Source organism: Mycobacterium sp. ACS1612, from assembly GCF_001667505.1.
In the GTDB taxonomy this organism is placed as follows: domain Bacteria; phylum Actinomycetota; class Actinomycetes; order Mycobacteriales; family Mycobacteriaceae; genus Mycobacterium.
In genome coordinates, this window is record NZ_LZHZ01000018.1 from 226,366 (window position 1) to 269,994 (window position 43,629).

Below are 43,629 nucleotides of genomic sequence, written 5' to 3' on the forward strand. Positions count from 1 at the left end.
CGGTGTGATGAGTCGCGCTAGTCGCGACCGAACACACCGAAATCGCGGTCTGTAACCTGGCCTGATGCAGGTTTTGGTCGTCGACAACTACGACAGCTTCGTGTTCAACCTGGTCCAGTACCTGGGTCAGCTCGGGGTACACGCGGATGTCTGGCGCAACGACGACGAGCGCCTGGCCACCGAGGCCGCCGTCGCAAAGGCTGCGCAGCAGTTCGACGGCGTGCTGCTCTCCCCCGGCCCCGGTACCCCGGAACGCGCGGGTGCGTCCATCGCGTTGGTCGAGGCGTGCGCCGCGGCGAAGACGCCGTTGCTCGGGGTGTGCCTCGGACATCAGGCGATCGGGGTGGCGTTCGGCGGCACCGTCGACCGCGCGCCGGAGCTGCTGCACGGTAAGACCAGCACCGTGTTCCACTCGAATACCGGTGTGCTGCATGGGCTTCCGAACCCGTTCACCGCGACGCGGTACCACTCGCTGACGATCCTGCCCGACACCGTGCCCGCCGAACTCGACGTCATCGCCCGCACCGAGGGCGGGGTCATCATGGGCGTGCGCCACGTCGAGTTGCCGATTCACGGCGTGCAATTCCACCCCGAGTCGATCCTCACCGAAGGCGGACACCGGATGCTGGCCAACTGGCTCGGCTTCTGCGGCGCCGCGCCTGCGGAGTCGTTGGTGCGGCGACTCGAGGACGAGGTAGCCGAGGCGGTGCAGGCCGCTACGACGCGAACGCCAGCGTGATCGGCGCGTCCTTGTTGACCGGCGTGCCCGCCGCCGGGCTCTGCGTCACCACCGCGTTGGTCCGCTGACCGCTGTTCTGCACGTCCGGCGCGCGGATCAGCTGACCGGTCCAACCGTAGCCGGCCCGCAGGTTCGGTTCCACGTCGGTCCAGAACCCGCCGCGCACGTCGGGCATGACGAACTGGTTGCACTCGGAGAGCTGCAACTGGATCGGGGTGTCGACCGGCGCTTCCTGTCCGGCGGCCGGTAGCGTGCCGATGACCTGACCGCACGGCGCGGTGCTGTCGACCTGAACCGGTACGACGTTGACGAAGCCCGACGCCGTCAGGATCTGCCTGGCGGGCGCCTCGGTCTGCCCCTTGACGTCGGCCACCTGCCTGCTCCTCGGCCCGTCGCCGACGACGATGGTGATCTCGTTGGTCACCGCGGACGTCTGGTTCGGGCCGGGGATCGTGGTCAGCACCCGGTCCTTCTGCTCAGTGGTGGACTCCGACCGGCTCTCCTTGAACTTCCCGAAGCCCGCGTTGGTCAGCCGCTGCACGCAGTCGGCGTAGGTCATGCTCTTGCAGTCGACGACCTCACGCTGCTGAGGACCTGACGACACGTTCAGCGTGATCTCGTCCCCCGCGCTGATCGACGTGTTGGCAGGCGGGTTGGTGTCGATGACGTGGTCGGGCGGAACGGTGGAGTCCGACTTCTGCAGCGGGTTGACCTTGAAGCCCGCGTTCTGCAGCTTGGCGATCGCGTCGGCGCTGACCATGTTGCGGACGTCGGGCACCTGCACGTCGCGAGTGTTGCCGCCGAACATGTTGATGGCGACCGTCACCACGACGGTCAGCACCGCCAGCACCGCTACCGCGATCAGCCAGCGCCCGACCGAACCGCCGCGGTCGGATTTGTCGTCGTATCCGGGCTGCGGGCGCCCGACAGGGTCGATCCGATCGGTCCGGTGCTCCGAGGTCGGCGACGACAACATCGACGTCCGCTCGGCGTCGGTGAGCACCTTCGGCGCCTCGGGTGCCTCGCCGCTGTGCACCCGCACCAGGTCGGCGCGCATCTCCGCGGCAGATTGATAGCGGTTGTCCGGGTTTTTGGCCAGTGCCTTGAGCACGACCGCGTCGAGTTCCGGCGAGATGTCGTTGTGCCGCTGCGACGGCGGCACGGGATCCTCGCGGACATGCTGATAGGCCACCGCGACCGGCGAGTCGCCGATGAAAGGTGGCTCCCCGGTGAGGATTTCGTACAGCACGCAGCCCAGCGAGTAGACGTCGGAGCGCGCGTCGACCTTCTCGCCGCGGGCCTGCTCGGGCGACAGGTACTGCGCGGTGCCGATCACCGCGGCGGTCTGGGTGACGCTGTTGGCGTCGGCCAGCGCGCGGGCGATGCCGAAGTCCATCACCTTCACCGCGCCGGCCTTGCTGATCATGATGTTCGCGGGCTTGACGTCGCGGTGGATGATGCCGTGCTGGTGGCTGAAGTTCAGCGCCTGGCAGGCGTCGGCGATCACCTCGATGGCCCGCTTGACGGGCATCGGGCCCTCCGAGTGCACGATGTCGCGCAGCGTGACCCCGTCGACGTACTCCATCACGATGTACGGCAACGGCCCGGTCGCGGTCTCCGCCTCACCGGTGTCGTAGACCGCGACGATCGCCGGATGGTTCAACGCCGCCGCGTTCTGTGCCTCGCGGCGGAACCTCAGATAGAAGCTGGGATCGCGGGCCAGGTCGGCGCGCAGCACCTTGATGGCCACGTCGCGGTGCAACCGGAGATCGCGCGCCAAGTGCACCTCGGACATCCCGCCGAAGCCGAGGATTTCACCGAGTTCATACCGGTCGGACAGATGCTGCGGGGTCGTCATTTCCATGTCTGTTCTGGTACCCATGGCGCCACCGGCACCTTTGCCGGAGACGCAACGAAGTCGGTATCCCGTTCACCATGACCGATGGTGCCGTCATCGGTCCAACCGGGCATCGCCGTCGGCGACTGGAAGGGGGTCGTCTGGGTAATCGTATTCGTCACGGTTGGCGGCGGTGACTGCCGGTCCTTCTTGTCTTGGGCGTTCAGCACGATCAGGATCGCGATCACGATGGCCAGGGCGCCGAGCACGCCCGCGGCCCACAGCAACGCGCGCTGGCCCGACGAGAACGTGCGCCGCGGCGGCGGAGCGCTGCGGTGGCTGCCGGTGACGGGGCGCGGCCTGGCCGTGGTTGCCGGCGCCCGGCCGGTCATGTCTGCGGCCGCCCGCGCCTGCGCGGCCGACGGCACCGCGGTTGGCGCTGCCCTGCCGATCGACGGTGCCTGGTTGGGCCGCGGCGGACGGCGACCGGACCGCACCGCGGCGACCGCGTCGGCGAACGGCCCGCCGGACCTGTACCGCATACCGGGGTTCTTCACCAGCGTGATCTCGATGAGTTCACGCACGTTGGGCGGCAGGTCGGCGGGCAGCGGCGGCGGGGTCTCCTTGATGTGCTTCATCGCGACCGTCAGCGCACCGTCGCCGGTGAACGGCCGTTTGCCCGAAACGGATTCGTAGCCAACAACTCCCAGCGAGTACACGTCGCTGGCCGCGGTGGCGTCATGTCCGAGCGCCTGCTCCGGCGCGATGTACTGCGCGGTGCCCATCACCATGCCGGTCTGGGTGACCGGCGCGGCGTCGACCGCCTTGGCGATGCCGAAGTCCGTGAGCTTGACCTGGCCGGTCGGGGTGATCAGGATGTTGCCCGGCTTCACGTCGCGATGTACCAGGCCCGCGGTGTGCGCGACCTGCAGGGCGCGCCCCGTCTGCTCCAGCATGTCGAGAGCGTGCCGCAACGACAGCCGGCCGGTCCGCTTGAGCACCGAGTTCAGCGGTTCGCCGTTGACCAGTTCCATCACCAGGTAGGCGGTGCGGCCCTCGCCGTCCATCTCGGTCTCGCCGTAGTCGTACACACTGGCGATGCCGGGGTGGTTGAGCATCGCGACGGTGCGGGCCTCGGCACGGAACCGCTCGACGAACTCGGGGTCGGTCGAGTACTCCGCCTTGAGCACCTTGATCGCGACGCGGCGGCCGAGCCTGGAGTCGATGCCCTCCCACACCTGACCCATGCCGCCGGTGGCGATCAGACGCTGCAGCCGATACCGGCCGGACAGCGTGACTCCGACGCGTGCGCTCATGAACCCTCCCGAAGCGCCGCCGCGATGGTGGCGCGTCCAATGGGAGCGGCTACCGCACCGCCGGTCGCAGACAGCCGGTCACCACCGTTTTCGACCACGACAGCAACGGCAACCTTGGGGGCCGATGCCGGCGCGAAAGCGATGTACCAGGCGTGTGGCGGCGTATTGCGCGGATCGGTGCCGTGCTCCGCCGTGCCGGTCTTGGATGCGATCTGCACGCCGGCGATGGCTCCCTTCTGCTGCGTCACCTGCTCGGCGGCGACCATCAAATCCGTAAGTGTATTCGCCACCTGCTCGGACACCGCCCGACGCTCCTCGCGCGGAGCCGTCGTGCTGATGTTGGCGAGGTCGGGTCCCTTCAGACTATCGACAAGATAGGGCTGCATCGTCACCCCTTTGTTCGCGATGGTGGCGGCGACCAGCGCGTTCTGCAGCGGCGTGAGTGCGACGTCTTTTTGTCCGATGCTCGACATGCCCAGGGCGGCGGCGTCGGCGATCGGGCCGACGGTGGACTCGGAAACTTGAAGCGGAATGGCCGGGGCGGGGCTGTCGAGCCCGAACGCCATGGCCGTCGATCGGAGCTTGTCCACCCCGGTGTTGATGCCGAGTTGGACGAAGGCGGTGTTGCAGGACTTGGCGAACGCATCGCGCAGCGATGCGGTCGGGCCTGCGCCGCATGCCGCGCCGCCGTAGTTCTCCAACGTTGCGGTGCTGTCCGGCAACGGAATTCGCGGCGCCGACGTCAACTGGGTGTTCTCCGTGGCGCCAGCCTGCAACGCGGCCGCGGTGGTGATCACCTTGAACGTCGAACCCGGGGGATACGTCTCAGCGATGGCCCGGTTCAGCAGCGGCGAGTCGGGATTGTCGCGCAGCTGCTGCCACGCGGTGGACTGCTCCTGAATGTCGTGGGTGGCAAGCAAATTGGGGTCATACGACGGCGACGACACCATCGCCAGCACCTTGCCGGTCGAAGGTTCCAACGCCACCACGGCGCCCTTGCACGGGCCGTTGCAGCCGTCCTCCATCGCATCCCACGCGGCCTGCTGCACCTGCGGATTGATGGTGGTCGCGACATTGCCGCCGCGCGGGTCGCGGCCGGTGAAGAAGTCAGCCAACCGCCGTCCGAACAACCGCTGGTCGGAGCCGTTGAGGATGGTGTCCTCAGCGCGCTCGAGGCCGGTGCTGGAATAGCTCAACGAGTAGAACCCGGTGACCGGCGCGTACGCCAGCGGGTTGGGGTAGACCCGCAGGAACCGGAACCGGCCGTTGGTCGACACCGAATACGCCAGCAGTTGCCCGCCCGCCGAGATCTGGCCCCGCTGCCGCGAATACTCATCGAGCAGCACCCGCTGATTACGCGGATCCGCACGCAACCCGTCGGCGGTGAAGACTTGCGTCAGTGTGGCATTCGCCAACAGCAGCACGATCAGGGCCATGATGGTGACGGCTATCCGGCGCAGTGAGGTGTTCATACCTTCTCGATCACCTCGGTGCTCGCCGCCGCGATCGGCGTGTTGTGCGGCCGGGTGACGATCGGCCTGCGGGCGGCATGCGAGATGCGCACCAGGATCGCCAGCAACACGTAGTTGGCCAACAGCGACGAACCGCCGTACGACATCCACGGCGTCGTCAATCCGGTCAGTGGGATCAGCCTGGTGACCCCGCCGACCACGATGAACAGCTGGATCGCCAGCGTGGCCGCCAACCCGGCGGCCAGAAGCTTGCCGAAGCTGTCGCGCACCGCGATCGCGGTACGCAGTCCGCGGATGATCACGATCGTGTACAGCATCAGCACCGCGGCCAACCCGACCAGACCGAGCTCTTCACCGACCGCGGCGATGATGAAGTCGGTTGACGCGGCGGGCACGGTACCCGGTTGACCGTTGCCGAGACCGGTGCCGAAGATGCCGCCGGTGGCGAAGCTGAACAGCGACTGCACCATCTGATAGCCGGCACCGTCGGGGTCGGCGAACGGGTCGAGCCACGTCTGAACCCGGACCCGGACGTGGTCGAAGATGTAATAGGCGACAACGCTTCCCGTGGCGAACAGAGCCAGGCCGATGACCACCCAGCTGAACCGGTCGGTGGCCACGTACACCAACACCAGGAACGACGCGTACAACAGCAGCGAGGTGCCGAGGTCCTTCTCGAACACCATCACGCCGACGGAAGCGATCCAGGCCGCCAGCAGCGGAGCCAGGTCACGCGGCCGGGGCAGGTCCATGCCGAGGAAATGCTTTCCCGCACTGGTGAACACGCTGCGCTTGGCCACCAGCACCGCGGCGAAGAAGATGAGCAGCAGGATCTTGGAGAACTCCGCGGGCTGAATCGAGAAGCCGGGCAACTCGATCCAGATCTTCGCGCCGTTCTGCTCCGACATCGAGCGGGGCAGTACAGCGGGAATGACGAGCAGCACCAGACCGGTCACGCCGCAGACGTAGCCGTAGCGGGCTAGCATCCGATGGTCGCGCAGGAAGATCACCATCACCGAAAAGCTGATGACACCCACCAGCGTCCACAGCATCTGCTGATTTGCCGTGCCGCCCAAACCCTTTCCCAGCGGGCCGCCCGCGGCCAGGTCGAGGCGGTGGATCATCACCAGACCGAGGCCGTTGAGCAGCGCGACGACCGGCAGCAGCAGCGGATCGGCGTACGGGGTGAAGCGCCTGATCGCCAGGTGCGCGCCGGCGAACAGCGCGAGATAGGCCACCGCATATTGGGCGAGGTCCCAGTGCAGACCCTGCTCCTGGTTGGCCTCGACGAGAAGCAGGGCCACCGTGGTGATCACCGCCGCGAAGATGAGCAAAAACAGCTCGGCGTTGCGGCGGTTCGGCAGCGGCGGCATGACGGTGACGGGCGATTGCGGCTGGGTGGTCATGGCAGGGCTGCCCGTCGTGTTCCGGGCGTCATGACACTTCCCGGCAGTTCGTTCCCGGTTCTGGTGGAGGGGGTGGCAATGCGGTCACGGTCGGCTGCGGGGGCGTCGGCGTAGGTGTGGGCGCGGGCGGCGGAGCGCCGGGCGACGGCGGCGCGGGTGGCGGCGCGGGAGCGGTGACCGTGGTCGGCGTCTCGGGCTCGGGGGACTCGGGGCTGGACTCGGGAATGCCTGGGACGACCGGGGTTTCGGGCAGATGCGGCGTCGGCGAGGTGGTGGACTTCGGCGTGCGCGGTGCACAGGTCGGAAGGACCGAGCTGCGGGCGAGCTCCTCGATCTGGGCGATGGCGTCGTCCAGAGAACCCGACGGCAGACCGGCCACCACCTGCGCGCGTTCGGAGGGCCGCATGTCGTTGACGCCGAGCATGCGGCAGTCCAGGTTGCTCTTGGACTGCCCGACGCTGATCAGAGACAACTCGTTTCGGGCGTTGAGACAGCCCAACAGGTAGGGCTCCTGAAGTGCTAAACCCAGAAAGGAGCCCTGAACACCGCGCATGATCGACACCGTGCCGTCGTGCTCGGTGACGTAGTAGTTGCTGCGCACGATCTCCCGGCCGACGGCAAGCCCGGCGAGCACAACGAGCACGAGCAGCACCGCCGCGATGATCATCCGGCGCCGTGACCGCGGTCGGCGTTGCGGCTCTTCGGGTTGCGGCAGAACGCGTTTGGCCTCGTTGCGGCGCGGATTGAACGCCGACGCCCGACCGGCCGCCGTGTTCGGCGGCGCGGTCTGATCGTCGTCGCCGGACACCGCGCCTGCGAGGATGGGCTGGGTCTGGCCGTAGTCGTAGTCGACGACGTCGGCCACCACGACGGTGACGTTGTCGGGGCCGCCGCCTCGCAACGCCAATTCGATGAGCCTGTCCGCACTTTCGGCGACGTCGGGGATCTGCAACGCCTCGAGGATGGTCTCGTGGCTGACCGGATCGGACAGTCCGTCGGAGCACAACAGGTACCGGTCACCGGCGCGCGCCTCGCGCATGATCAGCGTCGGCTCGACCTCGTGCCCGGTGAGCGCCCGCATGATCAGCGAGCGCTGCGGATGGCTATGCGCCTCCTCGGCGGTGATGCGGCCCTCGTCGACCAGTGTCTGGACGAACGTGTCGTCCTTGGTGATCTGGACCAGTTCCCCGTCGCGGAGCAGATAGCCGCGGGAGTCGCCGATGTGCACCAGGCCAAGCCTGTTGCCCGCGAACAGGATTGCGGTGAGCGTGGTGCCCATGCCCTCCAGCTCGGGATCGGCTTCGACGTGTGCGGCGATCGCCGAGTTGCCCTCGCGGACCGCGGCGTCGAGTTTGGACAGCAGATCGCCGCCGGGCTCGTCGTCGTCGAGGTGGGCGAGGGCCGCGATGACCAACTGGGAGGCCACCTCACCGGCCGCGTGCCCGCCCATGCCGTCGGCAAGGGCAAGCAGTCTGGCGCCGGCGTAGACGGAGTCCTCATTGTTGGCGCGGACCAAGCCGCGGTCGCTGCGCGCCGCATATCGCAAAACGAGGGTCATCTCGCTCTCCCCCTGGCCTTTTGGCCGGGGGTGCCCCCACGCGTGCGCGGCGTCACGGGCGCAGCTCGATTACCGTCTTGCCGATTCGAACCGGCGTGCCCATCGGAACCCGTACCGCCGTAGTCACCTTCGCCCTGTCAAGGTATGTGCCGTTGGTCGATCCTAGGTCCTCGACATACCATTCCGAGCCTCGTGGCGACAGCCTGGCGTGCCGGGTCGAGGCGTAGTCGTCGGTGAGCACCAGTGTGGAGTCGTCGGCGCGGCCGATCAGGACGGGCTGTGTGCCCAGCGGGATCCGGGTACCGGTCAGCGCGCCCTCGGTCACCACGAGCTGTCGCACCACATTGCGACGGCCCCGGTTGGGCAGCAACGAGCCGCGCAACGCCAGGCCCCGTCGCACCATGACCGCTCCGGTCGGCGCATAGATATCGGTCCGCAGGATGCGTAGCACCGACCAGATGAACAACCACAGCAACAACAGGAATCCGACGCGCGTCAGCTGCAGTACTAACCCCTGCATCCGACGTCCTTCCCGTCCCCGTCCCGTACTCGTTCACGTTGCGCCGGCCCGCCGATACGACCCGAGCCACCTTCGGCAACGTCACGATACTTGGACAGCGATCGACGTGAGGGTGAAGCGTTCGCTTCTCCCGGTCGTCGCCAGCCAGAACCGGGCCGAGCTTTCAGTGAACGCGGACGATGATCTCAGAGTGGCCCAGGCGGATCACGTCGCCGTCAGCCAGCTGCCACTCCTGCACCGGCGCGTTGTTCACCGTGGTGCCGTTGGTCGAGTTGAGGTCTGACAGCAGCGCCACCTGGCCGTCCCACCGGATCTCCAGATGGCGACGCGACACCCCGGTGTCGGGCAGCCGGAACTGGGCGTCCTGGCCACGGCCGATCACGTTGGCGCCCTCGCGCAGCTGATACGTGCGGCCGCTGCCGTCGTCGAGTTGCAGAGTGACCGACGTCGCACCCGTCGTCCCGTAGTCGCCCTGACCGTAACCGCCGTATCCGGCCGGCTGGCCCTGCTGGCCGTAGTCATATCCGCCACCGCCGGCGGGCTCGGCATAACCCGGCTCCGCGTAGCCCGCGCCGGCAGGCGGCTCGCCGTAGCGGCCGTAATCCTGCTGGCCGCCATAACCGGCGTCCTGCCGGCCGTAGGCCTGTCCGCCGTACCCACCCTGATCGGGGTAGCCGCCCTGATCCGGGTAGCCGCCCTGGTCTGGATACGCCGGGCGCGGCTCCTGGCGGCCGTAGCCGCCGTCGGCCTGTCGGCCGTAGTCGTAGTCACCGGCGGGCGGGCCATAGCCGGGCTGGCCGCCCTGCGGCGGGCCATAGCCGGACTGGCCCCCGGGCGGCTGGCGGTAGCCCTGGTCCGGGTAGCCGCCCTGCTGAGGCGGGCCGTATCCGGCCGGCGGGCGCTGCTCGTAGGACGGCGGCGGGTAGCCGCCCTGGTCCGGGTAACCACCCTGATCGGGGTAGCCGCCCTGATCAGGATAGCCGGGCCGAGGGGGATAGCCCTGGTCGCCCTGCTGCGGGTAGCCGCCCTCTTGAGGCGGATACTGGCCGCGATCGTCCGGACGGCCGTATCGCTCGTCGTAGTACTCGTCGGCAGGCCGCCCCTGTCCCTGGCCGCGGTAACTGGGATTGTCGCTCATCGCTGGTACTCCTGGTTCTGCGTAGGACGCACGGTCTGGTGGTGGGGCGGTTTCGCCTCTGGTCGTATCGGGGTTGACCGCTCCACGCGCGCGAAACTGTCCGGTGTGCAGGTTCGGTGATGCCTCGAATCTGACGACAACATCACCATACGTTTGCCATCCCTGCTCATGGATGTATCCCTCCAAGTGCTTGGCGAACGTTGATGACGTGAGGTCGGGGTCGGCGCTCACTTTCTGATAGTCAGGCACACTGAGGGTAATGACGTAGTCGTTTGGCGCCAAAATACGGCCACCGAGCACTTCGCGCGCGTTGGCGTCGGCCTCACGCCGCAGCATGGCTTCGACTTCCTGCGGCACAATCGATCCGCCGAACACTCGGGCGAAGGCGTCGCCGACAGTCGATTCGAGTTTGCGTTCGATGCGGTCGACCAGACCCATATCACCGCCCGCCTCACTCGTAGTTGTCCGTCAGCCCTGCCCACGGGCCGGTGCGCCAGCGTGTCGCCTGGGCACTTGACTTATCTGCATGGTATCGGCCGAGTGCGTCGCAGCGGGACCAACAGAATTCTGAGAATCGAATTGATGCAGGTCACGTAGCCTGATCGTGATGCGTTCACAACGTATTGGCAGGGGCAGCGGGGCGGATCGGTACGGTTGGGGGACCGGGTGCTGACCGTGATAGGCTCCCCCGGTTGTTGGGGCGAGTGGCGGAATGGCAGACGCGCTGGCTTCAGGTGCCAGTGTCCTTCGGGACGTGGGGGTTCAAGTCCCCCTTCGCCCACAAATCGAAATGAGGCGGGCCGCCCAAATGGGTGGCTCGCCTCGTTTATTCGCCAATCCCTTCCAATGTCTCCGGACACCTGTCGGAGGCCGTTGTATTTCGACTCAGGCACGGTAGCTTTTTGCGAATGCGGCACGCATATATCGCTTTTCTGTCGGCTGTCCTGTTGACCGCGGCGTGCTCCTCGACCGTCGACGGCTCGGCGGTCAAGCCGTCAGACGTGGCGGCCGGGCCGACCGTCGACATCAGCAAGCTCGACGTCGGACCGTATCCGACGCAGCCCAGCCAGCCGCTGGGGGTGACGGGTGACGCCGACCGGGGCGTGTTCGTCGAATCGCAGCGGATGGCCAACAACGTCATCGGCCCGTGGGAGGTCGACCCCGCCATCACCGATTGGTTCGGCTTCGGCGCCACGGTGCTGCCCAACGTCGGCGCGCTGGCCCAAATCGGCCCCGAGACGTTCGCGGCGGCGGCCAGCCAGCACGGCTTCATCAACGGCTTCGCGTCGGCGCGGACCCAGGACGGCCAGAAGATCCTGCTGAACGCGGTGTTGCGGTTCGCAGACAACGACTCCGCCGCCGCAGCCGCCGGTGAGTTCGGCGATATCGCGGCCAAGACAGGCGACGGCGTGCAGTCTGCACAGATTCCGGGGCATCCGGACACGAAGGCGGCGAGCTACACCCAGACCGAGGGGTCGACCGGTAAGAAGTGGAACGCGGTGCGCGCGTTCACCGCGCACGGGCAGTACGTGTTCATGCAACTCGCGCAGGCGGCCGACAGCATGGACACCGCCGTCGGAATGGTGAGCAAGACCGTCGACCTGCAAGGCCCGGCGATCGACCAGTTCCGCGCGACCGATCCGTCCGAATTCGCCGACATCTCATTGGATCCGACCGGGCTGCTGGCGCGCACGCTGCCGGTTCCCGAGAAGGACGCCACCCCGATCCAGAACGCCACGTACGAACAGCGCGGCGCACTGCAGTTCCAATCGGATCCGGCCCGTTCGGCGAAGTTGTTCGCCGACATCGGCATGGACCTCGCGGCGATGGCGAAGACAAACGTCTATCAGACCAAGGATCCCGCAGGCGCGGCCAAGATCGTCGATGGCTTCTACGCCGAATTGCAGCCGACGTCGCAACCGGCTAAGCCCGTCAACAATCTGCCGGACAGTCGCTGCCTGCAATTGCAGGACAAGACCTTCTACTGCCTGGGCGCGGCGGACAAATACGCCATCGAGACCACGGCGGACAACCTGCTCGACGCCCAGCAGCAGGTCGCCGCGCAGTACGCGATGTTGTTGAACAGCTAGTCGAGCACACCCCGCAGCACCAGTTCGCTCAGTTCCTTGGCCGCCGTGTCGACGTCATTGATGCGGCGCACGCAGACCGCATACCAGGCGGCGCCGGCGATCGCGTCCATGATGGTGTCGGCGCTGATGCCGGGACGCGCGACGCCGTCGGCGACCGCCGCGTCGACACGATCGGCGAGTTGACTGCGCGCGGTGGCCTCCAGCCGGTCGCTGAGCACCCGCCGCATCCGGCGGTCCGCGCGTAAGTCGTTGAGCAGTCCGGGAATTGACTCACGCACCGCGGGATCACCGTACATGCGCAGCGCGCCGCGGCATAACCGGGTGATCTCGGCGGCGAAGTCGACTTCCGGCGGTTCGGGCCCCAGATCGGGAAACAGCGCCTCGTGCACCAATTGCGCCTTCGAACTCCACCGCCGGTAGACGGCGGGCCTGCTGACGCCCGCGGTGGTGGCGATCAGATCGATGGTGGTGGCGGCGTACCCACGTTCGACCAGCAGCCCGCGGGTGGCGGCCAGTACGGAGGTGTCGATCGACGGGTCACGGCGCGAACCCTGACGGCGATGTCGGCTCTCCATTCGCCTCCCGTCGTCCGCATTTGTCGTTACAGTGTGTCACAACAAAGCCGCCGGCGAACGTGGGTTACCCGCACGCTTTGAGGCCCGCAACCGTGCGGGTAACCCACGTTCGGCGCAGAAGCAGGAGGTCGCGATGACCGAAACGTTGGCAGGCGTCGGCGAGGACGGCCGGCACCTCTACACCTGTCCGCTGTGTGAAGCCATGTGCGGCTTGGAGATTCGAGTCGCCGACGGTCGCGTCGCGAGCATCCGGGGGAACAGGGACGACACCTGGAGTCGTGGGCACATCTGCCCCAAGGGCGCCACCCTGGGCGCGGTGCACGAGGACCCCGACCGGATCCGCCGCCCGATGATCAAGGTCGACGGCCAGTGGCAGGAGGTCAGCTGGGACGAGGCGTTCCGGCGGTGCACCGAACTGCTCGCGCCGGTGATCGAGAAGCACGGCATCGGCGCGGTCACCTGCTACACCGGCAACCCGTTGGCGCACTCGTTCTCGTTGGGCCGCTACACCGGTGTGCTACTTGGCATGTCGGGCATCCCGCTGTCCTATTCGCCGGGCACCGTCGACCAGTGGCCCAAGAACCTGTCGTCGCACCTGATGTACGGCGGATGGTGGACGTTCCCGGTGCCCGACATCGAACGCACCGATCTGCTGATCGTGATGGGCGCCAACCCCGCCGCCTCGCAGGGATCACTGCTGGCGGCGCCCGACGTGATGGCCATCATCGACGGAATCCGCAAGCGCGGCAATGTGATTGTGATCGACCCCGTGCGTACCGCCACCGCCGCGCGCGCCGACGAGTGGCTGCCGATCACCCCCGGCACGGATGCGGCGCTGCTGTTGGCGGTCGCGCACACGCTGTTCGCCGAGGATTTGGTTGATCTCGGCGCGGTAGCACCACACGTCGACGGCGTCGATCAGATGCGGGAGGCGGCCGCCGACTGGTCGCCGGAGCGCGTCGCCCCGGTCACGGGCATCGCCGCCGACCGCATCCGCGAACTGGCACGCGAACTCGCAACCACGGAGCGCGCCGTCGTCTACGGCCGAATTGGGTTGTGCAACCAAGAGTTCGGCAGTTTGGCCAGCTGGCTTGTCGACGTGGTCAACATCCTCACCGGCCATTTCGACGTCGTGGGCGGTGCGATGTTCCCGCGTGCCGCGGCGTGGTCGGTCACGGTGCAGCCGATACCGGGCCTTGAGGACGGTGTGCCGGACTTCGGCCGGTACCGCACCCGGGTGCGCGGCGCCAAGGAGGTGCTCGGGCAGGTGCCGGTGTCGTGTCTGGCCGAGGAGATCGCGACGCCGGGGGAGGGGCAGATCAAGGCGCTGATCACCGTTGCGGGCAACCCGGTGTTGTCGACGCCTGCGGGCCACAAACTCGACGAGGTGCTCCCGGCGCTCGACGCGATGATCTCCGTCGACCTGTGGCTCAACGAGACCACCCGACATGCCGACGTGATCCTGCCCGCGCCGTCGCCGCTCGAACAACCGCACCACGACGACCTCATCCTCAACTTCGCCATCAACAGCATCACCAACTACTCGCCGCCGGTGTTCAAGCGGCCCGATCCGGACGCGCCGGAGGAGTGGGAGATCCTGATCCGACTGACCGGCTTGTGCACCGGCACGCCCGCCGAGGACGTCGACGTCGCCGCCATCGACGACGGCTTCTTCGACTACATGGCGTTCACCGTCGGGCTCGACGGCGCCGAGATCCGCAAGCACTACCAACGCGGCGGACCCGAGCGGATTCTCGACCTCACGCTGCGCACCGGGCCGTTCGGCGACCGCTACGGCGAGCACCCCGAAGGACTGACGCTGGAAAAGCTGAAGGCATACCCCGACGGCATCAACTTCGGGCCGATGGTGCCGCGGGTGCCCGAGGTGCTGGGCACCGCCGACGGCAAGATCCGGTTGGCGCCGCAGTATCTGCTCGACGACCTGCCTAGGCTCGCGGACCGACTCGACCGCGCGCCGGAGGAGTTGGTGCTGGTCAGCAGGCGGCATCTGCGCTCCAACAACTCGTGGCTGCACAACGTCGGGCCGCTGATGAAGGGCAAGGACCGCTGCACGCTGCTGATGCATGACGACGACGCGACGAAACGTGGAGTGGCAACCGGCGACACCGTGACCGTCACCTCGTCGGCCGGGCAGATCGAGGTGCCCGTCGAAGTGACCGACGCGATCATGCCGGGGGTGGTGTCGATGCCGCACGGTTGGGGCCACGGTAAGCCCGGCACCCGGATGTCGATCGCCAACGCATCGCCGGGTGTGAACACAAACGTCCTGTCGCCGCCGACGTTCGTCGACGAACCGTCTGGCAACGGTGCGCTGAACGGTATCCCCGTTACGGTCACCTCGGTGGACGCCTGGTAGGGATGTAGCCGTGGGCAAAAACGAGCGGGCGAAAATCGTCATGAGCGACGAGGAGATCGCCGAATTCATTGAGCGCAGCAGGACGGCGACGATGGCCACCGTACTGCCCGACGGCAGGCCGCACCTGGTCGCGATGTGGTACGCGGTCGTCGACGGCGAGATCTGGTTCGAGACCAAAGCCAAGTCGCAGAAGGCGGTCAACCTGCGCCGCGATCCGACCATCACGGTGATGATCGAGGACGGGCAGAGCTACGACACGCTGCGCGGGGTGTCGATCGACGGCAAGGCGGAGATCGTCGACGACGCGGAAACCATTCTGCGCGTTGGCATCAGCGTCTGGGAGCGGTACACCGGCCCGTACTCCGACGAGCTGCGTCCGTTCATCGACCAGATGATGAACAACCGCATCTGCGTGCGTGTGGTGCCCAGCAGGATGCGCAGTTGGGATCACCGCAAGCTCGGTATGCCGGCCATGCCGGTCGGTGGCAGCACGGCGGCGCATCTCTGATGCCGCAGCAACGCCCCAAGCAGCTGGACTCGCCGCTGCTGCCGAAGATCTTCAAGTACGCGGGCAAGGCGCACGTGTGGGTGTACCGCCGCACGGGCGGCAGGATCGGCGGAAAGTGGCGCATCGGAGCGGGTTTCCGCAAGCCGGTGCCGACGTTGCTGCTCGAGCACCGCGGCCGCAAGTCCGGCAAGGTGTTCGTCACGCCGCTGCTGTACATGTTCGACGGCGCCGACGTGGTGATCGTCGCGTCGCAGGGCGGTCGTCCCGAACACCCGCAGTGGTATCGAAACTTGGTGGCCAACCCGGACACCTTCGTCGAGATCGGCGCCGACCGGCGCCCGGTGCATGCGGTGACCGCCGACGCTGAGGAGCGGGCCCGGTTGTGGCCGAGGCTGGTCGAGTTGTACGCGGATTTCGACAACTATCAGAGCTGGACCGACCGCGAGATTCCGGTCGTGGTGCTCAACCCCCGCTGATCGGGACATTGCGACTTATCTCACACGCCGATCGCGTTCCGGTTGACCTGTGCTGCGGGTAGCTGACGGAGTAGGTGCGCTGATGCGCCGATCCCGATACCAACCACAGGGGGCAAAACCTAATGGCTTCAACAGAAACCGAAACCACGCTGCTCACGCAGCTGCGCACGGTGCTGGACTTGACGCACACCGAGATTCAGGTCGCCGAGACGCGTGTGGCGCAGGCTCGGACCGACGCAGTGCGTCGTGAGCTGACACAGAACGCCGAAAACGGCAGGCTGCGCGCGGAAGCGATCGAAAAGGCGATCCGCGATCTGGGCGGCTTCCCCGACACGATCGGGCCGTTCCTTGGCCGTGCCGCTGCCGCGGTGAAGGCGCTGACCGAGCAGGCGCAGCCGTTCGACGAGGCGCTGCTGGGCGACCTGGCGCTGGAGGATCAGCTGCTGGACCGGTCACGGTACATCAAGGCGCTTGCGGTGGCCGCGAAGCGTTCGGACGTCGAGGGACTCGCCGACCGGTTGATCACCGCCCACTCGGCCACCGTGAACTGGCTGACGACGGTGTTGGCTGAGAACGCGCTCGGCGGCCCGGCCGCGCTGCGGCGCACGCCGCTGCAGGCGGCCACCGGCACCGCGGTCAAGCTGGTGAATCTGCCGATGGGCTGGTCGGCGCAGTCGGCCGAACGGGTCGCGGAGTTGCTGCGCTCGGCGGGGCCTGCTGTCGACGATCTGGTTCGTCGCGCGCAGCGGGCGCGGGAGATCGCGTTCAAGACGCTCTCGGCCTCGCGGGACGCTGCGCTGCAACGCGCGGAAGAAGTCAGCAGGGACGAGGGCGCGGACCGGACCGCGGATGCGCTGCACGCCGCGCGCACCGCGGGCGGTGTGCTGGACGCCGACGAGCTTCCGATCGCCGGTTACGACGAGTTGACCGTCGCGGAGGCGGTCGCCGAGGTCAAGGAGCTCACCGATCCGGCCGACGTGCGGGCGATCGTCGCCTACGAGGAGGCCCACAAGAACCGCCAGCGGGTGGTGTCGGCCGCGCAGACGCGAGTGGCCGACATCGCTCAGGAGGTCGTCGGCCTCAGCTAGACGATGATCAACACTGCACCCCGCGGAACGCCTTATCGCGGGGTGCAGTGCGTTTCAAGAGTGCAGTGGTTCGATCGGCCACAGCAGATTGCGTCCGCTTACCGTCCAAGCCACTCCGAACCACACGTCGTCACTGCCGGACCATCGCCGGATGATGATCTCGTACGTCTCCCCTGCCCGTGCCGCGAACTCGACGATCTCGTAGCTGTTGTCCCACGACGCCGATGTCCCCACCGGCGAGCCGTGACTGTCACGCACGCTGAGGTCGAGATCGACCGTCAGCCTCGAGAACAGTGGGAAGCCCAGGAACGTACTGACCGCGCTGTCCCATGCCAGCGCAACTTTCACGCGCGGCACCAACAGCAGCGGCGGAACGTGGATGTGATACCTGAAGGTGGCCAAGCCATCTCGGCCGATCGCCGAGGATGACAACGTCCCGACGTCCCAGCCGTGACGCGAGGCCGATGCATTGCGCCGGCGCCGCTGCCGAGCGATGGCGACACCCGCGGCGGCGTCAACCGCACCGGCACCGTCGCGGCCGTCGACGCCCGCCGACACGTCTTGCCACCACGTCCCACCCCGGACGTTGCGGCCCGCGGCCGCCAGCATGATGGCCCGGCAGCCTTCCGGCCACGAGCTGAGCACCGGATCGACGTCTTGGAGCAGCGCCACCACACCGGCCGCCGCCGGCGCGGCGAAGCTGGTTCCGGATTTGTCTTCACCGACGGCGGCTACGCCGGTGCCGTTGGCGGCGATCTCAGGCAATTCGCGATCGCCGTGCGAGCTGCTTGGATTGCGGAAGGTCGAATCACCCGACATCGCACCCGCGCTGTCGTTGTGGTTGCCGACCGAAAGGGTGTTGTAGCCCTTGTGGTTGACGTATTCGGCTTCGGGCGGATCGATGGCGTCGTCGTCGCCTTCCCAGAAGTTGCCTGCCGCTTGCACGATGGTCGGATACGGCCACCTCAACGCGAGCCAGTCCTTGAGCACATCGTCGGATTGCAGTGTCGCGCTTCCCGCTTCGGTCGCCCCACGGTGGAAGCTCTGGCTGATCACCGTGCAGCCCTGATCACGCACCGCCCACAGCAGCGCGTCGTTGTCGGACGAATTGGCCGAGTAGAGGTCGCAGTCCGGCGCATGGCCGTGCGGCATGTTCCGCTCGATGTTCTTGATGATCGCCGATGTCAGGCGGGCATGCGCGCTGGCGTCGGGGCTGCTGGTGTAGCGCCCTTCGAAGCTCAGATTGGTGGTGTCGCTGGGTCCGTCCTCGAAGACGGCAACACGCACGCCGGTGCCATCGAAACCGAGTGCGTGAGCGGTATTGGAGCGGGCGACTGCGATCGAGTTGCCGAGGTCGTTGGTCACGGTCCGGTCGTCGAAGAATATTGCGCCGACAGCGTCGTCGTGCGACAACGCACGCAGCTGTTCGGCGGTGACTTCCGCGGTGACGAGAGGCAAGGCGTCGTCGCGACGGGATTCACCGCGGACGGAAACGTCGTGACGGGCCAAAGCCTGGTGAAGATTGGCCAACGCTGGGCGCACCGACTCGGCGACCCGAGCTTCGCCGTGGGGCGGTTCTGCGCTGCGTTGATCCGCGGGCTTTTCGTATGGCGCTGGGGGCAATTCGATGCGCGCCCACACCACGACCGGAATCCGCTCGCCGCGCGAGGAGGACTCGAGCCGTTCGTAGAGACCCGGATTTAGGCTGCCGAACTTCTCCGCGCGCCGCTTGTCCAGTTCCGTCAGACGCTCACGGACGTCGACCGCGCGCCCCTGCTCGTCGAAGGCCAACTCGGCCGGCTCACCAGTCTTGCGGTCGACGACCTTCATGACGTCGACATGGCCGTTCGTTCCCGTCTGCCCTGGCGCGAGCCGGCGCACATCCAAGTCATCGAATTCGAGTCGGACGCTGTGTTCGACACGTTTACCCGTCAGCGCCTTACAGGACGCTGGAAGGACGCAGAACGGTAGGCGCACCATTTCGGTGATGCGTTCACCCTTGGTGCTGAGCAGTTCATCGATCTCCAAGCGGTGAGGACCGAAGTGCGTATCGGCGCCCAGGTCCACCTTCACGGACCGACCATTTCGTGCGCGCGTGATTGTGGCCGGAACTTCGTCACTGCCATGCATCACCCGGATGGCGCTCTGAATGCTCTGCGCATCCGCCGCGCCCGGCAAGTGGATCGTGACCGTTGTTGCCGGGTCGACGATCTCGTCGGCATCAATGCTGAAATGAACGCGGTCGCTTGTGGCCGCACTGACATGACCCATTTGTCAATCCCCCTCCAATGGACAACTGGATGGAGACAGCATCAACCCAGACGTGGCAGACGCCGCGAGTATCCGACTACTCGTGTTTTGAAAAGTTAAGGATGCGGCGGGTCGAAGCCCGGGTTCGACAGGGCATTGGCCACGCCGCTCCCGATTGGGCCGTACTGATCCACGATGGTGGCCGTGCCGGTGGCCACGCCGTCGTGGCTGTAATGGGTCAGCGCAGCGAGGCCGAGATACGGGCCTTCCGGCAGCCGGCTCAGCGTGAGCGTGTAGTCGGCGTTGATGAACTGCAAACCCTCCGTGCCGAAATGGGTCAGCGAGCTGACCATGTCGCCGGCCATCGCGGCCCGCGTGAAGGGGCTGAGTTCTATGCCGTCGACCAGCGGCCTGATGTCGCGGACCCAGATGTGTTTCGGCCCCCGGTGCTGCCACGCCTCGAGCCCGAATCCCGGGCCGGGGGTGTGGTTGTTCTTGCCGTAGGTCCACACCAACATCGCCAGGCCGCGGGGAATCGGATCGGGGGACTCCGGAACGGGCGGCATAGTCACCGGTGTCGACCAGACTTCCGCCGACGGCTGCTCGCCGCGGCGCAGGAACAGCCCGCTGGCGCGGGCGACGACGGTGTCGCCCTGGGTCATCATCGCCTCGACCAGTTTCAGCCGGCGGCCGTGCCGGGTGACCGACGTATCGACGCGCACCGGTGCCAACGCCACGGGCCGGAACAGGTCGACGGTCAGCCGGGTGGGCTGGAGCCCGGGTTCGCCGGCGTCGCGCTCGAGGACGTGGCCTAGCAGGCCGCCGATGTAGTTGCCGCTGATCGTCTGCCCCCAGGGGCCGCGCGCGATCGGCTGGGGGATGAAGACGTCGCCGTCGGCCACGAAGAATGCGGTCGCCACGAAGGCGACGATATCGGGCTAGGTCATCTAACGATTAGCCAGCCAGCGTTTCACCTTGGAATCGGCCGGGTCGGCAACGTCGGCGAACTCGGGGTGCTTGTCGACATAGCCGGCGACCATGGGGCACACGGCGACGATTCGCAGCCCCGCATCGCGGGTGGCCTGCAGCGCCTCGGAGATGACGATCGTTCCCAGCCCGCGCCCACCGAACTCATCGAGCACCTCGGTATGCGGGAAGATCCGCTGGCCGTCGCGATCGGCGTACTCGGTGAAGCCGACTTTCTGTCCGTCGACGGAGATGGTGAAGCGGTCGGATTCCTGAGTGACAGTGGTGGGTGCGCCGGTCTTGTCGGTGGTCATGCCTCCTCTATACCCCGGCATTGGGTCGCGGGCGCAACGTCGCATTTGGCAGCGGTGGTGCCGGCAGCCGCGATACCGCTCCCTGATATCCGTGTACCGCGCCGAAGCGGTCGTCGTGGTTCTGCCACAGTTCGCGATACGCCGCGATGTCGTCGTGGCTGCGCCCGACGAAGTTCCACCACATCACCATTTGCTCGGGGAACGGCGGACCGCCGAGCAGCACCACCCGGGCCGGCGACTGGCCCCGGTTGGCCACGTGCAGCCGCTCGCATCCGATCTCCTGGAACGCGAGGTCGGCCACGTCCAGCCGCGTGCCCGCGACCTCCACGCTGCCCTGATCGAGCAGCACCCCGTGCTCGAATGCGGGATCGACCTCGAGGCTCAGGTCCGCACCCGGGTCCAGGTCGAGCTGCGCGCCGAGCAGTGGGGTGAAGGTGTGCACGGGGGAGCGGTCGCCCTCGAGCTCGCCGAGGAAAACCCGTACCGTGGCGTCGCCGAGCCGTCGCGGCGGGGGCGCGTAGTGCGCGAAGTCGCGGTCGGTGTCGCGGTCGGCGTCGGGCAGCGCCACCCACAGCTGGACACCGTGCAGCACAGTGGTGGCCGCGGTCGACACCTCGGAGTGGCAGATGCCCGCGCCCGCGGTCATCAGGTTCAGCTCTCCCGGCCGCACCATCGCGTGCACTCCGGCGCTGTCGCGGTGTTCCACCTCGCCGCTGAAAAGCCAACTGACAGTTTGCAATCCGGTGTGCGGATGCGGCGGTACGTCCATGCCGGTGCCGCCCCGCACGTCGTGCGGACCGTAATGGTCGGCGAAACACCACGCCCCGATCAGCGACCGTTCCCGCTGGGGCAGGGTGCGGCGCACCTTGATGGCGCGCGGGCCACCGAGCGGCACCTCACGAGGGTGCAGTACGCCCGCGAACGGCAAAGCGGCACAGGCGACTTCGGAGGGCGCTGGCTCGGTGTTGCTCACCCACCCACGGTAGCCCTCAGCCGGAGTCGGTCATCGCGGAACGGATGACGTCGAGGTCGTGATCGCTGATCTTGAACACTCCGGCTCTGAACTTGTATCCCCAGCGTGCCGGATCCTCGATGAACTCGAGCTTGTCGATCAGCGGGCGAATCGGAGTCTCGGCGCACTCCAGAAAATCGACGGTGCGTCGCCACGTCTGGAAATCCTGATAGGGCTCGTCGTCGACGACCTGGCCGATCGCGGTGAACGCCTGCAACGGCTCACCCTTCGGATAATCGGTCTTCGGCGAGTAGAAGACGATCCAGTCCCCCTTGGCCATCTTCTTCAACATGTGCGGCTTGCCGTGGTTGGCCTGTGTGAAGCGGCCCCGCACCCCACGCAGTACGTGGTCACGGCTGACGGTGTTCATCCATGCAGTCATGTCCGCACGGTAAGCCGGATCGCCGACAGATCGACGCCGGTGTGCACGGCCTGTGGATAACATCGGACGCCATGCCCGAGGACCCCATGCGCGACGACTACGCGGAGTTGTTGAGACGGCGCGCGCTCACCGAGGATGCGGCCCGTCCCGACGCCGTCGAGCGCAGGCACGCCGCAGGTGGGCGCACCGCCCGCGAGAACGTCGACGATCTCGTCGACCCGGGTTCCTTCGTCGAGTACGGCCGCTTCGCCATCGCAGCGCAGCGATTCCGCCGCGACGTCGACGACTTGATCGCGCGCACCCCAGCCGACGGACTCATCGCGGGCACGGCCCGCATCAACGGCGGCGCGTGCGCCGTCCTGTCCTACGACTACACGGTGCTCGCGGGTACGCAGGGCGCGCTGGGACACCGCAAGAAGGACAGGCTGTTCGAACTCATCGAGCGGATGCGGCTACCCACGGTGTTCTTCGCCGAAGGCGGCGGCGGACGTCCCGGCGACACCGACTACCCGACGGTCTCGGCGCTGGACGTCCGCGCCTTCAAACTGTGGGCGGCGCTGTCGGGACTGGTGCCGCGGATCGCGATCGTCAAGGGCCGCTGCTTCGCCGGTAACGCGGTCATCGCTGGATGCGCCGATCTGATCGTGGCCACCGAGGACGCGTCGATAGGCATGGGCGGACCCGCGATGATTGCGGGCGGGGGCCTCGGGGATGTGGCCGCCGACGACGTCGGCCCGATCTCGATGCAGGCGCCCAACGGCGTCGTCGACGTCGTGGTGGCCGACGAGGCCGAGGCCGTCGCGGTGACCAAACGGCTGCTCGGCTACTTCCAGGGCACGACCGCACCCGGGCCGGCCGGCGACCAAACTTGTTTGCGCACAATGATCCCGGAGCGCGAACGGCGTGCATACAAGGTGAATCCGATCATCGAGACGTTGGCCGACGAAGGCTCGGTGACGCTTCTGCGCGAGGGCTTCGCAAGAGAGATGGTTACCGCACTGGCCAGGATCGAAGGCCGCGCGGTCGGCGTCATCGCGAACAACACCATGGTGATGGCGGGCGCGATCACGGCCGCGGCTGCCGACAAAGCCGCCCGATTTCTGCAACTCTGCGACGCCTTCGGGTTGCCGGTGGTGTCGCTGGTCGACTGTCCGGGCTACATGGTCGGGCCGGCGGCGGAGGCAGAAGCGTTGGTGCGCCGCGCTTCTCGCATGTTGGTGGCCGGCGCCGCACTGCGTGTGCCGTTGGTGGCGGTGGTGCTGCGCCGCGGCTACGGGCTTGGCGCACAGGCGATGGTCGGCGGCAGTCTGCACGAGCCGCTGCTCACGCTCGCGTGGCCCGGCGCCCACCTCGGTCCGATGGGACTGGAGGGCGCGGTCCGGTTGGGGCTGCGCAAGGAACTCGAGAAGATCGTCGACGACGCCGAACGCGAGGAACGGGTTCGGCAGGCGACCGCCGCGGCGGAAGCAAATGCCAAGGCGCTCAACGCCGCTGCGCTGTTCGAAATCGACGACGTGATTGATCCCGCCGACACCCGCAGCCTGATCGCCGCGACTCTGTCCGCCGCTGCGGCAGAGCCTCAACCGCGCCGCGACCATCGGTTCGTCGATACCTGGTAGGCGGGAAGTAGGGACGGTGCCGCCATGGCGCCTCTCGGCGAGTGGTCGCTCGTAGCGACGGTTTTGGATGGGGCCCGGGGCATGCCCGGCACCGTCGCATGGATTAACCGCTCAATGGGACAAGATATTCCGTTCGCCGCCGACCCCACGCCACCGGCGGCGAACGGTTGACGTCAGGCCGATTCGGCGAACAACCGGCGGTCGCGGACCGGATACCCGTGGCGCTCGGCGAGCGACCGCAGCTGCCGCAGGGCAAACGTCCTGCCGCGGCCGCCCTCGGGAATCACGATGCCTGCCCACAGCCCCTCCGCCCGCGGCAGCTCACATGCCTCGCGCGCGCACATCCAGCGCCGCGGGCATTCCCGGCAGATGGCCTTGGCTTCCTCGTCGGCTCTGGTGGTCCACCGCTCAGGATCCCGGGTGCAGGCTCCGATCGGGGTCTCTTCCCACTCCGGTGCGTTCATAAGTGTTGCTCCTCTGCCACGGTCTGCGGCGACTGGCCGCGATGCCCCAAACGTAGCGCATAAACCGTAGCAATGCAACGGTTAGGTTCGCGCGGGCGATATGGTGGGCCAGTGCGCATAGCCGCAGCGAGCGCCGATACAAAGCTGCTGCCAGCACCGACAGGTCGTACCTCAAAGATGTAATTCCGTAGCGTTGTTACGGTTGAACCCGTCGCAAAACCATAGCTGTCTGATGTCTCGGTCCGGCAAAACGTGCGGCCAAGTCGTAGCAGTCGACCTTCGGCTGGTTACTATTGCGACACCCTGCGCAGCACCCACCCAGCGAGGTAATCGCCGCAATGACAGACGCCGAGTCGACTGCTGACGCGTCGGACGTCATCGACCCCGGACTGGTGCGCGCCGGAGCGGCGGCCGCCGCCCGCAGACGCGAACTCGACATCAGCCAGCGCAGCCTCGCCGCCGACGGGATCATCAACGCCGGCGCGCTGATCGCGTTCGAGAAGGGCCGCAGTTGGCCGCGCGAACGCACCCGAGCAAAGCTGGAAAAGGTCCTGCAGTGGCCTCCCGGCACCATCGCCCGACTGCGCAAGGGCGAGCCCGCCGCACCGGACAAGCCGACCGAACCGGACGCAGATGAAGGGCCGCTGATCGCGCAGGCCATCGTCGCCGCGGTGCGCTCACTGGGCGACGCGATCGACGCGCTGCCCCCCGTCGACGATGCGCAGTACACGCCGCGCGTCACCGCGATCCTCGCCGATCTGCGTCAGCTCGAGGCGGTCGCCGCCCGCGCGGCGCGCATCGGCCAGGTCACCCCGGCGCTGATCAAGGCCCTCGGCACGGTGCGGCGTCAGATCGACGAGCTGACCAACGTCGCCGCGACGGCGCCACGCGCGACGCTCGGTCAGCGGCTCTACGCCAGTCGCAGGCGCGCCAATCTCACTCTCGCCGAAACCGCCCAAGCCGCAGGCGTTTCCGAGGATGACATCGCGCAGGCCGAAGCGGAGCAGCCGGTGTCTGCCGCGTCGGTCGACGCGATCGAGGCGCTTCTCAAACAGCTCGACTAGTAGCGCTCCCTGCTCCGGTCGTCGCGGGTCGGGAAGTGGCTTGCCAGCGCTGCGGCGATCTCGATGAACCGTCGCCTTGTCGCAGGCGACATCTGACTGGTGTTGTCGATGACGCCGCCCGGCCGCAGGTTTCCGTCGAACGGCACCTCGACGACCGTCTGGCCTTGGCTGGCGAACTGGTGCGCCAGAATCGACCGAGTCCTCTTGTCCGCGTGCCCATCTGAGTCGTTGAGCACGATCACCGTGCGCTGCAGCAGACTGTTCAGACCGCGGGCGGCCAGCCAGTCCATCGTCTGCCCTGCTGCTGCCGCGCCGTCGACCCACGGTGACGACACCACGATCAACGCGTCGAGATCGCGCAGCACCTCCTGCGTGACCGGAGAGTCCATGGTCGAGCTGCAGTCGACGATCGAGATCGAAAAGTACTTGTCAAGCCGAGATGTCGCTTCCCGGTAGATCGCTGGATCGAGCACCCGGCGGCGCGCGGGCGTCGCCTCGCCTGCGAGTACGAACAGCCCGGCCGCGTTGTTTCCCACGCGGCTGCGGACGTCGGCGAACGTCTCGAGGTGCTGGTCTGACGCGAGCTCCCAGTAGGAGCCCTGCGCTTTCGGGTCGACCCGGCTGCCCAACTTGCCGAACGCCGTGTCGGCGTCAATGGCCACCACCCGGTCGTCCTGCCGCAGTTCGGCGAACACCGACCCGACACTGGCCGACACCGTGGTCTTGCCCACGCCGCCCTTGCCCATCACGCCGATCTTGTAATGACCGCGCAGCACCGACTTGATCGACGCCTCCAGTTCGGCTTCGCGGATCTCCTCGGGTGACGGGCCCAGATTGATCAGCCCGAAGCTGGCCTTGAACAGCGCGAGCCGCCAACCGCGGCCCGGCGGTTTGCGCTTCGCGGGCACCAGGTCGTCGGCCCTGATCCGGTCCGCATAGGACGCGGGTGGCATAGGTGGCGGGGCGCTCGGCTCAGGCGGGTAAAGCGGCGCCTTCCACGGCTGCGTCGGCGGCCCCGGGTGCTGCGCCGGTGGAGGCGGGGCGGCAGGGCGTGGCGCGCGCGGCGGTTGCGGCTGCTGTTTCCACGTGCCGTCGTCGGGCCTGTTCGGCGCCGGTATCGGTCCGGTGTCGTGTGGTGGGCCCGGTGGTGGTCCGTAGCGCGGTGACGGGCGGAAGGTGCCGCCGGGTCGCTCCGGGTCCAGGAACGGAGGCGGGGAAGGTTCAGGCGGCGTCGGAGTCGCGTCGCGGTCCTGCGGGACGAAGTCGACAGGCGGCCGCGACGGTACCGACGGCTTGTCCTGCTGCGGTTGCTCCGGTTTGGGCTTGGGCGGTTCGTAGTCGGACTCTTCGGGCCCGGTCCAGCCGAGTTCTCTGCGCAAAGCGTCGTCGCGGTCGGTCACTGCACATCTCCTCCTTCGCTACCTTCGCTCCCGGACGACGCGTATGTCCGCCACTGATCAGTATCAACTACCCCGCGGCTGCACCTCCGCATACCGAGCGCAAGGTGTGCCGTCTCCGATCAGCAAACTCACGCGGCCGATTGAGACTGGCCGCGCATACTCGTTGGGCGGCACCGACCAGCCGTCGCACGCAACCCGCGACGAGCCGGGCGCGCAACGCTGTGGCTGCTGCTGTCCGTTCACGCCGGTCTGCTTTGCTGAAGCTCGCGTATGATGTGGACGCAGCCCTGCCAATGCGGCATGAGACATTGCTAGCCGGAATGTCCAACCGGTGCGGTGCGACCACGGTCGGACCACAAACTGGTGCACTGAGCGTCCGGTTTCCGCTGGTAGGCTGTGATGCGGCGCACGGTGGTGCGCCGTTGGGTCATTCGGGGCAGCCGACGGGTCGTGGCAAATAGTCTGGGCGACCCGCTACGGCGGGAGTTGATGGAGTCTGTGCACGGTGAAGGTCAATGGCGCGCTGTTCGAGCACGGCAGGACGGTCATCGGAGGCCTCAAGGACACGACTGGGCAGGGCGTACCTGAACCCGGTGCGGCCTTCGACCGGGCGCACCGCGCGTTCGACGACGTCAACGAGACACTGAAGTCGGCCGCACCAATGGGCTGGCACGGCCCCGGCGCCTACGCCGATCAGAATGCGCGGCAGCAACTACGCTCCGAGGCCATGGCCGGTGCCGACCGCGAGGTGTACAGGGTGCTGCGCCGCGAGGCCGATCAGATCGCGTTGTGCCGCGGTCACCTCGACGACCAGAGTCAGTTCCTCGCGCGCACCAGCGCAGCCTCGCCGCTGCACGGTGCCCTGCGGTACGGCGAGGCCATGAAACTGGCTGTCGAGATGGCCGCCCTGCAGTCCGCCCTCGGCGAGAGCTGCCATCGGCTGAACCATCTTCGGTCCGATGTGGCGCAGAACGCCGCCGAACTGCAGCAGGCGGTCGGGCGATACGCCGGCGTCGGCGATGCGGCCGGACTGCCACCGCGGGATGGAAGGTAAGGGAGCATGCCCGGCGACGAGTTGCGTGTTGTGACGGCCCATTTGGCCGAGCTGGCCGGTACGCAGGGCCGTGCGGCGACCGCGATCAGAACGGCGACGGCGGTGGCCGAGGGTGCCGACGAAGTGGTCAGGCAGACGCATGGCGCCGTCGCTTCCGCTTCGGCAAGTGCGCTGACGGCGGTGTTGGCGGCGCGACGAACGGCGGGGACCCGGATGGCCGACATCTCAGCGGATCTGAGTGCCAAGCTCTCCGCGGCAGCGAAGCGGTACGAGCAGGCCGACGAAGCGATGACCGGTGTGTTGCGTGGGCAGATGCAAACGGGGCAAATATGACAAGTCCCTCAACGCATTTCGACGACGTGGTCGGCGTCGAGGTCACCATCGACGGAATGCTCGTCATCGCCGACCGACTCAACGTGATGGACTTCCCCGTCGCGCTTGGCATTCGGCAGAACATTCCGCAGGAGGACCTGCGCAACATCGTCTGGGAGCAGGTGGCCCGCGACCTGACCGCGCAGGGCGTCCTCGATGCCTTCGGCGGACCACATCCCGAGGTGGCGGCAATGGTCGACACCCTGAGTCGTGCCGACCGGACCCTGGAAGGCCGGTGGTGGCGCCGCGACGTCGGTGGCAAGATGGTCCGCTTCGTGGTGTGTCGTAAGGGGGATCGTCATGTCGTGGCCGCGCGCGACGGTGACATGCTCGTTTTGCAGCGCGTCGCGCCCCAGGTCGGGCTGGCGGGCATGGTGACGACGGTGCTGGGCACCGCCACCCCGGCCGATGTCGAACCGCTGACCGGCGTGGCAAGCAAATTGGCTGAATGCACATCGGCAAACCAGCTTTCGCAATACGGCATCGCGCCGGCGTCGGCTCGTGCGTACGCCGACATCATCGCGAATCCCGCCAGTTGGGTCGAGATCATCGCAAGCGAGCGGCATCCCGGCGGCACCCAGACCCAGACTGACGTCGCGGCCGGTGTGCTCGACGCGAAACAGGGCCGCATCGTGTCGATCCCGCGGCGGGTCAACGGCGAGCTGTACGGCAGCTTCCTGCCGGGCGGGCAGGACAATCTGCAGCGCGCACTCGACGGGCTTGTCGAGTTCTTGCCGTCGCACAAGTGGTTCGACCACCACACCGACGCAAATGTCGACGGAGATCAGGACTGAGCTTGGCCACCTCCCCACACGATTCCGACGGCGAGCGCGACGATCTGGCCGCGCTCGACTTCTCCGCTGCCGGCGACGAGCAGGCGGAATCGGTGCTCGACGTGTTGGCCGGCTATGCCGAAGAGACCGTGGAAGACGAGCCGCCGCAGGTGTTCACCGTGACCAACCCACCAGGCACCGTCACGGTGACCACCTACCTGGACGGCCGCGTCAAGCACATCGACCTGTCACCGAAGGTGACCGAGATGACCGAAGCCGATCTCGCCGACGAGATCGTTGTCATCGCCCGGTTGGCCACCCAGGATGCCAGATCAGCCCAGTACGCCCACATGCTCGAAGGCATGCGGCAACAGGGCCACGACGACGTCGCAACCCGCGACTTCCTCACCCGAGACCTGGATCTGCCCACCCCGGAACAGGCCAAAGAAGCTCGGGCGCAACTATTTTCGACTAGATATGCAGGTGGTCATGACTGAGCATCTAGCCAGCCTCTTCGGCACCGCCGTCGGCATACTGGCCAGCTCCCAATCGCGTTCGTTCGAACTGTTCAGCGAGATCACGACTCTCGATGAGACGGCGTGCGACGCATGGGTGGGCCGGATCCGCTGCGGCGACACCGACCGGGTGACGCTGTTCCGCGCCTGGTATTCGCGGTCGAACTTCGGTCAACTCGCCGGGGCCGCTGAGATTCCGATGAACAGCCTGAACGCCAGGATCCCGATCGGCGGCATGTTCGGCGACATCACCTATCCGATCAACTCGCCGCTGGCGATCACGATGGGCTTCGCGGTGCACGAGGCGTCCATCGGTAACTACGCCGACGCGATGGAGGCGCTCGAAGACGTCCCGTCCACTGGCGCAGAGCATTTGGTCTCCTGGGTCAAGGCAGTGATCTACGGCGCCGCCGAGCGGTGGACCGACGTGATCGACGAGGTGCGGGGTGCGGGTAGCTGGCCGGACAAGTTCCTGGCCGCCGCGGCCGGGGTCGCACACGGGGTGGCGACGGCCAATCTCGCGCTGTTCACCGAAGCCGAACGCCGCCTGACCGAATCCAATTCGTCGCCTGCGGGGGAAGCGTGCGCGCCGGCTATCGCCTGGTATCTGGCGATGACCCGCCGCAGTCAAGGCAACGAAGAAGCCGCCCTGGCCCTGCTCGAGTGGTTGCAGGCCACCCATCCAGAGCCGAAAGTCGCTGCTGCGCTGCGGGATCCGAATTATCGACTGGTGACCACCACACCGGAGAAGATCGCGTCCCGACGCGACCCGTGGGATCCGGCCAGCGTCGTCGCGGACACGTCGGGTCGGGAGAAGTTGCTCGCCGAGGCGCAGGCCGAACTCGACCGGCAGATCGGCCTGACCCGGGTCAAGGAGCAGATCGACGCCTACCGCGCGGCCACCCAGATGGCCAAGGTGCGCGCCGCGCGCGGTATGAAGGTCGCCCAGGCCAGCAAGCACATGATCTTCGCGGGCCCACCCGGCACGGGTAAGACGACCATCGCGCGGGTGGTGGCCAACATCCTCGCGGGCCTCGGCGTCATCGCCGAACCCAAGCTGGTCGAGTCCTCGCGCAAGGACTTCGTCGCCGAATACGAAGGCCAGTCCGCGGTGAAGACCAGTCGCACCATCGATAGGGCCGTCGGCGGGGTGCTGTTCATCGACGAGGCGTACACATTGGTCCAGGAACGCGACGGGCGTGCCGACCCGTTCGGCACCGAGGCCCTGGACACGCTGCTGGCGCGGATGGAGAACGACCGCGACCGCCTCGTGGTGATCATCGCCGGGTACAGCGCCGACATCGACCGCCTGCTGGAGACCAACGACGGGTTGCGGTCGCGGTTCGCCACCCGCATCGAGTTCGACTCGTACACACCCGACGAGATCGTCGACATCGCGAAAGTCATTGCCGCCGCCAATGATTCGACTCTCGACGAGGAAGCCGCCAAGCGGGTGCTCGACGCGGCCACGCTGCTGTCGGAGCGGTCGCTGAACGGCAAACCCGCGCTCGACATCGCGGGCAACGGCCGGTATGCGCGTCAGCTGGTGGAGGCGGGCGAACAGAGCAGGGACATGCGACTGTCGCGGTCGGTGGACTTTGACAGCCTGGGCGTCGAGCAGCTCAGCGAGATCAACGGGGAGGACATGGCCGGCGCGATCTCGGCGATCCATGCCCGCCTGAACATCAACGAGTAACCGATGGCAAGTTTCCGGCTCACCACCAAGGTGCAAGTCAGCGGCTGGCGATTCCTGCTGCGCCGGGTCGAGCACGCGATCGTACGGCGCGACACCAGGATGTTCGACGACCCGCTGCAGTTCTACAGCCGTTCAGTGTCGGCGGGCGTCGTCATCGCGGTGTTGATATGCCTCGGCGCGGGCCTGCTGGCGTACTTCAAGCCGCTCGGAAAGCGGGGCGGCGACACGCTTCTGGTGGACCGCAGCACCAACCAGCTGTACGTGGTGATGCCGGGCACGGGACAACTGCGGCCGGTGTACAACCTGACATCGGCCCGGTTGGTCCTCGGCAACGCCAACAGTCCGGTGGCGGTGAAGTCCGACGAGCTGAACAAGATGCCGAAGGGCCAGCCGATCGGAATCCCCGGCGCGCCGTACGCCACCCCGGTCGGCGGCGCTGCGTCGACGTGGACGTTGTGCGACACCGTCACCAAACCCGAGAGCGTCGCGCCGACGGTGGAGACGTCGGTGATCATCCAGTCGCTGAGCCTCGACAGTTCGGTCGGTCCGATGCGACCCGATCAGGGTGTGCTGGTGTCCTACCAGGACAACGACTGGCTGGTCACCAACGACGGCAGGCACGCGATCGACCTCGCCGACCGTGCCGTCACCTCGGCGGTGGGCATTCCGGTGACCGCCAAGGCCACCCCGATCTCCGAGGGGCTGTACAACGCGTTGCCGAACGCGGGTCCGTGGCAGCTACCGGACGTACCCGCGGCGGGCGCGCCGAATACCGTTGGCCTGCCGCCCAATCTGGTGATCGGGGCGGTGTTCACCACGGTGGGCGATTCGGGCGAACAACATTACGTGGTGCTGCCCGACGGGGTGGCGAAGGTCAACGACACCACCGCGGCAGCCCTGCGGGCCACTAACTCCTTCGGTTTGATCGCGCCGCCCTCGGTGGAGGCCAGCATGGTCGCGAAGATCCCGGAGCGGGTGTACACCTCGCCGCTGCCGGACAAACCGATGGACATTCTGCTTCGCGAGGACGCGCCGTCGATGTGCTGGGCATGGCAGCGCGAACCGGGTGACCAGGCGCCGAAGACCACCGTGATCAGCGGGCGCCACCTGCCGATCCCGGCGTCGGCGATGACCACCGGTATCAAGCAGATCGGCGGCAGCTCAACGGTTTACATCGACGGCGGACAGTACATCCGGCTGCAGTCACCGGATCCCCGGTACGGCGAGAGCCTCTACTACATCGACCCGCAGGGGGTGCGCTACGGGCTGCCCGATGAAGAGACGGCCAAGACGCTCGGCCTGATCGGCCCGAAGACGGCTCCGTGGCAGGTGGTTTTGCTGCTGGTGGACGGGCCGGTGCTGTCGAAGCAGGCGGCGCTGCTGGAGCACGACACGCTCCCCGCGGACCCGGACCCGCGCAAGATCGAAGGCGCGCAGCCGGCAGGCGCGGGCGTAGGAGGCGGCTGATGACGACAAAGAAGTTCACGCCGATCATCAAGCGCGGACCGCGGTTGACGCCGGGAGAGATCACCGTCACCCCGCCGGACGATCTCGGCATCGAGATCCCGCCGTCGGGTATCCAGAAGGCGCTGCCATGGGTGATGGGCGGCGGCATGCTCGGGATGATCGCGATCATGATCTTCACCGGTATCCGTCAGCTGTCGCCGTACATGCTGATGATGCCGTTGATGATGGTGATGGCCACCGTCGGCTTCATGGCGGGCGGCGGACCCGGCGGCAAGCGGGTGCCCGAGATCAACGCCGACCGCAAGGAGTACCTGCGGTATTTGGCCGGCCTTCGGACCCGGGTCACGTCGTCGGCCGCGGCGCAGGTGACGTTCTTCAACTACCACGCACCGCATCCTGAGGACCTGCTGTCGCTGATCGGCACCAACCGGCAGTGGTCGCGGCAGGTCAACGCCGACTTCTATGCGGCCACCCGGATCGGCATCGGCTCGGAGCCTGCGGTCGACCGGCTGTTGAAGCCAGCCGTCGGCGGGGAACTGGCCGGCCCGCAGGGGGCACCCCAAGCCCATCTCGAACCGGTCAGCCACATGTGGGTGACGAAGTTCCTGCGCACCCACGGCCTCATCCACGACTGCCCGAAACTCGTTCAGCTGCGCACGTTTCCGACGATAGCGATCGGCGGCGACGCTGCGGGCGCCGCCGGATTGCTGCGCGCGATGATCTGCCACCTCGCGGTGTTTCATCCGCCGGACCTGCTCCAACTGCGGGTGCTCACCGACAACCCGGAGGATCCGGACTGGGCGTGGCTGAAGTGGCTACCGCACGTGCAGCATCAGACCGACACCGACGCCGCGGGGCCCACCAGGTTGGTGTTCACCCGCCCCGACGGGCTGAGCGATCTGACCGCACGCGGACCGCATACCGCCGACTCGGTGCCAAGCGGACCCTACGTCGTCGTCATCGACTTGACCGGTGGCAGAGCGGGATTCCCGGTCGACGGGCGGGCCGGAGTCACCGTGATCACGCTGGGCAACCACCGGGGATCGGTGTACCGGATCCGCGTCGACGCCGACGGCACGGCCGACGACAGGCTGCCCAACCAAACCTTCCGGCTCGTCACAAGCGTGGCCGACTCGATGACACCGGCACAGGCGGGCCGGGTGGCCCGCAAGCTGGCGGGCTGGTCGATCACCGGCACCATCATCGACAAGAGCGTGCGGGTGCACAAGAAGGTCGCCACCGAGTGGCACCAGATCGTCGGCGCGCAGACGGTCGAGGAGGTGACGCCCGCCCGGTGGCGGATGTTCACCGACACCGACCGGGACCGGTTGCGCATCCCGTTCGGCCACGAACTCAAGACCGGCGAAGTCATGCACCTCGACATCAAGGAGGGTGCGGAATTCGGCGCCGGCCCACACGGAATGCTGATCGGCACAACGGGTTCCGGTAAGTCGGAGTTCCTGCGCACGCTGATCCTGTCGCTGGCCGCCACCCATCACCCCGACCAGGTCAACCTGCTACTCACCGACTTCAAGGGCGGTTCGACGTTCCTGGGTATGGAGAAGTTGCCGCACACCGCGGCCGTCGTCACCAACATGGAAGAGGAAGCCGAACTGGTCAGCCGGATGGGCGAGGTGCTCACCGGTGAACTGGACCGCCGTCAGTCGATCCTGCGGCAGGCGGGTATGCAGGTCGGCGCCGCGGGCGCGCTGTCCGGGGTGGCCGAATACGAGAAGCACCGCGAGCGGGGCGCCGATCTGCCGCCGCTGCCAACGCTTTTCGTCGTCGTCGACGAGTTCGCCGAACTGCTGCAGAACCACCCCGACTTCATCGGCCTGTTCGACCGCATCTGCCGTGTCGGCCGATCGCTGCGGGTGCACCTGCTGCTGGCCACGCAGTCGCTGAACACCGGCGGTGTGCGGATCGACAAACTCGAACCGAACCTGACATACCGTATCGCGTTGCGCACCACCAGTTCTGCCGAGTCGAAGGCCGTGATCGGCACGCCTGAGGCGCAATACATCACGAACAAGGAGAGCGGCGTCGGGTTCCTGCGGGTCGGCATGGAGGACCCGGTCAAGTTCCAGAGCGTGTGGACCGGCGTCAACTACGAACCGACGGCACCGGTCGAAGACAACGGCGAGGTCCGACCCAGGGCGCAGACCGACGGCCGGTTGCGCATCCACCAGTTCACCGCGGCCCCGATCTTCGATACGGCGGTGAGCTCATGACCGTGAAGGACGCTCGGATCTGCGCCGAGACTACGCAATATGACGTTTTCGGCGCGAAATCCGTCAAAAACCGTAGCCTCGCCGACGAGGAGCACGCATGAGCATCGAGTCTGACCAGCGAGTGCTGCGCGAGGTGGTCCTCGACCAGTTGACCACCGGCGAGATACGCGCGTACCGAATGTGGTTGCCGCCGTTGGCCGATCCGACCCCGGTGAACGAACTCGTCGAGCGGGACCGGCAACGCCAACCGCTGCGTTTCGGGCTCGGCATCATGGACGAACCGCGGCGGCACCGCCAGGAAGTGTGGGGCATCGACGTCTCGGCAGCAGGTGGCAACATCGCCGTCGGCGGCGCTCCGCAGACCGGCAAGTCGACGTTCCTGCAGACCTTGGTGCTTTCGGCCGCGGCCACCCACACGCCCCGCCAGGTGCAGTTCTACTGCATCGACCTCGGCGGTGGCGGGTTGATGTACCTGGAGGACCTGCCACACGTCGGCGGGGTCGCCACCCGGTCCGAACCCGACCGGGTGAACCGCGTCGTCGCGGAAATGAAAGCCGTTCTGCGGCAACGAGAAGCGATGTTCAAACAACACCGCGTCGGGTCGATGGCCGCGTACCGGCAGATGCGCGAGGACCCGAACCATCCCGCGGCCGCCGACCCGTTCGGCGACGTGTTCCTGGTCATCGACGGCTGGCCCGCGTTCGTGGCCGAGTTCCCCGATCTCGAGCCGGTCGTCCAGGATCTGGCCGGACAGGGCTTGGCGTTCGGCGTGCACACCATCATCTCCACCCCGCGCTGGACCGAGCTGAAGTCACGCGTGCGCGACTACCTGGGCACCAAGGTCGAATTCCGGCTCGGCGATGTCAACGAAACCCAGATCGACCGGATCACCCGCGAGATTCCCGCCAACCGGCCCGGCCGCGCGGTCTCGATGGAGAAACACCACCTGATGATGGGGGTGCCCCGACTCGACGGCGTGCACAGCGCCGACAACCTGGTGCCGGCGATCTCGGAGGCGGTGCAGGTCATCGCCGCCCGTAACGCCGAGCGGGCACCGCGCGTGCGGGTGCTGCCGGAACGCATCTACCTGCACGAGTTGGATCCGCACCCGCCTGGCCCCGAGGCCGACTACCGCACCAGGTGGACGGTGCCGCTGGGCATCCGGGAGTCTGACCTGTCGGTGGCCTACAACCCGATGTACATGACGCCGCACCTGCTGATCTTCGGCGCCCCGAAGTCGGGCAAGACGCGCATCGCGCACGCGGTGTCACAGGCCATCTGCCAGCGCAACAGCCCGGCGCAGGTGCGGTTCATGCTGGCCGACTACCGCTCGGGTCTGCTCGACGCGGTGCCCGAGAGCCATCTGCTCGACGCGGGCGCCGTCAACCGCAACAACGCCACGCTCGAGGAGGCCATCAAGGCGCTGGCGGTCAACCTGCAGAAGCGGCTGCCGCCGCCGGATCTGACCACCGCGCAATTGCGGGCCAGGTCGTGGTGGACGGGCCCGGATGTGGTGCTGCTCGTCGACGACTGGCACATGATCGTCGCGGCCAGCGGAGTGCTGCCCCCGATGGCGCCGCTGTTTCCGCTGTTGCCGGCGGCGGCGGACATCGGCCTGCACATCATCGTCACGTGCCAGATGAGCCAGGCGCATCGAGCGACCATGGACAAGTTCGTCGGCGCCGCCTACGGCGCGGGGTCGCCGACCATGTTCCTGTCCGGGGAGAAGCAGGAGTTTCCGTCCAGCGAGATCAAGCTCAAACGGCGCCCGCCCGGCCAGGCGTTCCTTGTCTCGCCCGACGGCAAGGAGGTCATCCAGGCGGCCTACGTGGATCCACCGGAAGAAGAAGTGTCGGCAGCACCCCTTGGGGGCCGCTAGACTATGACGAGGACGCTCAGCAAAGTCGGAGACGACGTGCCAGCAAACCGGTCGGGGACAAGATTCCGGTACGTTTAGGCAATTCCTGCTGGGCTGCGCACAAAGCAATATGCAGGGTTTTTGACACGGAAAAGGAGTATCCGCAAATGCAACCCATGGAACACAACCCCGGGGCCGTCGGCCTCGGCGCCCAGGTGGTCGCAAACGGCGCGCGTGGGCTGACCTCCGGCACCACGGCCTCCGCGGCCGTGACGGCGTTGACGCCCGCCGGCGCTGAAGAAGTCTCCGCGATGGCGGCGGCGGCCTTCGCCGCCGAGGGCGTCGAGAGCCTCGCGCAGAACACGTTCGCGCAGGAAGAGCTCACGCGGGCGGGTGCCGCATACATGGAAGCAGCGGGCATCTACACCGCGGTCGACGGCGCCAACGCCGCCGCTCTTTCGTAATAGCCGTAGTCGATCAGGCAAATCTGGGTTCTTAGTCGATCATGATCTGGCATGCGATGCCGCCCGAGTTGAACACCGCGCGGTTGATGCTTGGGGCCGGCTCGTTGCCGATGCTCCAAGCCGCCGCGGGGTGGGAGGCGTTCGCGATCGAACTGGAAACCCAGGCCGACGAGTTGGCGGGCACCCTGGCCGCGCTGACCTCGGCGTGGAGCGGTACGGCCGGCGAACGGGCCGTCTCCGCAACCATGCCGATGGTCGTCTGGCTACGCACCGTTTCGGCGCAGGCGCAGAAGCGGGCATTGCAGGCGACCGCACAGGCCAACTCCTACGACATGGCGATGATCACGACACCGCCGATCCCGGAGATCGAGGCCAACCACGTCACCCATGCCGTCCTGGAGGCCACCAACTTCCTCGGCGTCAACACAGTCCCGATCGGGATCAACGAGTTCGACTATTTCGTCCGGATGTGGAACCAGGCCGCCGGCGCGATGGACGTCTACGCCGCCGAGACGGCGCTGAACATTCTGTTCGAGCCGATCATGCCGATGAAGCCGATCGTCATCCCCGGCGTCGGCGAAGCGACGACGGGTGCGGCGTTGGGCCAAGCGGCGGCGATGACCGCCGGGGCGGTTGCTCGCGAAACGGCGATCGCCCACGTCGGCGCCCAGGCCACCATCGAGTCGGCAGGTCTGCAGACCGGCCGGGCCGCGGCACAGGCCAATCAGATGGCGACCACCGCCGAGGGGCAGGCGCAGAAAGCCCAGAACGCCCAACAGTTTTCGCAGCAGGGTCAACTGCAGCAGGGCGCGCAGCAAGGCATGCAGATGGGCATGCAACTGGCCTCGCAGCTGGGTTCGACGCTCGGACAACTGCCGCAGCAGGCCGGCCAGATGGTGATGCAGCCGATGCAACAGCTGACCCAGCCGCTGCAGCAGGTGTCGTCGATGTTCAGCCAGATGGGTGGGCTGGGCGGTGACAAGGGCGCCCAGATGGGCCTGATCGGCACCAGCCCGCTGTCCAACCATCCGTTGGTGGGCGGTTCCGGAGCGGGTTCGGGCGCCGGTCTGGTGCGGGCCGCGTCGCTGCCCGGTGCGGGCGGTACGTCAGCGCGCACCCCGCTGATGTCGAAACTCGTTGGGGCGGAACTGGAGCCGACCGTTTCGCCGGTGTCCGTCGCCGCAGGCGCTGCGGCGGGCGCATCGGCCGCCGGGTTGGCGCCGGTCGGCTCGGGTGGCGGCGCGGGGCCGATGGGCATGATGGGCCACGGCCAGAAGAGCGGTGGGACGAAACAGGCGCTGACGGCACCGTCGCCGCTGGTTTACGACCTGGCCGAGGACGAAGAAGACGACTGGTAAACGAAAAAACTTCCCGGCCAACGGGTCGGAAAGACTCGCCATTGGTTTTGGTGAGGACACGCAGAAGAAAAGGAAATTATCCAGATGGCACAGATGAATACAGATGCCGCTGTCCTCGCCAAGGAGGCAGCGAACTTCGAACGGATCTCCGGTGAACTCAAGGGCGTCATCGCCCACGTCGAGTCGGTCGCCGGCGCGCTGGCCGGGCAGTGGCACGGCCAGGCAGGCACCGCCGCGCAGGCCGCGCTGATGCGGTTCCACGAGGCGGCCGCCCGCCAGGTGCAGGAGTTGAACGACATCTCGGCCAACATCCACACCTCCGGTGTGCAGTACACCTCGACCGACGAGGACCAGCACGCCACGCTGACCAACGCGATGAACCTCTGACCGACAACGACTTACGAGAAACGGAGAAAGACTTATGACCGAACAGCTGTGGAACTTCGCCGGTATCGAGGGCGGCGCAAGCGACATTCAGGGCGCCGCCGTGGCCACCACTGCCGGCCTGCTCGACGAGGGCAAGGGATCGCTCGCGGCGCTTGCCGCGGTGTGGGGCGGCACCGGCTCGGAGGCCTACCAGGCCGTGCAGATGCGCTGGGACAGCACCTCCAACGAGCTCAACGCAGCTCTGCAGAACCTGGCATCGACCATCAGCGAGTCCAGTGCAACGATGGCTCAGACCGAAGCCGGCGTCACCGGGATGTTCGCATAACACGATCGAGCACGCGGGTGGGCGAGTCGGTCCGAAGACTCGGCTCGCCCACCACGTGTGTCGCAGCGTGACCTAGTAGTGATGAGAGGTACCCATGTCGGCTGACTATGACCGGCTCTTCCACTCCCCGGGCTCCTCGGTGGACGCTGTGCAGACAGCCGACGAGGAAGCGGAGAACGGTGCCGCGGCGCCTGCCGGTGCGGACGGCCGCAGCGATGTGCCGCCGCCGCCGATGCCCATCGCACCGACCACGACTGCCACCGCCCCTGCCCCGCCGCCGCGGCAGACGGAGGTGACCACCCAGATGCCGCCCACCAGGACGGCGCCGCAGCCGCGTCAGGCCAACGGCATGATGCGTGCACCGCAGTCCGCGGGCGCGGCGGGCGCTCGATTCGAGCAGCCACGCTCGGCGCCCACACCGTCGCCGAGGCCTGCGCCCGCGCCTGCCCCGTCTCAGCATTTCGCCGAGGTGCAAGCCGAGGCGGGCAATGCGTGGCGGGCGAATCAATCGCAGGCCAGCCAGCCGGCCACGACGTCGGCGGCGACCATCGGCAATCACCGCGCCATCGACGCGCTGTCTCACGTCGGGGTCAAGTCCGCGGTCAAGATGCCGTCGCAGCGCGGCTGGCGGCACGTGCTGTACATACTGACGCGGATCAACCTGGGGCTGTCGCCCGATGAACTCTACGAGATGGATCTGCACGCCAGGATCCGGCGAAATGCCCGCGACTCATACCAGATCGGGATATTCGGGCTCAAGGGCGGTGTCGGCAAGACCGCGGTCACCGTCGCACTCGGCTCTGCGCTGAGCAAGGTCCGCGGTGACCGGATCCTCGCCGTGGACGCCGACCCGGACGGCGGCAACCTCGCCGACCGCGCAGGCCGCCAGTCAGCAGCAACTGTCTCGGATCTGTTGGCGGACAAGGAGTTGGCCCGCTACAACGACATTCGCGCGTACACGAGCATGAACGCCTCGAACCTGGAGATCCTGTCCTCCGAGGAGTACAGCGGGGCGCGCCGCGAGTTCAACGACGAGGACTGGACGAACGCGACCAACATCGTGTCGCGGTACTACAACCTGGTGCTCGCCGACTGCGGTGCCGGGCTGTTCCAGCCCGCGGCCCGCGGTGTGCTGTCGACGGTGTCGGGTCTGGTGATCGTCGCAAGCGCGTCGATCGACGGGGCGCGGCAGGCCGCGGTGACAATGGACTGGTTGCGGCAGAACGGTTATCAGGATCTGCTCGGCCGGTCCTGCGTCGTGATCAACCACGTCACGCCGGGAAAGCCGAACATCGACGTCGAGGACCTGGTGCAGCAATTCGAACGGCACGTACCGCCGGGTCGGGTGATCGTGCTGCCGTGGGACAAGCACATCGCCGCGGGCACGGAGATCCAACTCGATCTGCTCAGCCGCACCTTCCGGCGGCGGATCACCGAGTTGGCGGCTGCGTTGTCCGATGACTTCGACAGGCTCGAACGTCGTTGACCTCCACTGCCGCAGCAGCATCAACGTCCAGCGTCACTCCGGGTAGGCCGTCCACCACGCGGGTGACGATCCTGACCGGCAGGCGCATGACGGACCTCGTGCTGCCCGCGTCGGCGCCGATCGAGACGTACATCGACGAAACCTTCTCGGTGCTCGGCGAACTGCTGGACGACACGCCCAAGGACGTGCTGGCCGGTTTCGACTTCACGGCGCAGGGCGTGTGGGCATTCGCGCGGCCGGGCGCACCGCCGCTCAAGGCCGACGAATCGCTCGATGACGCAGGCGTGGTGGACGGCGCGTTGCTAACGCTGGTGTCGGTCAGCCGAACCGAACGCTATCGGCCACTGGTCGAGGACGTGATCGACGCGATCGCGGTGCTCGATGAGTCGCCGGAGTTCAACCGCACCGCACTGAATCGCTTTGTCGGCCTTACCATTCCGGCGGCCGCGCTGGCCATCACGGTGATGGCGCTGGTCGCCTGGTCGCGCACCAGCCACGACTGGTATTGGCCGGTGGCGCTGGGCGTGCTCGGTCTCGCGATGCTGGGTGGCGGCATGCTGGCCAAGAACCGCTACGACAATGTCGACATGGCGGAAAGCCTGCTGGCCGCCGCAGTGCCAGTGCTGGCGGGTGCCGCGACGCTCGCGGTGCCACTGCCCCGCGGAGTCGACGGCCTCGGTGCGCCGCAACTGGCGGGCGCGGGCGCTATGGTCCTGTTGTTGACGTTGGCCACCAGGGGCGGACCACGAAGGCGCGCGGAGTTGGCGTCGTTAATGTCGGTCACCTCGATCGCGGTGACCGCAGCGGCCATCGCGTACGGATACGGCTGGCAGTACTGGGTGCCCGCGGGCGCCATCGCGTTCGGGTTGATCGTCGTGACCAACGCGGCCAAACTGACCGTCGCCGTCGCCCGCATCGCGTTGCCGCCGATACCGGCACCCGGCGAGACCGTGCACAACGACGAGTTGCTCGATCCCGTCGCGACGTCCGAGGGGATCGACGAGGAGTCGTCCACCTGGCAAGCGATCATCGAGTCGGTACCGGACTCGGCGGCCCGCCTGCACGAGCGCAGCGTGTTGGCGAAGCGGTTGCTCATCGGCTTCGTGACGGCGGGCGCGCTGGTCTTGGCCGTCGGCGCGATCACCGTTGTGGTGCAAGGCCATTTCTTCATCCACAGCCTGATCGTCGCCGGTTTGGTCGCGGTCATCTGCGGCTTCCGGTCCCGGCTCTACGCCGAACGCTGGTGCTCATGGGCGCTGCTGGCGGCGGCGGTGGCGGTGCCGACGGGCGTGACGGTCCGACTGTGCCTGTGGTACCCGCACAAAGCGTGGCTGGTGCTCGGCATCTACACCGCGGTCGCGATCGTGGCGCTGATCGTGCTCGGCGCCACCGAAGGCGTGCGGCGGGTGTCGCCGGTGACCAAGCGGATCCTGGAACTGACCGACGGTGCGGCGGTCGCGGCGGTCATTCCGCTGCTGCTGTGGATCGCCAGTGTCTACGACGTGCTGCGCAACATCCGGTTCTAGTCGGCCGGGCTCTGCAGGCCCGCGGTGATCTCCGCGACTGCGGCGTCAATGCGTTCGCGGTCGGCTTCGATCGACTGTGTCGCGGCCGCCATGGCGTTTTGCAGGGCCTCGTTGATGCGCTGCTCGACCGTACGCGCGCCGAGGCGCAGCAGGCCCTCGGAGATGAAGGCCGCCGTCAGGTAGTGATGTCCGTTCAGCGTGACTTCCACGGTCTCGGCTTCGTCTGTGGCGGTGAACGTTTCGCTGTTCATCTTGTGCAGTTGGTCGTCGACGATCGACTGTAACCGCTGTGCTTGCTTGAGCACGGCAGCGACCTGCGGATGCATGTCGTCGGTCACTTGGAATCCTTGTCCTGCACATCCCTGCGCCGGCGGTTGCCGATCACTGCCTCGGTCCACGGCCGGTCCTCGGTGTAGAGGTCCTCGTCGGGCGACAGATTCGGATCGCGCCGCTTCTCCTTACCCTGGCTGCCGTGTCCGGCCCCGTGCATCGGCGCCATGCCGCCTCCCATCGCGCCGCCGGTGGCGGCCCCGGCAGACCCGGCGGCGGGTGTGGTGGATGCCGCACGCGTGGGCGCCGTCGGCGCCACGGTTTCGGCACCGACGGCTGGGGACAACGGCATCGATGAACCGCCGCCGCCCGCGCCACCGCCGCCCGCGCCGGCGCCGCCACCTCCGCCCAGTGCGGCCGGTTTGAGGCTGGGATCCGTTGGCAGCTTCGGTGTTCCGGTCGACGGACCGCCACCGGGCAGGCCGCCGGGCATGCCGCCGGACGGCGCGCCGCCCCCCGGCGAACCGCCACCGGACGGTGAGCCGCCCCCCGGCGACGCGCCTCCGCTGGGTTGCTGGCCGCCTGCGGGCTGGCCGCCCGTCTGCTGTGCGGCCGAGGGAGGCTGCGCTGCGGCCGACGTTGGCTCCGCGGGAGCGCCGCCCCCGCCGGGGGTGGATTCGCTTGCGCCACCGGGAGATCCGTCACGGTCAGTGGCTGCCTTCGGGTCTCGGGCGTTGGGATCCCTGGTCGCTGCGGTCGGGTCGAGGCCACTGTTCGGCGGGTTCTCGGGTTGAATCACCTTGGGCGACATTGCCGCCGCGTATTGACCGACCAACTCCTCGGAAGCCGCTTGCGCCTGCTGCATCTGCGCGAACAGCGCGGCCACCGCAGCGCCGTCCGTCGCGGCGGTCAACTTCTGCTCGGCCTGAGCGTACGCCTCGGCCAGCGGCCGATGCGCAGCGCTGACGCTCTGGTGCACGTCGGCAAGCCGGGTGGCCTCGGTCGACAGCTCCTCCCACGAGTTGGCGAGCTTGTCGAGCCAGGAGCGATAGCTGTTGAACTTGGCGTACGCGGCCTCGGCTGCCATGCCCTCCCAGTCGCCGACGCGGCCTTCGAAAGCCGGTGCGGCGCCGCGGATCTGGCCGGCGAAGCCCTTCCACAGGTCGGCGGAGTTCCGCAGCGACGCGCCCTGGTCGCCGGCGTCGAGCTGTTGCTGAACGATCGGGGGACTGGCGAAGCCGCCGGGGGTGATCGCGGCGGGGGCGGGGACCACAGC

The 43,629-nt window shown here is 67.5% G+C and carries 39 protein-coding genes and 1 tRNA gene; 23 read left to right on the forward strand and 17 right to left on the reverse strand.

The features are described 5' to 3' along the window. Positions 1–64: 64 nt before the first annotated feature. The gene (locus A5724_RS06835) at positions 65–739 is read left to right on the forward strand and encodes an aminodeoxychorismate/anthranilate synthase component II (RefSeq protein ID WP_067798184.1); all 675 of its coding nucleotides are present in this window, start codon (positions 65–67) and stop codon (positions 737–739) included. Here the strand turns inward: A5724_RS06835 and pknB are convergent. From pknB to A5724_RS06870, 7 genes are all read right to left on the reverse strand, one after another. Then, the gene (pknB, locus tag A5724_RS06840; RefSeq protein WP_067798186.1) at positions 717–2,597 is read right to left on the reverse strand and encodes a Stk1 family PASTA domain-containing Ser/Thr kinase; all 1,881 of its coding nucleotides are present in this window, start codon (positions 2,595–2,597) and stop codon (positions 717–719) included. The genes A5724_RS06835 and pknB overlap by 23 nt on opposite strands. Further along, complete coding sequence (locus A5724_RS06845; protein WP_067798189.1) at positions 2,594–3,892, reverse strand: protein kinase; 1,299 nt, start codon at positions 3,890–3,892, stop codon at positions 2,594–2,596. The genes pknB and A5724_RS06845 overlap by 4 nt, the downstream gene beginning before the upstream one ends. Then, positions 3,889–5,364, reverse strand: a complete 1,476-nt coding sequence (gene pbpA, locus A5724_RS06850) for a D,D-transpeptidase PbpA (RefSeq protein WP_067798192.1) — start codon at positions 5,362–5,364, stop codon at positions 3,889–3,891. The genes A5724_RS06845 and pbpA overlap by 4 nt, the downstream gene beginning before the upstream one ends. Beyond that, positions 5,361–6,770: an FtsW/RodA/SpoVE family cell cycle protein gene (locus tag A5724_RS06855; RefSeq protein WP_067798195.1), complete on the reverse strand. Its 1,410-nt coding sequence runs from the start codon at positions 6,768–6,770 to the stop codon at positions 5,361–5,363. The genes pbpA and A5724_RS06855 overlap by 4 nt, the downstream gene beginning before the upstream one ends. Positions 6,771–6,798: 28 nt before the next feature. Continuing rightward, positions 6,799–8,328 (reverse strand): PP2C family serine/threonine-protein phosphatase, encoded by a 1,530-nt coding sequence (locus tag A5724_RS06860; protein WP_067798198.1) that lies wholly within the window; start codon positions 8,326–8,328, stop codon positions 6,799–6,801. Between the two features lie 52 nt (positions 8,329–8,380). Beyond that, positions 8,381–8,848, reverse strand: a complete 468-nt coding sequence (locus tag A5724_RS06865; protein WP_067798202.1) for an FHA domain-containing protein — start codon at positions 8,846–8,848, stop codon at positions 8,381–8,383. 163 nt (positions 8,849–9,011) lie between these two features. Beyond that, positions 9,012–10,424, reverse strand: a complete 1,413-nt coding sequence (locus A5724_RS06870; protein ID WP_067798205.1) for an FhaA domain-containing protein — start codon at positions 10,422–10,424, stop codon at positions 9,012–9,014. Between the two features lie 260 nt (positions 10,425–10,684). On the opposite strand from A5724_RS06870, the gene A5724_RS06875 reads away from it, so the two are divergent. Both A5724_RS06875 and A5724_RS06880 read left to right on the forward strand, forming a co-directional pair. Next, positions 10,685–10,767 (forward strand) — tRNA-Leu (locus tag A5724_RS06875). Between the two features lie 127 nt (positions 10,768–10,894). Then, the gene (locus A5724_RS06880) at positions 10,895–12,076 is read left to right on the forward strand and encodes a hypothetical protein (protein ID WP_067798208.1); all 1,182 of its coding nucleotides are present in this window, start codon (positions 10,895–10,897) and stop codon (positions 12,074–12,076) included. On the opposite strand, the gene A5724_RS06885 is transcribed toward A5724_RS06880, so the two are convergent. Then, positions 12,073–12,651, reverse strand: coding sequence for a TetR/AcrR family transcriptional regulator (locus tag A5724_RS06885; RefSeq protein WP_067798214.1), 579 nt, complete (start codon positions 12,649–12,651; stop codon positions 12,073–12,075). The two genes, A5724_RS06880 and A5724_RS06885, sit on opposite strands and share 4 nt — an antisense overlap. A gap of 133 nt (positions 12,652–12,784) precedes the next feature. Here A5724_RS06885 and A5724_RS06890 point away from each other — a divergent pair, with 133 nt between their 5' ends. The 4 genes from A5724_RS06890 (at position 12,785) to A5724_RS06905 (ending at position 17,100) form a co-directional block, all read left to right on the forward strand. Then, positions 12,785–15,028, forward strand: coding sequence for a molybdopterin-dependent oxidoreductase (locus tag A5724_RS06890; RefSeq protein WP_067798216.1), 2,244 nt, complete (start codon positions 12,785–12,787; stop codon positions 15,026–15,028). A gap of 10 nt (positions 15,029–15,038) precedes the next feature. Continuing rightward, positions 15,039–15,536, forward strand: a complete 498-nt coding sequence (locus tag A5724_RS06895; RefSeq protein WP_067798219.1) for a pyridoxamine 5'-phosphate oxidase family protein — start codon at positions 15,039–15,041, stop codon at positions 15,534–15,536. After that, positions 15,536–16,012 carry a nitroreductase family deazaflavin-dependent oxidoreductase gene (locus A5724_RS06900; RefSeq protein WP_082964901.1) on the forward strand — a complete coding sequence of 159 codons (477 nt, stop codon included), beginning with the start codon at positions 15,536–15,538 and terminating at the stop codon, positions 16,010–16,012. The genes A5724_RS06895 and A5724_RS06900 overlap by 1 nt, the downstream gene beginning before the upstream one ends. Positions 16,013–16,134: 122 nt before the next feature. Next, positions 16,135–17,100 carry a hypothetical protein gene (locus A5724_RS06905; protein ID WP_067798222.1) on the forward strand — a complete coding sequence of 322 codons (966 nt, stop codon included), beginning with the start codon at positions 16,135–16,137 and terminating at the stop codon, positions 17,098–17,100. 54 nt (positions 17,101–17,154) lie between these two features. On the opposite strand, the gene A5724_RS06910 is transcribed toward A5724_RS06905, so the two are convergent. The 5 genes from A5724_RS06910 to A5724_RS06930 form a co-directional block, all read right to left on the reverse strand. Beyond that, positions 17,155–19,173 (reverse strand): S8/S53 family peptidase, encoded by a 2,019-nt coding sequence (locus tag A5724_RS06910; protein WP_197518578.1) that lies wholly within the window; start codon positions 19,171–19,173, stop codon positions 17,155–17,157. 293 nt (positions 19,174–19,466) lie between these two features. Next, positions 19,467–20,270 carry a thioesterase family protein gene (locus A5724_RS06915; protein ID WP_067798228.1) on the reverse strand — a complete coding sequence of 268 codons (804 nt, stop codon included), beginning with the start codon at positions 20,268–20,270 and terminating at the stop codon, positions 19,467–19,469. A gap of 27 nt (positions 20,271–20,297) precedes the next feature. Next, a complete protein-coding gene (locus tag A5724_RS06920; RefSeq protein ID WP_067798231.1) occupies positions 20,298–20,630 on the reverse strand; it encodes a GNAT family N-acetyltransferase in 333 nt (110 codons plus the stop codon). Between the two features lie 7 nt (positions 20,631–20,637). Next, entirely contained in the window at positions 20,638–21,603 is a 966-nt protein-coding gene (locus A5724_RS06925; protein ID WP_067798234.1) for a pirin family protein, read from the reverse strand. A gap of 16 nt (positions 21,604–21,619) precedes the next feature. Next, positions 21,620–22,024: an EVE domain-containing protein gene (locus tag A5724_RS06930; RefSeq protein ID WP_067798237.1), complete on the reverse strand. Its 405-nt coding sequence runs from the start codon at positions 22,022–22,024 to the stop codon at positions 21,620–21,622. Between the two features lie 71 nt (positions 22,025–22,095). Between A5724_RS06930 and A5724_RS06935 the strand changes: the two genes are divergently transcribed. Continuing rightward, on the forward strand, positions 22,096–23,643 hold the full coding sequence (locus A5724_RS06935) for an acyl-CoA carboxylase subunit beta (protein WP_067798371.1): 1,548 nt from the start codon (positions 22,096–22,098) through the stop codon (positions 23,641–23,643). A gap of 173 nt (positions 23,644–23,816) precedes the next feature. Here the strand turns inward: A5724_RS06935 and A5724_RS06940 are convergent, their stop codons facing one another. Then, entirely contained in the window at positions 23,817–24,107 is a 291-nt protein-coding gene (locus tag A5724_RS06940; protein WP_067798239.1) for a WhiB family transcriptional regulator, read from the reverse strand. Positions 24,108–24,445: 338 nt separating this feature from the next. On the opposite strand from A5724_RS06940, the gene A5724_RS06945 reads away from it, so the two are divergent. Beyond that, complete coding sequence (locus A5724_RS06945; protein ID WP_067798242.1) at positions 24,446–25,171, forward strand: helix-turn-helix domain-containing protein; 726 nt, start codon at positions 24,446–24,448, stop codon at positions 25,169–25,171. On the opposite strand, the gene A5724_RS06950 is transcribed toward A5724_RS06945, so the two are convergent. Beyond that, positions 25,168–26,571 carry a MinD/ParA family protein gene (locus tag A5724_RS06950; RefSeq protein ID WP_067798245.1) on the reverse strand — a complete coding sequence of 468 codons (1,404 nt, stop codon included), beginning with the start codon at positions 26,569–26,571 and terminating at the stop codon, positions 25,168–25,170. The two genes, A5724_RS06945 and A5724_RS06950, sit on opposite strands and share 4 nt — an antisense overlap. 505 nt (positions 26,572–27,076) lie before the next feature. On the opposite strand from A5724_RS06950, the gene A5724_RS06955 reads away from it, so the two are divergent. The 14 genes from A5724_RS06955 (at position 27,077) to eccD (ending at position 42,083) form a co-directional block, all read left to right on the forward strand. Beyond that, complete coding sequence (locus A5724_RS06955) at positions 27,077–27,625, forward strand: EspA/EspE family type VII secretion system effector (RefSeq protein ID WP_067798248.1); 549 nt, start codon at positions 27,077–27,079, stop codon at positions 27,623–27,625. Positions 27,626–27,631: 6 nt separating this feature from the next. Continuing rightward, a complete protein-coding gene (locus A5724_RS06960; RefSeq protein ID WP_067798251.1) occupies positions 27,632–27,958 on the forward strand; it encodes a type VII secretion target in 327 nt (108 codons plus the stop codon). Then, entirely contained in the window at positions 27,955–28,791 is an 837-nt protein-coding gene (locus tag A5724_RS06965) for an ESX secretion-associated protein EspG (RefSeq protein ID WP_067798254.1), read from the forward strand. The genes A5724_RS06960 and A5724_RS06965 overlap by 4 nt, the downstream gene beginning before the upstream one ends. 2 nt (positions 28,792–28,793) lie before the next feature. After that, positions 28,794–29,267: a secretion protein EspD gene (locus tag A5724_RS06970; RefSeq protein WP_067798257.1), complete on the forward strand. Its 474-nt coding sequence runs from the start codon at positions 28,794–28,796 to the stop codon at positions 29,265–29,267. Then, positions 29,260–30,981, forward strand: a complete 1,722-nt coding sequence (eccA, locus tag A5724_RS06975; protein WP_067798374.1) for a type VII secretion AAA-ATPase EccA — start codon at positions 29,260–29,262, stop codon at positions 30,979–30,981. Before A5724_RS06970 ends, eccA begins: the two co-directional genes overlap by 8 nt. A gap of 3 nt (positions 30,982–30,984) precedes the next feature. Beyond that, positions 30,985–32,448, forward strand: a complete 1,464-nt coding sequence (gene eccB / locus A5724_RS06980) for a type VII secretion protein EccB (RefSeq protein ID WP_067798260.1) — start codon at positions 30,985–30,987, stop codon at positions 32,446–32,448. After that, complete coding sequence (gene eccCa, locus A5724_RS06985; protein ID WP_067798263.1) at positions 32,448–34,679, forward strand: type VII secretion protein EccCa; 2,232 nt, start codon at positions 32,448–32,450, stop codon at positions 34,677–34,679. The genes eccB and eccCa overlap by 1 nt, the downstream gene beginning before the upstream one ends. Before the next feature lie 97 nt (positions 34,680–34,776). Continuing rightward, complete coding sequence (gene eccCb / locus A5724_RS06990; RefSeq protein WP_067798266.1) at positions 34,777–36,558, forward strand: type VII secretion protein EccCb; 1,782 nt, start codon at positions 34,777–34,779, stop codon at positions 36,556–36,558. 146 nt (positions 36,559–36,704) lie between these two features. Then, positions 36,705–37,001, forward strand: coding sequence for a PE domain-containing protein (locus A5724_RS06995; protein WP_067798270.1), 297 nt, complete (start codon positions 36,705–36,707; stop codon positions 36,999–37,001). Between the two features lie 41 nt (positions 37,002–37,042). Next, entirely contained in the window at positions 37,043–38,359 is a 1,317-nt protein-coding gene (locus A5724_RS07000) for a PPE family protein (protein WP_067798273.1), read from the forward strand. Between the two features lie 84 nt (positions 38,360–38,443). Further along, positions 38,444–38,746 (forward strand): WXG100 family type VII secretion target, encoded by a 303-nt coding sequence (locus A5724_RS07005; protein WP_067798276.1) that lies wholly within the window; start codon positions 38,444–38,446, stop codon positions 38,744–38,746. 34 nt (positions 38,747–38,780) lie between these two features. Then, a complete protein-coding gene (locus A5724_RS07010; protein ID WP_067798279.1) occupies positions 38,781–39,071 on the forward strand; it encodes a WXG100 family type VII secretion target in 291 nt (96 codons plus the stop codon). A 94-nt stretch (positions 39,072–39,165) separates the two neighbouring features. After that, a complete protein-coding gene (locus A5724_RS07015; protein ID WP_067798282.1) occupies positions 39,166–40,557 on the forward strand; it encodes a MinD/ParA family protein in 1,392 nt (463 codons plus the stop codon). After that, entirely contained in the window at positions 40,554–42,083 is a 1,530-nt protein-coding gene (gene eccD / locus A5724_RS07020) for a type VII secretion integral membrane protein EccD (RefSeq protein WP_067798285.1), read from the forward strand. Before A5724_RS07015 ends, eccD begins: the two co-directional genes overlap by 4 nt. Here the strand turns inward: eccD and A5724_RS07025 are convergent. Next, entirely contained in the window at positions 42,080–42,421 is a 342-nt protein-coding gene (locus A5724_RS07025) for a YbaB/EbfC family nucleoid-associated protein (RefSeq protein WP_067798287.1), read from the reverse strand. The two genes, eccD and A5724_RS07025, sit on opposite strands and share 4 nt — an antisense overlap. Continuing rightward, on the reverse strand, positions 42,418–43,629 hold a 1,212-nt coding region (locus A5724_RS07030; RefSeq protein ID WP_156752168.1), incomplete at its 5' end, for a PPE domain-containing protein. The genes A5724_RS07030 and A5724_RS07025, both read right to left, overlap by 4 nt.

Excerpts from the sequence above, each read along its gene's own strand:
- A5724_RS06835 (WP_067798184.1), top strand. The coding sequence starts at position 65 with ATGCAGGTTTTGGTCGTCGACAACTACGACAGCTTCGTGTTCAACCTG.
- pknB (WP_067798186.1), bottom strand. The coding sequence starts at position 2,597 with ATGACGACCCCGCAGCATCTGTCCGACCGGTATGAACTCGGTGAAATC.
- A5724_RS06845 (WP_067798189.1), bottom strand. The coding sequence starts at position 3,892 with ATGAGCGCACGCGTCGGAGTCACGCTGTCCGGCCGGTATCGGCTGCAG.
- pbpA (WP_067798192.1), bottom strand. The coding sequence starts at position 5,364 with ATGAACACCTCACTGCGCCGGATAGCCGTCACCATCATGGCCCTGATC.
- A5724_RS06855 (WP_067798195.1), bottom strand. The coding sequence starts at position 6,770 with ATGACCACCCAGCCGCAATCGCCCGTCACCGTCATGCCGCCGCTGCCG.
- A5724_RS06860 (WP_067798198.1), bottom strand. The coding sequence starts at position 8,328 with ATGACCCTCGTTTTGCGATATGCGGCGCGCAGCGACCGCGGCTTGGTC.
- A5724_RS06865 (WP_067798202.1), bottom strand. The coding sequence starts at position 8,848 with ATGCAGGGGTTAGTACTGCAGCTGACGCGCGTCGGATTCCTGTTGTTG.
- A5724_RS06870 (WP_067798205.1), bottom strand. The coding sequence starts at position 10,424 with ATGGGTCTGGTCGACCGCATCGAACGCAAACTCGAATCGACTGTCGGC.
- A5724_RS06880 (WP_067798208.1), top strand. The coding sequence starts at position 10,895 with ATGCGGCACGCATATATCGCTTTTCTGTCGGCTGTCCTGTTGACCGCG.
- A5724_RS06885 (WP_067798214.1), bottom strand. The coding sequence starts at position 12,651 with ATGGAGAGCCGACATCGCCGTCAGGGTTCGCGCCGTGACCCGTCGATC.
- A5724_RS06890 (WP_067798216.1), top strand. The coding sequence starts at position 12,785 with ATGACCGAAACGTTGGCAGGCGTCGGCGAGGACGGCCGGCACCTCTAC.
- A5724_RS06900 (WP_082964901.1), top strand. The coding sequence starts at position 15,536 with ATGCCGCAGCAACGCCCCAAGCAGCTGGACTCGCCGCTGCTGCCGAAG.
- A5724_RS06905 (WP_067798222.1), top strand. The coding sequence starts at position 16,135 with ATGGCTTCAACAGAAACCGAAACCACGCTGCTCACGCAGCTGCGCACG.
- A5724_RS06920 (WP_067798231.1), bottom strand. The coding sequence starts at position 20,630 with ATGACCACCGACAAGACCGGCGCACCCACCACTGTCACTCAGGAATCC.
- A5724_RS06930 (WP_067798237.1), bottom strand. The coding sequence starts at position 22,024 with ATGACTGCATGGATGAACACCGTCAGCCGTGACCACGTACTGCGTGGG.
- A5724_RS06935 (WP_067798371.1), top strand. The coding sequence starts at position 22,096 with ATGCCCGAGGACCCCATGCGCGACGACTACGCGGAGTTGTTGAGACGG.
- A5724_RS06940 (WP_067798239.1), bottom strand. The coding sequence starts at position 24,107 with ATGAACGCACCGGAGTGGGAAGAGACCCCGATCGGAGCCTGCACCCGG.
- A5724_RS06945 (WP_067798242.1), top strand. The coding sequence starts at position 24,446 with ATGACAGACGCCGAGTCGACTGCTGACGCGTCGGACGTCATCGACCCC.
- A5724_RS06960 (WP_067798251.1), top strand. The coding sequence starts at position 27,632 with ATGCCCGGCGACGAGTTGCGTGTTGTGACGGCCCATTTGGCCGAGCTG.
- A5724_RS06965 (WP_067798254.1), top strand. The coding sequence starts at position 27,955 with ATGACAAGTCCCTCAACGCATTTCGACGACGTGGTCGGCGTCGAGGTC.
- eccA (WP_067798374.1), top strand. The coding sequence starts at position 29,260 with ATGACTGAGCATCTAGCCAGCCTCTTCGGCACCGCCGTCGGCATACTG.
- eccB (WP_067798260.1), top strand. The coding sequence starts at position 30,985 with ATGGCAAGTTTCCGGCTCACCACCAAGGTGCAAGTCAGCGGCTGGCGA.
- eccCa (WP_067798263.1), top strand. The coding sequence starts at position 32,448 with ATGACGACAAAGAAGTTCACGCCGATCATCAAGCGCGGACCGCGGTTG.
- eccCb (WP_067798266.1), top strand. The coding sequence starts at position 34,777 with ATGAGCATCGAGTCTGACCAGCGAGTGCTGCGCGAGGTGGTCCTCGAC.
- A5724_RS06995 (WP_067798270.1), top strand. The coding sequence starts at position 36,705 with ATGCAACCCATGGAACACAACCCCGGGGCCGTCGGCCTCGGCGCCCAG.
- A5724_RS07000 (WP_067798273.1), top strand. The coding sequence starts at position 37,043 with ATGATCTGGCATGCGATGCCGCCCGAGTTGAACACCGCGCGGTTGATG.
- A5724_RS07005 (WP_067798276.1), top strand. The coding sequence starts at position 38,444 with ATGGCACAGATGAATACAGATGCCGCTGTCCTCGCCAAGGAGGCAGCG.
- A5724_RS07010 (WP_067798279.1), top strand. The coding sequence starts at position 38,781 with ATGACCGAACAGCTGTGGAACTTCGCCGGTATCGAGGGCGGCGCAAGC.
- A5724_RS07015 (WP_067798282.1), top strand. The coding sequence starts at position 39,166 with ATGTCGGCTGACTATGACCGGCTCTTCCACTCCCCGGGCTCCTCGGTG.